Source organism: Streptomyces sp. NPDC050508 (genome assembly GCF_040655155.1).
Lineage (GTDB): Bacteria > Actinomycetota > Actinomycetes > Streptomycetales > Streptomycetaceae > Streptomyces.
The window spans coordinates 170,342-227,234 of the sequence record NZ_JBFAJJ010000004.1 but is presented as its reverse complement, the minus strand read 5'-3'; the positions used below and the strand labels follow the sequence as shown (position 1 = coordinate 227,234).

Genomic DNA, 56,893 nt, shown 5'->3' with positions numbered 1-56,893 from the left:
CGCGGACATGGGCGAGTGCCTGGGTGCCCGAGCCGAGGACGGCGAGGTGCGCGGCGTCGGGAGTGGCCAGGGCGTCGACGGCGACGGCGCTGCCCGCGGCCGTGCGCAGGGTCGTCACCGCCGTGCCGTCCATGACCGCTACCAGCTGTCCAGTGGACCGGTCCAGGGCGCTGATCACCGCGTGGACGGTGGGCAGTCCGGCGCGCGCGTTGGCGGGGTTGACGCTGCCGAACTTCGCCACCGCCCCGGTGTCCGCCGACAGCCGGGAGACATAGGCGAAGACGACACTGTCGTCGAAGCGGCTCGGGTGCATGATCTTGCCGGGCAGGTCGGCCTCGCCGGCACCGAGCGCGGTGAAGGCCGCGCGCTGCGAGGCGATGGCCGTATCGGCGTCGAGCAGGTGCCTGATCCGGTCGCCGGAGAGGAAGAGGACGTCGTCGGTCATTCCCTCTTCCTATCCGGACTCCGCTCACCGGAATCAGGACCAGTGCGCCACCGCGTCCAAATGGGGCAGGTGGTGGTCGAGGCGCTCCCGCTTCGTACGGAGATAGGTGATGTTGTTCTCGCACGGCGGGATCAACAGCGGTACCTCTTCGGAGACTTTGATGCCGTGTTCCAGCAACGCCTCGCGTTTGCGCGGGTTGTTGGAGAGCAGGCGGACCGAGCGGACGCCCAGGTCGTGCAGGATCTCGGCGGCGACGCCGTAGTCGCGGGCGTCGACCGGCAGGCCGAGGGCGAGGTTCGCCTCGACCGTGTCCAGGCCCTCGGCCTGCAGGGCCATCGCGCGCAGCTTGGCGAGCAGGCCTATGCCGCGGCCCTCGTGCCCTCTCAAGTAGACGACGATGCCCCGGCCTTCGGCGACCACGGCCCGCATCGCGGCGTCCAACTGGTCGCCGCACTCGCAGTGCTGGGAGCCGAAGGCGTCACCCGTCAGGCACTCCGAGTGCAGTCGGGTGAGTACGTCGTCCGTGCCGATGTCGCCGTAGACCAGGGCCACTTGCTCGTCACCGCGGTCGTGGTCCAGGTAGCCGACCGCCTGGAATTTGCCGTACACGGTGGGCAAGGGAGCATTCACGACGCGTTCCGCGCCCCTGGGCTGCGCGGACTTCTGCTTGCCGAGTACGCCAATGTTTTCTGTCATGATCTGGTTCCTAAGCAGAGACGAAAGGCCGTGAAACAATGAATGGTTCGGGCTCACGGACGGCGGCATACGGACTGGTGCCGGCGGACACCACGGAGGACGTACGGTCTAGGGGGGCAGGTGTCTCAGCACAGGTCGCCGTCCTTCCGGTCGGCAGTTTCGAGCAGCACGGCCCGTATCTTCCGCTGGCGACCGACACGTTGGTCGCCTGTGCCGTGGCCCGGGAGATCGCCGAGGCGTATCCGGTGCATCTCCTCCCGCCGGTGACGATGGCCTGCTCGCACGAGCACGCGGCCTGGCCGGGGACCGTCAGCATCTCTTCCGTGACCCTTCATGCGGTGGTGCGGGACATCGCGGACTCGCTCCGCCGCTCGGGGGTCGAGACCCTGGTGGTGGTCAACGGTCACGGCGGAAACTACGTACTGGGCAACGTCGTTCAGGAGTCCTCCGCCCGCGGTGAGCGGATGGCGCTGTTCCCTGCCGCGGAGGACTGGGAGACGGCGCTGGAGCGGGCCGGGGTGCTGACCTCGCTGCTCACCGATATGCATGCGGGGGAAATCGAGACCTCCATTCTTCTGCACGCTCATCCCGAATTGATCCGTCCCGGTTATGAGACCTCCGATTTCGTCGCCGACGACCGTCGCCATCTCCTGACGCTCGGTATGTCCGGCTATACCGAGTCGGGCGTCATCGGGCGCCCGTCCCTCGGCTCGGCGGAAAAGGGGAAGGCACTGCTGGCGAGCCTGGCGGATTCCTTCGGCGCGTATTTCTCGATGCTGACCGCGGAGACCGAGGCCTGAGCGGGTGCCGGGTCCGATGCGGCGGTGCCGGGCCCGGCGGTACGCAGACCCGTGTACCAGCGGGCGACCAGGACCAGCAGGCCGGGCGCGGCGGCGGCGAAGCTGAGGACGCCGTAGATCACGGAGACGGACAGTCCGCTGGTCGCGCCGAGGCCCGCGGCGCCGAACGCCCAGGCGGTGACGCCCTCACGGGGGCCCCAGCCGCCGACGTTCAGCGGCAGACCCATGGCGACGAGCGCGAGGATCGCGATCGGGAGCAGCTGGGCGACGGTGGCCGCGGAGCCGGCGGCGCGGGCGGCGACCACGAACATCGCGAGGTGGCCGGCGAGGATGACGAGCGAGGAGAAGGCGACGCCGGGCCAGTTGGCGCGGGAGAACAGTCCGGCGCGCACCTCGTCGAGGGTGGTGCGCAGCGCGCGACCGCGGCGGGTGACGGCGGGCGGACGGTTCATCCGTACGGCGGCCACGACCGCCAGCGCTCCGACGGCGGCGAGCAGGACGAGCGGGGCGACACTGCGGGCGTCGGCCATCACCGGGGAGTCCAGGCCCAGCAGGACCGTCACCCCTACGACGGCCAGCGCGATCTGGCCCGCGACGCGTTCCAGGACGACGGCCCGTACGGCGCGGCCCATGTCACCGGCGCTCTGTCCGTGCCGTACCGCGCGGTGCACGTCGCCGAGGATGCCGCCGGGCAGGGCCGCGTTCAGGAACAGGGCGCGGTAGTAGTCGGCGACGGCCGGGCCGAGCGGCAGCTTGATGCGCAGGCCGCGCGCCACCAGGGCCCAGCGCCAGGCGCTGAACACCGTCGTGACCACGCCGATGGCGAGCCCGATCAGCAGCGTCGGTACGTCGATGCGGCGCAGGCCGTCCAGGAAGACGCCGGTGCCCAGGCGCCAGAGCAGGACGCCGAGGATGGTGACGCCGGCGACCGTGCCGAAGTGGGTGCGTACCGCGCGGGAGTTCACCCGGTTCAGGATCGCGCTCAGGGCGCGGCGGGCGCCGGAGGCGCGGTCGGTGCCGGGGCGCGGTGCGGAGACGATCACCCCGATGCGGTCGCCGGAGACGGCCGAACTGTGCAGCGGCGGGGTGTGCTTGGGACGGCGTACCTCTTCCACCGCGGTCTCGGTACGGACTGCGAGGGCGACCGGTGTGGACCGGTCCACGCGCACCCTGCGTGTCCTGGTGCTCGGCCTCGGTGCGACCGTGCGCATCGTCTCGACGCTCATGACGTGCCCCCTGTCGGGCGGGCCAGCGCCAGCAGGTCGCTGTGGTGGACCAGCACACTCAACTCGCCTGCCGCGCAAGCCACGAGGCGCCGTTCCAGATACTGGCCGGCGCGTTCCTTCAGCTCGGGACGTTCCTCGACGGCCGCGCCGACCCAGCCCCGCAGCCACTCGGCCGTCAGCGCGGACTCGTCGGCGCCGAGGCGCCAGGCGCTCGGGTGGACGCGGACCGTCGCGCCGCGCGCGGCGAAGGCCTCGCAGGTGACGGTGACCGCGTCCGGGCCGAGGAGGCCGTCGCGCCGCTGGTGGGCGTTGAACGCGTCGGCGATCTCCTCGTCCATCGGGTCGGCCGGGGTGAGTTCGACCCGGCCCGCCACCGACAGGGTGAGCAGCGCCGGGCAGCCGGCGCCGACACAGGCGGCGACGAGGGCGTCGACCTCCTCGCGGGTGAGGACGTCCAGGAGTGCCGAGGCCGTCACCAGCGAGGCGCCGACCAGCGCGTCCGGGGTCAGCCGGGCCACGTCGCCACGCCGGGTCTCGACCGTGACGCGGCTGCCGTCGGCGGCTGCGCGCGGTGAGGCGACGGCGGCGAAGTGGAGGAGGTAGGGGTCGCGGTCGTGCAGGATCCAGTGCTGGGCGCCGTCGAGGCGGGGGGCGAGCCAGCGTCCCATCGAGCCGGTGCCGCAGCCCAGGTCGTGGATGACGACTCCGGACCGGCCGGGCAGGTTGGCGAGCCGGATGCGCAGCGGGTCGAGCAGTTCGGGGGATCGCGCGCCGGCGTCGGCGCCCTCCCGCAGCTCCAGCCACTCGGGCGCGTAGCGCGGCGGATCGTCGGGGCCGACGTCCCGCAGTCGTACGGTCGCCCGCTCCCCGGGGCGGGTCGCGGGCCCGGCGCCGGGGATCACGGAACCGGGCCCCGTCTGCTCGCCCGCGTCCGCTTGGACCGTTCCCGCCATGATGTCCTCCGGCCCCGGCTGTCCAGCCGTCAGGTCCTTCGCGTCGGGCTGTACCGGGGCGACCAGCATGCCCAGCGGTACGCCCCTGGGCCCCGGCTGCGCCGGGATCCGTCCGGCCTGGCCGCTCTGTCCCGCGGCCCGTGTGGACTGCGTGTCCCTCATGCCGCCCTCCGGGGTTCGCTGGGGAGCCGGGTGAGTACGCCGGCCAGGCTGCGGGCCGTGGTGGCCCAGCCGTCGAGGGCCGCGCGCCGGCCGCGCGCCGCTGCCTTCAGCCGACGGCGTACGTCGGCCTCGCCGAACCAGCCGCGCAGTTCGACGGCGAGCGCGGCGGGGTCCTCCGGCGGGACGAGGATGCCGGGCACCCCTCCGTCGGGGGCACGACCGACCGCCTCGGGCAGCCCGCCGACGTCCGTGGCCAGCACGGGGATGCCGCGCGCGAGGGCCTCGGTGACGGCCATGCCGTACGTCTCGGCGTACGACATGAGGACCATGAGGTCGGCGGAGGCGTAGCTGGCGTCGAGTTCGGCGCCGGCCTGCGGGCCCGCGAGGTGCAGCCGGTCCTGGAGGCCGTACTGCTTGATGAGGCCGCGCAGGTGGTCGACGTACTCCGGGTCGTGGCCGAGGCCGCCGACGCAGACGCAGGTCCAGGGCAGGTCGGCCGCGGCGGCCAGGGACTCGACCAGCCGGTGCTGTCCCTTGCGCGGGGTGACCGCGGCGACGCACAGCAGGCGGGAGACGCCGTCGGTGCCGGAGGCGAGGGGGGCGATGTCGGCGCCGGGGGTGGCGACATGGACACGCTCGGGGGCCAGGCCGTGGTGGGAGACGAGGCGGCGGACCGCCCACTCGCTGGTGCCGATGACGGCCGACACCGCGCGCAGGACCGTACGCTCCTTGGCGTCCAGCTCCGCGGCGACGGCGGCTTCGAGGCCGGTCTCGTCGCCGAGCGGGAGGTGGACGAGGACGGCCAGGCTCAGCCGGTCGGCCTCCGGGACGATGATCTCGGGGACCCCGCAGGCCACGATCCCGTCGAGGAGTACGGCGGCGCCGTCCGGCAACTCGCTCAGCGTACGGGCGAGTTCGGCACGGGCGGCCGCCTGGGGCCGGGGCCACTCGCCGTCCACGGCGTGCTTGAGCACCTGCCAGCCGAAGCCCGGCAGGTCCAGGCTGACGCGCCGGTCGTAGGCGTTGCCGCCGCTCGGTGCGGCCGGGTCGTCGACGCCGCCCGGCATCACGAAGTGCACGGTGCGCAGGGACATGGGGATGATCTCGGCATTCCGGGAGGCCGCGCGCTGTGCGGGCAGGAATCCCAGCGAGGGGGCGCGGTCGATGGTCACGTCGTTCACAGGGCACGCTCGTAGCTCGCCCAGGCGACGTGCGACTCGTGCAGGGTGACCTGGAGGCCGGTGAGGCCGCGGGCGCCCTCGCCGAGCGCGCCCTTCTCGATGCGCTCGGCGAGCCGGTCGGCGATGACCTTCGCGAGGAACTCCGTCGAGGTGTTGACCCCGGCGAAGTCGGGCTCGTTGTCGAGGTTTCTGTAGTTCAACTCGCTCACGACGGCGCCCAGTTCCTGGGTGGCCAGTCCGATGTCGACGACGATGTTGTCGTCGTCCAGCTGCTCGCGCCGGAAGGTGGCGTCCACCAGGAACGTGGCTCCGTGCAGCCGCTGTGCGGGCCCGAACACTTCGCCGTGGAAGCTGTGGGCGATCATGATGTGATCGCGAACGGTGATGCTGAACAACGGACGACCCTCCAGGTGCGGCGCGTCTGGTCCCGCGGCTGATCCCTGCCGGGGGATGCCGTGTAGTACGGCTCCACGCCTCCCCCTGTTCAGCCCTCTCTCACTCTTTTCTCAGGTCAGACGGTCTTGCTCGTTCCGGATTGAACAGTTCTCAACCGATGTCGGCGTAACGGACCCGGTGACACAGCGCCGGGATCTCCCCCGAGGCGAGTCTGGGCAGCAGCTCCGGCAGCTCCTCGAAGTCGCTCTCCCCGGTGACGAGCGCGTCCAGTGCCGGGTCGGCCAGCAGATCGAGGGCCAGGGCGAGCCGGTCGGCGTAGCTCCGATTCGCGCGGGCCGGGGAGACGGTGCCGACCTGGCTGCTGCGGATGACCAGGCGGCGGGAGTGGAAGGCCTCGCCGAGCGGGAGGCTGACCTTCCGGTCGCCGTACCAGCTCAGTTCGAGGACCGTGCCCTCGGCGCTGAGGAGTTCCAGGGCGCGGGTGAGGCCCTGTTCGGTGGCGCTGGCGTGGACGACGAGGTCGCAGTCGCCGAGCGCGTCCGCCGGCAGCGCGAAGCCGACGCCGAGCGCCTCGGCGGTCTTGGCGCGTGCGGGATCGGCGTCCACCAACTGGACCCGCACGCCCGGGAAACGGGCCAGCAGCGCGGCCACCGAGCAGCCGACCATCCCTCCCCCGACCACGGCGATCCGGTCGCCGACCAGCGGCGCCGCGTCCCACAGCGCGTTGACGGCGGTCTCCACGGTCCCGGCGAGAACGGCCCGCCCGGCGGGCACGGAGTCCGGCACGGGTGTGACGGCGCTGGCGGGGACGACGTAGCGCGTCTGATGCGGATAGAGGCAGAAGACGGTACGGCCGAGCAGCGCGTCCGGGCCCTCCTCCACGACCCCGACGTTGAGGTAGCCGTACTTGACCGGACCTGGGAAGTCGCCCTCCTGGAAGGGGGCCCGCATGGTCGCGTGCTGGTTCTCGGGGACGCCCCCGCGGAAGACCAGGGTCTCGGTGCCGCGGCTGACGCCGGACCACAGGGAGCGGACCACCACCTCGTCCTCGGCGGGGTCGGGCAGGACGACGTCTCGTATCTCGCCGTGACCGGGTGGACCGATCCAAAACGCCCTCGCGGTGCGCTTCATCGGAATCCTCCTGAACGATCGGGAAGCTGTTCACGTACGGGTAACCACAGGCCGCGCACAGTACGCGGCGTTGATCGACTCTGTCATACGGCCGGAGGGTGTGCGGTGGCCCTGAACAACACATACGAAGCAAGGCTGGTCCAGCAGGAGACCGCTGTGGGAGCGGGCGTTCAGATCCTGTTGCTGGCGTTGCTCGGCACGGCGATCGGGATGGGGCCGGCCGGCTGGCTGACCGGCCTGGCATTCGCGATCGCCACCTGGGCCGTGCTCTCGAAGGCCCTGCACCGGACCCGGACCCGTTCCTTCGGCCCGGCCAACCGGGTCACTCTCGGCCGGGCCATCCTGGTCGGCGGGGTGACCGCGCTGGTCGCGGACTCCTTCGAGAGCTCGCCGCCGGTCACGCTGCTGGTCGGACTGACGGCGGTGGCCCTGATCCTGGACGGCGTCGACGGCAAGGTCGCCCGGCGCACGGGTACGTCCACCGCGCTGGGCGCGCGCTTCGACATGGAGGTCGACGCGTTCCTGATCCTGGTGCTCAGCGTGTACGTCTCGACGCAGATGGGCCCGTGGGTCCTGCTGATCGGCGGCATGCGCTACGCGTTCGTCGCCGCGGCCCGCGTCTGGCTGTGGCTCAACGCCCCGCTGCCGCCGAGCACCGCCCGCAAGACGGTCGCCGCCACCCAGGGCATCCTCCTGCTGCTGGCCGGCGCGAACCTGCTGCCGCACACCGCCAACATCGGCGTGGTGGCCCTCGCGCTGGGCACGCTGGTGTGGTCGTTCGGCCGGGACGTCGTGTGGCTGTGGCGCACCTCTCGCACCTCCCGCGTCGAGGAGGTTCCGGTGGAGGAGAAGCTGCTGGAACTGGTCTCGCAGTAGGGACGGTTGCGCCGAAGGGCCCGGATCACTGGTGATCCGGGCCCTTCGGCGTACCTCTTGGGTGCTACGACCGCGGGGTCCGGCTCCGTACGACCGCGAAGGCGCCCGCCGCGAGGCCGAGCACGCCAACGATCAGCCCGGCGATGCCGAGCCCGCGGGCGGTCGAGTCGCTGCTGGACGAGGAGGCGGAGGTGGAGCTGGACTTCGTGGAGGTGGCCGCCGCCGTGGTCGAGGCGGCCGGGGTCCCGTCGCCCTCCTCGCTCCCCTTCGCGGCGAGCTTGAGGACGGGCGCCGGGTTCTCCGGCTCGTCGCCGCCGGCTGCGGCCTCCTCGATCCAGCGCACGACATCGCCGTCCGAGTAGGTCTGGAGCGTCTTGAACGCCAACTGGTCGGTGTCGTCGGGCAGTTGACCGAAGGCGACGTTGAAGTCCTCGTACTGTCCGGCCGCGATCTTCCCGCCGGTCCAGGTGATCTCCGAGACGGCGTCGGTGATGGTGCCGTCGTCGGTCTTGACCGGCTTCGTGAGCTTGCTGGTGGTGACCTTCGCGGTCCAGCCGTTCTGCGGGGTGACCAGCACGCCGAGGACGGGGTGGTCGGTGGGCAGATAGACCTGGACCTTGGTGGTGCTGGCCTTGTTCTCCTCGTTGGGGACGCGGAAGGTCAGCACGCCGTCCGTGGCTCCCTTGGCGTAGCTCTCGGGGTGGACGGTGACGTGCGCGGAGGCGACCCCGGCGGCGGCCAGGACTCCGGCGGTGGCGAGCGCGGCGACGGTGCCTGCGCGGCGCAGGGTGGTGCGGTATGCGGACATGGTGAGGCGATCTCCGTACGGGAAAAGGAAGTTGGGGTGTCAGACCGGGTACGGGATCGGAGTCGGTGGTCCCCTACGGCTCACCGCGTGCCGCAGGAGGAGTTGGCGCAGGGGTGCCGCGTCGGCGGCAGCACGTCCGGGCCGGCCGATGGCTCGGCCGGCCGACGGCACGGGGGCGTCCCGCCACCAGGCCACGAGCCCCGGCACGAAGGCGACGGCCCAGCGCAGCAGCGACCACAGCGCGGCCTCGCCGCGCCGCAGCCACCAGGCCGCGACGAGCGCGGCGACGACGTGAGCGGCCACCGCGTGCGGGGTCATCGCCTGCGTCTGGCGCATGGGCGCCATGGCGTGCCCCGACATGTGCGCCATACCGGCCATCGCCATGCCGGTACGGGGCCGTGCTACGTCGAAGCCGAGGTGGAGCCCGGCCTGGGTGGCGAGCATGGCGGCACCGATACCGGGCATGGACCGTTCCCGCCCGCCGAGCAGCCACCCCATGCCGAACACGACGAGGAATCCGGCACCGTCCGCCCACCACGGCGGCGTCGCGCCGGTGGCGAGCCCGTGCCCGGCGGCAGCCAGCAGCACACACACCGCGGCGAACACCGCGGCGCGCAGGCTCCGTACCGCCGGGGATGCGCTCATGGTGACGGATCCTCCCACGGGCCGCTGCCGCCGTAGCCGTCGATGGCGGTTTAGGGGGCAGCTCATATCTGGTTCATGGCTTGGTACGGCGGGGGCGGGTGGGGTGTTCAGTTCGGGTGGGGGGACTCGTGCGGGCATGCATTGATTTACCGGGATACGGCGCTGCGGGACCGGTCCAAGCGCGGGGGCCGTGGGACGCGGGGGCCTTGCGGCTCATCTCCGGCGCAGTTGGCGTGGCCGGCGCGGCAACAATCCGATCGCCGCGACCGGTACGGCGGCCAGCACCAGCCACGGCACGGCCGCGGGCAACCCCGTGTCGAGGAGGGTGCCGGTGCCCGCGCTGCCGAGGAGGACGATCAGCCCCGAGACGGAGGACAGCACGCCGGTGTAGAGGCCGAGGCGTCCGGATTCGGCGAGGTCGGGGACCCAAGCGCGGGCGACGGGGGCGATGAGCATCTGGCCGAGGGTGAGCAGGACGACGAAGCCGGTCGCGGGCAACAGCCCGGCGGTACCGGCCAGTTCGGCGGGCTGGGCCATGGCGACGACCACGAAACCTACGGCGATCAGCGAGAGCCCCGCAGCCATGGACCGGCGCGGCTCGAACCGCTTCCCCGCCCACCGAGTGACGGGCAACTGCGCCGTCACCACCAGCAGCGAGGACAGCGCGAACAGCCAGGCAAGCGGCGCCTGCGAGCCCGCCGCACGCTCCACCTCCTCGGGGAGGGCCAGATAGAGCTGGTTGTACGCGAGGAGATAGGCGCCGTAAGCACAACACAGCGCCAGGAAGGGCTTGTTGCGCACGACGGTCCGCATGCCGCCCTTCTGGGTGATCTGCGCCCGCTCGGGGATGTGCTGCGGCAGCAGCCACGCATGGCCCGCGAGGACGAGTACGAAGATCCCGGCCCCGGCGAGACACGTCACCCGAAAATCTACGGCGAGCAGCAACGAACCGAGCAACGGCCCTGCAAACGCCCCGACTTGACCCGCGACGGTGAACAGCGCGAGCACCCGGGTGCGGGACCCACCGCCCGTCTCCTCCCACTCGACCGCCTGCCGCGCCACCTCCGACTCCACGGCCGGTGAGAACAGCGCGGCGGCGAACCCGATGAGCAGTACGGCCCCCACCACCGCCCAGGTCTCTTCGGCGTAGCCGAGCCAGCCGAACCCGGCGATCCGCAGCACGCACCCCGCGAGCACCACGGGCCGTACGCCGTACCGGTCGGCGAGGGCCCCGCCGACCACGAACAGCCCCTGCTGACTGAAGGTCCGCAGTCCCAGCACAAGGCCAACCAGCCAGCCCGCCATGCCCATCGCATCCGCCAGGTGCTCGGCGAGGAACGGCAGCACGGCGAAGAAGCCGATGTTGAAGGCGAGTTGGGTGAGGATCAGCAGCTTGAGGAGAGGCGAGAGGGAGACACGCACAAGGGCCACGGAGGTCATCGGGCGGCCAACTCCCTTTGTCCGGTGGCTCGCACGCCTCCGGCCGCTGTCACCGCCAGTGCGCCGAGCAGGACGAGTACGGCGGCGGGGGCGAGGACGGCCCAGGGGGCGCGTTCGGCGTAGGGCTGGTTCTCGGCGAGGAGGAGGCCCCACTCAGGGGAGGGCGGCTGCGCGCCGAGGCCGAGGAAGCCGAGCGAGGCGAGGGCGAGGGCGATGCCGGGTAGGCGGAGCAGGGCGTGGCGGGTGACGGGTGGCAGGACGGCGGGCAGCAGTTCGTGGCGCAGGATGTGCCAACGGCTCGCGCCCAGGCCCCGGGTGGCGGTCACGTGCAGGGTGGCGCGCTCGTGGCGCAGCAGCGCGGAGGTGTGCGCGGCGAGCGGCGTCCAGGCGAGGGCGGTCACCGCGAGGGCGGGGGTGGCGGTTCCGTTGCCCGCGACGGCGGTGATCAGGAGGGCGGCGAGAACGGGCGGTACGGCGTTCACCGTGTCGACCAGCGGCCCGGACAGCCGAGGCAGCAGCCCGAGCAGAACGCCGGCGGCGAGCGCGACCGCGCTGATCGCGAGGGCGAGCAACAGGGTGTCGACGGCGCCGTGGGCGACCCGCGCGAGGAGGTCCCGGCCGAGCGCGTCGGTGCCGAACGGGTGGGTCCAGGAAGGGTGTTGGAGACGCAGGCCGGTGTTCAGGGCGAGGGGGTCGCGGGGCAGGCCGAGCGCGACGACGCCGAGGAGGACGGCGCCGTAGACAAGAGGCAGTGTCCGTCGGGCAGTTGAGGTGGTGGGTCCGTGGAGGGAGGGGAGGGCGTCGGCGTGCAGTGCGGGGCCGACGAGGAGGCGTGCCGCGAGGCGGGTGAGTCCGGCGGCGACGGCGGCGAGCAGGAGGAGGGCGAGGGTGCCGGCCTGGAGGACGGGCAGGTCCTGGGCCAGGGCGGCCTGGAGGGTGGTGCGGCCGAGGCCGGGGATGTCGTAGATCTGCTCGACGGCGACGGCCCCGCCGGTCAACCCGACCACGAACAAGCCCATGTTGGGCAACAGCCCCGGCAGACAACGGCGTACGGCCTGGCGGGCGATGCGCCGGCCGGACAGTCCGCGCGCGGCGGCGGCCCGCGCCCACGGCTCGGCGAACGCACCGGGCAACAGGTCGTCGAGCAGCCGCCCCATCACGGCCCCTGCGGGCAGCCCGAGCGCGAGCGCGGGCAACACCGTCCACCGTGGCCCGTACCACCCGAGCGCCGGCAACCAGCCGAGCTGCACACCGACGACGGAGGCGAGCACGGACGCGGTGAGGAACTCGGGCAGCGCGGCGAGAACGGCGGAGCCGGTGCCGCCGGATCGCCGTGCGAGCAACTCCCCCACCACGCCAAGGAGTCCGGACTCGTCGCCGCCCGACCGCTCCATCGCGCGCCCGCCCTGCCACAGCGTGCGGGCACACACCAGGCCAGTGGTCACGACGGCCACCGCGAGCGCCGCGCCCATCAACAGCAGGGACGCGCCCAGGGCTTGGAGCACTCCGGGCATGACCTCGGCGCCGGAGATCCACGACCGCCCGGCGTCGCCGCGTGGCAGACCGCCGAGCCACTGGCCGAGCAGTCTCAACGGTCCGTTGTCCAGAGCGAGTTGGGAACGGACGGCAGCGAGCACCTCGGGGTCCGGGTCGCGTTCCGCCGACCGTGCCTTCAGTACGGTGAGCGCCGGGTCTGTGTGCGAGAGCCAGGGCAGCAGGCCCACGGCGCAGACGAGGGCGGTCGCGAGGAACGCGCGCCACAGGAGTGTGGCCGTGCGGTGCGGCATGGTTCAGCGCCGGGTTCCGGTGCCGACGAGGGTGCGCTCGAACGGGTCGAGGAGCACGCCCTCGACGGCGGTGTCGACGCCGGTGACGACCCGCTGGTGGACCAGCGGCACGACCGCGTCGGTGCCGAGGATCTCGGCCTCGGCCGCCATCGCCGCACTCTGGCGTGCGGAGGTGTCGGCGGTGTCCTCGGCCTTCGCCACGGCCCGGTCGACAGCCTTGTCGCAGAGCAGTGCGAGGTTGTAGCCGCCGTCGCAGGTGTAGTCGCTCGCGAGCACGGCCACCGGATCGCCGGTGTCCACCAGGGTGTTGCGGGCGGCGACGAAGGCGTCGAACTTCCCGGCCAGGGCGTCGCTCTCGATCCGCGAGTACTCGCGTACCTCCAACTCGACCTTGAATCCGGCCTTTTCCAGTTGCTGCTTCAACACCTGGGCCACTTCGGGGAGTTCGGGCCGGTTGTCGTATGTCGCGAGGGTGATGGTCCGCCCGCCGGGCGCCGCGGCCTTCACCCGCCCGACCGGCTGCTGGTGCTTGCCCGCGGCCCAGGTGACAGCGGGGCCGTAGATGCCTGTACCCGCATCGGCGTGGCCTTCGTAGACGCCCTTGGCGAGTGCGGAGGTGACGACGGCCTCGCGGGCGGCGGCCCGGAGCTTCGGATCCTTGAACGGGCCGGTCCTGGTGTTGAGTTGGAGGCCCGTGGTGCGGGTGGTGGCGGTCTCGCGGCGGGTGGCCGGAGTGAGGGTGGCGGCCTGGGCGACGGGTATCGCCTCGGCGATGTCTACCTGCCCGGTGCGCAGGGCGTTGGTGCGGGCGGTGCCGTCGGCGATGAACCGTGCGTCGATTCCCGAGGCCTGGGCGCGGCCGCCCCAGTAGTCGTCGAAGCGGTCGAGCGTGGCCGCCGTGGAGCCGGTGACCTTCGTCAGTTCGAAGGGACCGGTGGCGGTGCCGACCGGGTCGACGCGACCCTTCTCGTCGTAGGCCTTCGGGGAGAGGACGGCGAGGGCGGGTCCGGCCAGCCTCAACGGCAGTACGGGATCAGGGGAGTTGGTGGTGATGCGGACACGGCCTGCGCCCGCGGCTTCGGCGGTGAGGGTGACACCGGAGAGCGCGGCGGGGGCGGGCTTCGCCCCGGTGGAACGGTCCAGGGCGGCGGCCACGCGGGCCGGGGTGACGTCGGTGCCGTCCTGGAAGGTGGCCTCGCGCAGGGTGAACAGCCAACTGCGGTCGCTCTCCCGCTGCCAGGAACGGGCCAACGCGGGGGCAGCGGCTCCGTTGGCGTCCAGCGAGGTCAGGCCTTCGGTGACGCCGAGACGACTGAGGATCGTGGCGTCGGCGCCGTAGGGAGAGAGGTTCTCGGCGGGCGGGAACGCGAGGGCGACCCGCAGCCGGGAGCCGGACTTCACACCCCCGGTGGCCTCCCCCGCCCCCTCGCCGGTGGAGGCGAAACAGCCGGTGAGCAGTGGCGTGAGCGTGAGGGCGAGGAGAAGCGGGGACCGTCGGACCGGTCCAATCCGCGTGCGCGTACGGCCACGTGTCCTTGTTCGTCGGAATCGCATCGCGTCTATCGCTCCATCGCCAGTTCGAAGTGCACGATCCTCTGCCCGCCGCCCGGGTCGTCGCGCTCGTCGTGCACGACCTTCCCGAGCGACCGCCAGAAGGCCTCGGCGCCGGGCACGGCGGGATCGGTGTGCAGATATACGGCGCGGTAGCCGCCGTCGGTCGCGGCGAACGTGAGGAGTTCGGCGACGAGGTGCCGGGCGAGGCCGCGGCGGCGGTGCGCGGGGCGGACGTAGACGCGGCGCAGTTGCGCGGTCTCGCCGGAGGGGTAGCGCTCGGCGAGGTCACGCGGGTTCGGCGGGTGGACCGGGCCGCGGGAGTCGAGGGCGGCGGTGGCCACGACGGTGTCGTCGGCGGGGTCGAGCGCCACGAGGAGGGTGTGGCGGGCCGGGGCGAGGTAGGCGGCGGCCGGGGCGATGATGTCGCCGTGCCAGCGGGGTACGTAGCCAGTGGCGAAGTCGCGGTAGACGGTGTCGAGCATCACGGCACGCGCACCGTCGATATCGTCCGGGCCTGCCGCCCTGATGCAGTAGTCAAGCACTTGCACATCATATGCATTAAGACTCCGGTCCTTGATCGCTCCCGGCGACCACCCCAACGGCCGCTCTCGATTTGACAGCCCTGCGGCCGACCCCTAAAACCTAGCGACATGACATTCATTTTCAAAACTGCGAAAGCGGCGGACCGGTAGTGCGGGTCGCGTTCGTCGGCAAAGGAGGCAGTGGCAAGACCACGCTGTCGGCCCTTTTCGCCCGCCATTTGGACCGTTCCGGCGCCCCGGTGCTCGCCATCGACGGCGACATCAACCAGCACCTGGCCGAGGCGCTGTCCCCCGACACGTCCCCCGCCACCGAACCGGTCACCGCCCCTCCCCTGGCCGCCCACCTGACCGAGCTCAAGGACTTCCTGCGGGGCACCAACCCCCGCATCGCCTCCGCCGAGTCCATGATCAAGACCACACCGCCGGGGCGCGGCTCACGCCTGCTGCACCTGCTCGGCGACGACGAGGTGCACGCCCGGCACGTGGTCCGGGCGGGTGACGTACCGCTGATGGCGACGGGCGAGTTCGCGGAGAGCGACCTCGGGGTGGCCTGCTACCACTCCAAACTCGGCGCGGTGGAGCTGTACTTGAACCATCTGCTCGACGGCCCCGACGAATACGTCGTCGTCGACATGACGGCCGGCGCCGACGCCTTCGCCTCCGGCCTTTTCACCCGCTTCGACCTGACGTTCCTGGTGGCCGAACCCACCCGCAAGGGCGTCTCCGTCTACCGCCAGTACCGGGACCACGCACGGGAGTTCGGGATCCGCCTCGCCGTGATCGGCAACAAGGTCACCGGAGAGGACGACCTGCTCTTCCTCAAGGAGGAGGTGGGGGACGACCTCCTCACCCACCTGGTCCACTCACCCTGGGTACGCGCGGCCGAACAGGGCCACGCACAGGGCGACTTGAACGCCTTGGAGTCGCACAACCGCCACGCCCTGAACATCCTCCGCGAGGCGATCGACGCCCGCCCCAGAGACTGGCCGACCCTGCACCGCCACGCCGTCGAGTTCCACCTGCGCAACGCGCGGGCGTGGGCGGACCGAGCGATGGGCCTGGACCTGGCCACCCAGGTGGACCCGGACTACGTACCGGGCCCACCGGCACTTGCCTGACGCCAGCCCGCTCCCCCATCCCCAACTACCAGACAGGACACCCTTCTTCATGTCTCTCGACGTCTCCCCGAAGCTCCTCGCCGAAGCCGAGCACGGCACCATCCGCGAGGCGGACTTCGTGGACACGGTCCGCACGTCCCTGCCGTACGCCTACGACCTCATCGCCGGCCTCGCGACCGAACTGCGCGACGGCACAGCCGAGTTCACCGACAACCAGACCCCGCCCCCGTCCGAGCAGGAACGCGGCCAGTTGCTGCGGGCGTTGGCCAGCGACGCGATCCGGGGCAGCCTGGAGCGCCACTTCGGGGTGGCACTGGCTTTCCAGAACTGCCATCGGGTGGCGGCGTTCCGGCCGGGGGCGCTGGGCGGGGAGACGTATGCGCGGTTCACGTCGGTGCGGGCCCAAGTACTCAACCAGTCACCGGAGTTCAGGGACTGCTGACCGGCAGGACCAGCGCGGCGAACCGCTCGGCGTCGTCCAGCCACGGCGTGTGTCCGGCGCCCGGCTGGGTCACGAACTCGGCGTTCGGGAACAGTTCCGCGTACCGGGCGATCACGTGCGGCGGAGCGGAGATGTCGAACTCCCCGGCGAGAACGCGCACCGGGGAGGCGAAACCGGCCAGCGCCGTGCGGGTGTCTGCGGGGCTGAAGGCACCTTCGGCGGCGTAGACGGCCGCGGCCTCCGCGTTCTTCTCCTTCGCGTCGGCCTCCTCGAAGGCACGGGCCGTCTCGTCCCAACGGGCGTGCCCGAAGGGCGAGATGGCCTCCCACGAGTCGGGCGTGGCCCGGCCCGCGGTGATCTCCTCCAAAGCGGCGAACGCGGGTCCGAACCACGGTTCGGACCCGCGCAGCCGCGCCACCTGGAGCCGGTCCTCGGCCGAGATCCGGATGCCGACCGCGTAGACGCTGGGGGTGACCAGGATCAGCCGGGCCACACGGTCCGGGTGGCGGGCCGCGTACAGCGCGGCCAAATTCGCACCGGCCGAGTGCGCGAGCAGGTCGAACCGGTCGAGGCCCAGGTGCTCGCGCAATGCCTCGACGTCGGCCACGAGACGGTCGCAGCGGTACGACGCCGGGTCCCGTGGCACCTCCGACGCGCCCGTGCCTCGTAGGTCCAACCGGATCAGACGGCGGTGAGCGGTCAGGCCGCCGAGGGTGCCGAGGTAGGCCGAGTCGCGCATCGGTCCGCCGGGGAGGCAGACCAGGGGCGGGCCGTCGCCCGAGGCGTGATACGCGAGGCGGGTTCCGTCGGGTGCGGTGAAGGTCGGCATGGGCGTGAGCGTGTCAGGGGGCAGTGCGTGCGGCAACCGGATTGTCGGCCGGTGGAACGGGCCGGTCCGGTTCCGCGCTCCGGACCGGCCCAGCTGTCACTTCTTCTGTTCGACCCGCACCCAGTCCACCTCCGCCTGCACTCCCCCGGCCGCGACCTTGTCCACGCTCGACTGCGGCAGGCCCCAGTACGGTGTGGTGACCTGGTTCCAGCCGGCCGGATACGCGCCGCCCAGCGCGAGGTTGAGGATGACGTACTGGTTGTGGTCGAAGACCCATTGGCCGAGGGTCGATTCGAGTTTGTTGCGGGTGGTCTCCTGGACGAGGTTGTCGTCGACGTAGAAGCGCGTCGCGGTCGGGGTCCATTCGACCGCGTACGTGTGCCACTGGTCGGCTGTGCCGCCGTTCGGGTACGTCTGGCGGGCGCCGATGTTGCCGTCCGCCGAGTAGCCGGGGCCGTGGAGTGACGTGCTCGTCCAGTTCGGGTAGCCGATGTTCTCCATGATGTCGGTCTCGCCGGAGGCCGGCCAGGAGACCGACGGGTCGTCGACGTTGCTGCCGAGCAGCCAGAAGGCGGGCCAGAATCCGTCGCCGACCGGCAGCTTCATACGGGCGCTGACCTTGCCGTAGCTGAAGTCGAACCTGGTGTGGGTGTCGATGCGGCCGGACGTGAAGTCGTAGGTGCCGCCGCCCGCTTGGGTGCAGCCCTTGCAGTACTTCGCCGCGAGGATCAACTCGCCGTTCTGGGTACGGACGTTGTCCGTCGAGTCGACGTACGCCTGGGACTCGCCGTTGACCGAGCCCATTTCCGTGCCCGTCCGCACGACCCGCCACTTGGAACGGTCCAAGGCCGCCGACGTGAAGTCGTCGAAGAACGTCGTCTGGTACGTGCCCGACTGGTCGCCGGGAAGTGCGGGGTAGGCCGCCGCCGCGCTGCCGCCGGTGCCCCAGACCTGGAACTCGTAGAGGGAGTAGCCGAATTGTGCCGTGTAGGGGGCCGGGTTGTAGAAGGAGCGGCGTTCCTTGCCGAGCATGCGGACATAGCGGCCGGTGACCGGTTGGGGCAGGGTGACCGTGTCGTGGCGACCCGTCGCGTCGGCCGGTGCCTGGATGTTCGCTCGGCGGGCGGCGATGTCGGCGGCCGACGGTTCGTAGACCGTGCGCCAGGTGGAGTTGTCGTCGGAGACCTGGAGCAAGTAGTCGACGGCGTACGCCGATTCCCAGTAGAAGTCGACCGTGTCGATCGTCGAGGTCGCGCCCAGGTCGACCGAGACCCAGCGGTCGGCGTTCCAGTCGCTGGACCAACGGGTCGCGTCGTCCTTGAGGTTGGCGGGCCAGCCGCCGTCGGTGACGTAGGCCGGTGAATTGCCGTTGTGCTGGTAGTAGTTGGAGTACGCCGGGTGGTTCAGGGCGAGGTTGGTGCGGGTCGTGGACGCGGCGGCCGGTTCACCGCCGTAGACCTTGAAGGAGTAGAGCGAGTAGCCGTAGGGCGTGGCACGTTCCAAGCCGCGCAGGCGGACGTAGCGGCCCGTCACCTCCTGGGGGTACGTGCTCGTGGTGACCGAACCGCCGGTGCCCGCCGTCTCCGTGTAGAACGGCGTCCAGTCGGTGCCGTTCTTCGAGACCTCCAGGACGTATCTCTTGCCGTAGGCCGCCTCCCAGTCGAGGGTGACGCGGTCGATGCGGAGGGTCGTGCCGAGGTCGAGGCGGATCCAGGCGTCGTCGGCGAAGTTGCTGGACCAGCGGGTCGCGCCGTCGCCGTCGAAGGCGAGGCCGGGGGTGGTGCCGCCGTTCTCGCTGCCGGAGGCGGTGACGGCGGCCGGGTTCGCGGCGTAGGCCGCCGCCGCGCGGTCGGTGTCCCAGGTCGCGACGGCCGCCGCCTGCGGGGCGGGGGCCGCGAGGGCGGGGCCCGTGGACAGCAGGGCCGCGGTGGTGAGCGTGGCGAGGGCGGTGAGGAGTGTGCGGGATGGCATGCGGGTCTCCTTGAAGGAGGTGGTGAAGGGGGCGATGGAGCAACCGATCTTGTTGTCGTGCGCATGACATAAATGGGGATGGTGGTGCCCCGGTGGGCGCAGGCTCCCCCGCCCGCACCCACCGGAGCGGTCTCGGTCAGGCCGCGCGCCTGGCCCGGCTGCGGTGGTCGCGGATGATGTCCGCGTACCGACGACCGGAGCCCTTGATCGTGCGGACCTGGGTCTCGTAGTCCACGTGGACCAGTCCAAAACGCTTGTCGTAGCCGTACGCCCACTCGAAGTTGTCGAGCAGCGACCAGGCGAAGTAGCCGGCCAGCGGGGCGCCCTTGCGGGCGGCCGAGGCGCAGGCGGCGAGGTGCTGGTCCAGGTAGTCCTGGCGTTCCGGGTCGTCGACGGTGCCGTCGGGGCGTACGACGTCGGGGAACGAGGAGCCGTTCTCGGTGACGTAGATCCTTCGAGGGTCGTACTCCTCAGTGAGGCGGAGCAGCAGGGTCTCGATGCCGGACGCGTCGATCTCCCAGTCCATGCCGGTGCGCGGGACGCCGAGGCGGCGGACGGCGCGGGTGTAGGGGGCGGGGCCGCTGGGGGCGTCGGCGACGGTCGCCGGGAAGTAGTAGTTCAGGCCGAGCCAGTCGAGCGGGGCGCCGATGGTCGCCAAGTCGCCCGGCTGTTCGGGGAGTTCGACGCCGTAGGTCTCGACCATGTCGGCCGGGAAACCGCGGCCGTGGACCGGGTCGAGCCACCAGCGGTTGACGTGGCCGTCCTGTCGGCGGGCCGCCTGGACGTCCTCGTCGCGGTCGGTGGCGGGGTACACCGTGGAGAGGTTGTTGACGATGCCGACCTGGGCGCCGGGGGCGGCGGCGCGGATCGCCTGGGCGGCGAGGCCGTGGCCCAGCAGCAGGTGGTACGAGGCGCGGACGGCGGCGGTTAGATCGGTCCAACCGGGTGCCATCTTGCCTTCGAGGTGGCCGATCCAGGCCGAGCAGGAGGGCTCGTTGAGGGTCGTCCAGTGGGTGACGCGGTCGCCGAGGCGTTCGGCCATGACCGAGGCGTACGCGGCGAAGTGCTCGGCGGTCGCGCGTTCGGGCCAGCCGCCGCGGTCCTGGAGCGCCTGGGGCAGGTCCCAGTGGTAGAGGGTGACGGAAGGGGTGATGCCCGCCTCCAGGAGTCCGTCCACCAACTCGTCGTAGAAGGCCAGGCCCTTGGGGTTGGTCGGGCCGTCGCCGCCGGGGATCACGCGGGGCCAGGCGATCGACAACCTGTAGGCGTTGGCGCCGAGTTGGCGCATCAGGCCGATGTCCTCGCGCCAGCGGTGGTAGTGGTCGCAGGCGACGTCGCCGTTGTCGTTGTTCGCGATCTTTCCGGGAGTGTGCGAGAAGGTGTCCCAGATCGACGGCGCGCGTCCGTCCTCGGCGACGGCTCCCTCGATCTGGTACGCCGCGGTGGCCGTGCCCCACAGGAAGTCGTGCGGGAGTGCGGCGAAGTCGATGGTCACTGAAGTCCCTTTACGGTCAGCGGAGTTGGTCGGGTCGGTCACTTGACGGCGCCCGCCGTCAGCCCGGCGACGAGATAGCGCTGCAGCAGCAGGAAGCCGGCGACCACGGGCACGCTGACGACCAGCGAGGCGGCCATGATCTGGTTCCAGTACACGTCGTTGAGCGTGGAGTAGCCCTGGAGTCCGACGGCGAGCGTGCGGGTCGAGTCGTTGGTCATGACGGAGGCGAAGAGGACTTCTCCCCACGCGGTCATGAAGGCGTAGACGGCGACCGCGACGATGCCGGGGATCGCGGCCGGTACGACGACGCGCAGCAGTGCGCCGAGCGGTCCGCAGCCGTCGACCAGTGCCGCTTCGTCCAAGTCCCTTGGCACGGAGTCGAAGTAGCCGATCAGCATCCAGATGGAGAACGGGAGCGAGAAGGTGAGGTACGTCAGGATCAGGCCGCCCCGTGAGCCGAACAGGGCGATGCCCGTGGCGTTGCCGATGTTGACGTAGAGGAGGAACAGCGGGAGGAGGAACAGGATGCCGGGGAACATCTGCGTCGACAGGACGGTGACCGTGAAGACGCGCTTGCCGCGGAACTCGTAGCGGCTGACGGAGTACGCGGCGAAGACCGCGATCACCACCGAGCAGAGGGTCGCGGCGACGGACACGATCAGCGAGTTCATGAAGTACTTCGCGAGCGGGACCGTCGACCAGATGTCGATGTACGGGCGGATCGTGAGACCGCTCGGCAGCCAGCGGAACTTGCCCGTGACGTCCGAGAGCGGTTTCAGGGAGCTGGAGAGCATGACGTACACCGGCACCAGGACGAAGCCGGTGAGCAGGGTGAGGAAGATCCGCCGCGACCAGATGAAGGAGCGGGGCGGGGCCATCGGCGACCTGGAGAGAGAGGAACTAGACATCGGCCGACCTCCGTCCACGTGAGGTGAGTACCAGGTACACGGCGGTGACGACGAGCAGGAACAGGAGCAGCAGGACCGACATCGCGGAGCCGGTGCCGAAGTTCCAGGTGACGAACGAGGCTTGGTAGATGTGCACCGAGATGAGGTCGGCGGCCTCGGGGGCGGACCGGCCGAACAGGACGTACGGCGTGTTGAAGTCGTTGAACGTCCACAGGAACAGGACGAGGACCAGTACTTGGTTGACCGGGCGCAGTGACGGCAGGGTGATGCGGCGGATCTGCTGCAACATGCCCGCGCCGTCGATCGACGCCGCCTCGTACAGCTCCTTGGGGATGTTCTGCAGGCCGGCCATGACGATGAGGAAGGCGAACGGCCAGCCCTTCCACACGTGCACGATGAGCAGCGCGTAGAAGCTGTTGTCGCCGATCAGCCAGAACGACGGCTTGCTGGTGATGTGCAGCTGGTCGTGCAGGACGTGGTTCACCAGGCCGTTGTCGTGCTGGAACATGAACACCCAGGTGATGACGGCCGCGTAGACCGGCAGCGCGTACGGGATCAGAAAGAGCGCTCTCAAGACGCCGCGGCCGCGGAAGTTCTCCTGCATGTAGATCGCGGTGACCGTGCCGATCAGCCAGCAGAAGGCGACCGACAGCAGGGTGAAGCCGACGGTGACGAAGAAGGAGTGAAGCAGCGCCTTGCCGACGGGGGCGCTGAAGTCCACCGACACCTTGTAGTTGCCGAAACCGGTCCAAGGCGCGGTGCCCCAGTCGCGGATGTAGAACTGGGTGAGCTCCTTGAAGCTCATGACGATGCCGATGACCATCGGCACCAGGTGGACCAGGAGTTCGAGGATCAGGGCGGGCAGGAGCAGCAGATACGGCAGTCCGATGCGGCGGATCCGGTCGGTACGGCGGCGGCGCGGGCCGGGGGCCGCCGTGTCGGAAGAGTCCTTCCGCTCGGCGGCCTCCGGGGTGACAGTGCTCGTCACAGTCGCACTCACTTCGCCGGCATCTGCTGCTGAGCCTTTTCGAGCTCCGCCTTGACCGACGCGGTCGTCACCGCGCGCCCGGCGGCGGCGTCGGCGAACAGGTCCTTGACGGCCGTGCCGACCGCCGTCTCGAACTGGGACTCGTCGGCGACCTGCGGCAGCGCGGCGGCGCTGGTCGCGAGGGTGTTCTTCAGGACGGCGTTCGCGGGGGTGTTGAACGCGGTGTCCTCCTGCGCGGTCTTCACCGGCGGGATGGAGCTGTAGGCGGTGTTGAGGATCTTCTGCTCGGCATCGCTCGTCATGAACTTCACGAACTTGGTGGAACCGTCCAAGTTGTTCGTGTTCTTGAAGACGGCCAGGTTGATGCCTGCCACCATCGAGTTGGTCTGCGCGCCGGTGCCCGGGGTGCCCGACTGCACGGGTATCGGGGCGATGCCGTACGAACTGTCGCTCATGCCCTGCGACTTGAGGTTGGCGGACGCGGACTGCCACATCAGCATCGCCGTCTTGCCCTTGGCGAAGTCGCTGACGGACTGGTTCTGCGCGTACTCGGCGTTGCCGACCGGGATGACCTTGTCCTTGGCCATCAGGTCGACGTACTGCTTGACGGCGGCCACGACACCGTCGTTGGTGAAGTCGGCCTTGCCGTCGGCGGTGAAGAAGTCGGCGCCGTGCTGCTTGGCGAAGACGAAGGTGTGGTGGATGTTCTCGGAGACGTTGGCGCCCTCGGCGCCGAGCGCCTGCTTGCCCTTCGCCTCTATCTTCTTTCCGTCGGCGACCAACTCGGCCCAGGTGGCGGGCGGCCCGGAGATTCCGGCGTCGGCGAAGATCTGCTTGTTGTAGTAGAGCGCGTACGCCATGGAGTACAGCGGGACGGCGGCCGGGTCCTTGCCCGTGGCGCCGGTGGAGCCGAGCGCGGAGTCGACGAAGCGGTCCTTGCCGCCGATCTTCGCGAAGTTGGCCGCGCTCCACGGGAGGAAGGCGCCGGTGGCCTGCAGGGAGGCGCTCCAGGTGTTGCCGATGTTCAGGACGTCGGGACCCTGACCCGAAGTCGTCGCCGTGAGGATGCGGTTGAGGAGGTCGGACCAGGGCACGACCTCCAGCTTCACCGTGATGCCGGTCTGCTGCTTGAACTTGTCGAGCTCGGGCTGCAGGACCTTCTTGTCGATCGCGATGCTGGCGCCCTGGTTGGAGGCCCAGTAGGTGAGCGTCTTGGGCGAGTCGTTGGATCCCCCACCCGTGGACGAACCGCCTCCGCAGGCCGTGGCCGCTAGGGCGAGTGACATGGTGACGGCGCCTACGGCCGCGGCTCGGATGCTGCGCATACTCCGGGTGTCCCTTCAGGGAATGCACTCACGACTTAATTTAGGACGTGAGTTAAACCTCGGAAGCCAAAAGCGTCAAGAGTTTGGACGCCACTCGTCGAACTCGGTCGTACCTCTTGACGACTGTGTTCACGGACCTGAAGCATTCCCCCGCGAGAGAGCGCTCCCAACCCCACCGGCGTTCATTTCATGAACAAGGAGAGCCGCGAGATGTCTTCAGTTCGACGCAGAACAGTTCTCGGTGCAGCCGCCGCCGCTTCCGCGCTGGTCGGCCTGCCCACCGCCGCTTCAGCCGCCCCCTCCACCCCCACCGCGGTGACACCGCGCGCACTGCCCGGCGGCGGCGATCTCGGCCCCAACGTGATCGTCTTCGACCCGTCCACCGCAGGCATCCAGGCGAAGCTGGACCAGGTCTTCGCCCAGCAGGAGACGGCCCAGTTCGGCACGGGCCGCTACGCCTTCTTCTTCAAGCCCGGCACCTACTCCGGGCTCAACGCCCAACTCGGCTTCTACACCTCGATCGCGGGCCTCGGCCTCTCCCCCGACGACACCACGATCAACGGTGACGTCACGGTCGACGCCGGCTGGTTCAACGGCAACGCCACGCAGAACTTCTGGCGTTCGGCGGAGAACCTCGCGCTCGTGCCCGTCAGCGGAACCAACAGGTGGGCCGTGGCTCAGGCGGCCCCCTTCCGTCGTATGCATGTGCGCGGCAGCCTCAACCTCGCGCCCAACGGCTACGGTTGGGCCAGCGGCGGCTACATCGCCGACAGCCGGATCGACGGCCAGGTCCAGCCGTACTCGCAGCAGCAGTGGTACACCCGGGACAGCGTGATCGGCAGCTGGCTCAACGGCGTCTGGAACATGGTCTTTTCAGGCGTCCAGGGCGCACCGGCACAGGGCTTCCCGAACCCGGTGTACACCACCCTCGCGACGACACCGGTCTCCCGCGAGAAGCCCTTCCTCTATCTGAACGGCACCGAGTACCGCGTCTTCCTCCCCGAGAAGCGCACCAACGCGAGCGGCGTGACGTGGGGCAACGGCACACCGCGCGGCACCTCGCTGTCCCTCTCCCAGTTCTACGTCGCGAAGCCGGGCGTCACGGCGGCCACCCTCAACCAGGCGCTCACGCAGGGACTTCACCTCCTGCTGACCCCGGGCATCTACCACCTGGACCAGCCGATCCAGGTGAACCGCGCCAACACCGTTGTCCTGGGCCTGGGTTACGCAACTCTCGTCCCCGACAACGGAGTTACCGCCCTCAAGACCGCCGACGTCGACGGCGTACGGCTGGCCGGGTTCCTGATCGACGCGGGCACGGTCAACTCCAGCACCCTGCTGGAAGTCGGCCCCGCGGGCACGACGACGGACCACTCCGCCAACCCGACCACCGTGCAGGACGTGTTCGTCCGTATCGGCGGCGCGGGCGCCGGCAAGGCCACCACCAGCATGGTCATCAACAACCGCCACACCATCGTCGACCACACCTGGCTCTGGCGTGCCGACCACGGCACGGGCATCGGCTGGGACACCAACCGGGCCGACTACGGCCTCGTGGTCAACGGCGCCGACGTACTGACCACCGGCCTGTTCGTCGAGCACTTCAACAAGTACGACGTGCAGTGGAACGGCGAGCGGGGCCGGACGATCTTCTTCCAGAACGAGAAGGCGTACGACGCCCCGAACCAGGCGGCGATCCAGAACGGCTCGATCAAGGGCTACGCGGCCTACAAGGTCGCCGACGGCGTGACCGTGCACGAGGGCTGGGGCCTGGGCAGTTACTGCTACTACAACGTCGACCCGACGATCGTGCAGCACAACGGCTTCGCGGCGCCGAACCGTTCGGGCGTGAAGTTCCACGACCTGCTGGTCGTCTCGCTCGGCGGCCAGGGGCAGTACGAACACGTCATCAACGAGACGGGAGCGGCGACTTCGGGCACGTCGACGGTCCCGTCCACGGTGGTGTCCTACCCCTGAGGCCCTTGGGCCTGACACCCCTGAAGTCGTGGCGGGTTGCGGGCCGGAGCTCCCCCTCCGGTCCGCACCCGCCGCCGTCACGCCCGTGGCGTGATCTCCGCCATCTGCGACCAACCTCCGCCCTCGACCTCGACGTTGATGATGTCGGGCGTCTCCGCCACGACGTCCGGCATCCACGCGATGGCCGCCTTGAAGTGCTCGGAGCCGACATGGGCGGCACCCGCCTCCGGAGAGGCGAACGCCTCCAGCAGGACGAAGCGGTTGGGGTCTGCCGCGTCGACCGACCACTCGAAGAACAGGTTGCCGGGCTCGGCGCGGGTCGCGGCGGTGAAGTCGGCGACCCGGTCGAGCCATTCGTCGCGGTACTCCGGGCGGACGGGGAACCGTACGGCGATGAAGATCATGCGGTGCTCCTCGGTAGCTGACGTGTCGTCCCGAGGGTGCCTCTCCGGGCCGGGCGGCGGGAGGCGCCTCGCCGTGAGACGCCTCCCGCCCGGACACCGCTGTCGGACACCGCTACCGGACGGCCGGCACCGCCGCACCCGGCACCCGCGCATACCCCGTCGGCCGGGCGGTGAACGTGCCCCGGCCCTGCGTCCGGCTGCGCAACCGCGTCGCGTAGCCGAAGAGTTCGGCCAGGGGCACGGTCGCCGTGACGATCGCCGAACCTGTGCGGGTCGTCGAGCCGGTGACTCGGCCGCGCCGGGCCGCCAGGTCGCCGAGCACTCCGCCGACCGCGTCCTCGGGCACGGTGACCGTGACCTCGACGACCGGTTCGAGGAGGACCGTCGTGCAGGTGCGCAGGGCTTCACGGAGGCCGAGGCGGCCGGCCGTGCGGAACGCCTGCTCCGTGGAGTCCTTCACATGGGTCGCCCCGTCGGTCAGCGTGACGCGCAGCCCGGTCACCGGGAACCCGCCGGTCGGCCCCTCGGTGAGGGCGTCACGGCAGCCCGCCTCCACCGAGCGGACGTACTCCTGCGGCACCCGCCCGCCGACGACCGTCGAGCGGAACGCGAAGCCGAGGCCCTCCATCGGTTCGACGTCGAGCACGATGTGCGCGAACTGGCCCGATCCACCGTCCTGTTTGACATGCCGGAAGACCAGACCGAACACTCCGCGCACGACCGTCTCACGGTAAGCCACCCTCGGGCGGCCTACGTTGACCTCCACGCCGGTGGCCCGGAGGATCTTCTCCACCGCGACCTCCAGGTGCAGTTCACCCATGCCGGACAGGACCGTCTGGCCGGTCTCGGTATCGGTCCGGACGACCAACGAGGGGTCCTCCTCGGCCAGTCGGGCCAATGCCGACGCCAGACGGTCGGTGTCGGTGCTCCTGCGGGACTCGACCGCCACGGACACCACCGGGTCGGCGACCGTGGGCGGTTCGAGGACGAGCGGGGCGTCCGGCGCGCACAGGGTCGAGCCGGCGCGGGCGGACTTCAGTCCGACCACCGCGACGATGTCCCCGGCGACCGCCCGGTCCAGCCGTTCGTGGCGGTCGGCCTGCACCCGCAGGATGCGCCCGATCCGCTCGGTGCGCCGCGCGCCCGGATCCCACACGGTGTCTCCCTTCTCGATGGTGCCCGAATAGATCCGCAGGTAGGTCAGTCGGCCGGTCGCCGTCGCGCTCACCTTGAACGCCAGGGCGGAGAGGGGTACTTGAGGGTCGGCCGCGCGTTCCTGCTCGCCTCCGTCGTCGTCCGTTCCCCGTACCGGCGGCACGTCCGACGGCGAAGGCAGATACGCCACCACGGCGTCCAGCAACGGTTCGATGCCGCGGTTTCGGTAGGCCGAGCCGCACAGTACGACCACGCCGTCCCCGGTGCGGGTGAGGTCGCGCAGCGCCGCACCCAACGACTCGGCGGACAGCGTCGAGTTGTCGTAGAACTCTTCCAGCGCACCCGGATGCAGTTCCGCCACCGTCTCCTCCAGCAGCCGTCGTCGCCGTCGTGCCTCCTCCAACAGGGCTTCTGGCACCGGGACTTCCTCGGCCGTGTCGCCTTCGTCGGTCCACACCAGGGCCCGTAGCCGCAGCAGATCGACGACGCCGGTGAACCCGTCCTCCGTGCCGATCGGCAACTGCACCACCAGCGGCGCCGGATGGAGCCGTTCCCGGATCGACGCGACGGCCGTGTCGAGGTCGGCGCCCGCGCGGTCCAGCTTGTTGACGAAGGCGATCCGCGGCACGCCGTACCGGTCGGCCTGGCGCCATACCGACTCGCTCTGCGGCTCTACGCCCGCGACGGCGTCGAACACCGCGATGGCGCCGTCGAGGACGCGCATGGACCGTTCCACCTCATCGGCGAAGTCGACATGGCCCGGGGTGTCGATCAGGTTGATGCGGTGGCCGTCCCAGGCGCAGGTGACGGCCGCGGCGAAGATGGTGATCCCACGGTCGCGCTCCTGAGGGTCGAAGTCGGTGACGGTGGTGCCGTCGTGGACCTCACCGCACTTGTGCGTGGTACCGGTGAGGTAGAGGAACCGCTCGGTGACGGTGGTCTTGCCGGCGTCGACGTGGGCGAGGATGCCCAGGTTTCGGACGGCGGAGAGCGGGGTGGTGAGGGGGCGTTCGGTGCGCACGGCCCATGGCCTTTCGAGAGTGATTCCGTGCAGGGCGGCGCAATTCCCGTGCGGGAGAGATGAATTGACGGAGCGTCAAAAGGTCGTCACGTCACGGGCGTCCGGTACCGGCCGCGCAGCGGGCACCGGAGGGACGAGGACACGAGGATCACGGCGGTGCGGTCATGCACGGCGGGCTCCCCTCACTCGTCAACGGATGTGGCGAGTGTAGGGAAGCCCGGGGTGGTGGAGCATGGGATTTACCAGGCGCAGGTGGGTACGCCGTCCAGCCGGGCCGGTCCCTTGATGTAGATGTTGGTCATCCAGGCCTTGTAGTCGGGCAGATAGGCCCAGGCGTCGTTGGTGCAGCCGTCGGAGGTGACGACCTCGGCGTGCTTCTGGCACTCGACGCGGATGGTGGTCGGGCCGGGGAAGGCGTAGACGCGGCCTGCACTGACGGAGGGTGCCGTCTTCGTCCGGACGCCGGTGCCCCAGGTCTGGAGGACATGCCCGGTGACCGCACCGGTGTTGACGCGGACGGCGCCGAAGTAGTCGCCGCCCAGGCGGACATGACTGACCATCAGATGCGTGCCGGACTGCTTCGCCTCGACCGTCTTGCCCGCGCCGAGGTAGATGGCGATGTGGTGCAGGCTCTGCGAGGTGCCGTAGGCCAGCAGGTCGCCGGGGAGCAGCGGGGCTGTGCCCTGGGCGGCGGTGAAGCGGGCCGCGGCGCGGACCGTGTAGTACTGCTGGCTCGCGACGCCGTTGAGGATGTCGGAGCCGGTGGCCTGGGCGTAGGCGTGGCGCACCAGGCCCGAGCAGTCGAAGCCGAGTCGCTCGGGGTCGTGTTCGCCGGCCGGGTCGGTGGCGTCTACCTGGCCGTAGGTGGCGCCGGGTTGGGCTCCGTGCCCGCCGCCCCACGTGTATCAGGTGCCCGCGTCGACCTGGGCGCAGGCGGCCGCGATCGCGCGTTCGGCGGCGGCCGAGCCGCCTGGTGCGAGGACACCGCAGCCGCTCGCCGCCGATGCGGCCGGGGCGGCGACCGCCGTGGGTGCCCAGAGGAGGAGGGCGAGCAGCCCGCTGAGTGTGCCGATGATTCCGGTCCGCCGGAGCATGCCGGGACCCCCTGGTGGGTCTCCTGCGTCGTCGCAGGCCGTGCTTCATGCTGACGGGATCAGCCTGTCCCGGGAGGACTGCCGGGGTCGACGGGTTTCCTGTTGCCCGTCCCGGGGACGACCGGGAAACCCGGTGTGAGCAGGGGTTTTGTGGGGCGGCGGTCAACCGGCGCGTCGCTCGGTCGGCCTCCTTGGACCGAGCCCCAACCGCTTCAGCGCGTACTTGTCCAGCCAACTCAGCACGCCGTTCAGGATGAGGGTCATCACCACCAGGACGATCAGGCCGGCGAACTCGGTCGCGGCGTCGAGGTTCATGGCCGAGGTGAACAGTTCGTGGCCGACGCCTTCGGAGGAGGCGATGAACTCGCCACCGATGACGCCGAGGATGGCGAGAGGACCGCCGGTCTTGAGGGCGGCGAAGAAGGGGGCGGCGAGGGTGGGGATCGTGACGTAGCCGAGGACGTGGTGGCGGCGGCCGCCCATCACCTGGACGATCTCGACGAGTTCGCGTTCTCGCAGGCGCAGACCGAGATAGACGTTGTAGAAGACGACGAAGGACACGCCCGTCACAGCGATGTTGATCTTCGACCAGGGGCCGATGCCGAAGAACAGCAGGAAGAGCGGCGCGAGGGCGATCTTGGGGATGCCGTTGACGGCCGCCACCAGGGGTTCCAGGACCCGGCCGGCGAGCGGGAAGGAGCCCAGGAGCAGGCCCATCACCGTGCCGAGGACCACGCCGATGGCGAATCCGGCCGCCACCTCGATCGAGGTCACCTTGATGTCGTTCCACCCGGAGGCGGAGCCGAGCAGCTTCCCCAGGGCGTGCGACACGTCGGTCGGCTTGCTGACCGCGTACTCCGGGAGGACCGGTCCACTCATCACCTGCCAGAGGACCAGGCAGAGCGCGATCACCGCGAAACGCAGAGCCACCACGGTGGCGGTGTCGCGCCAGCGGTCGTTCTTCCTGCGGCGCCGTTCGGTCGCGACCGCGACCTCGGTCGTGCTCTCGGGAATGTCGGTGGCAGTCGCCATCGTCTGCTCCTTCCCCTCTCTCGCCGGCCGTGTCATGGCAGGTACTTGTTGGTCCAGTCGCTCGTGGTGACCTTCGCTCCGTCGGGGAGCGCGCCTATCGCGTCGATGAAGGCCGTGGTGGTGTTCCAGGTGGCGGCGTCCATGGAGGCCTTCGCCGGCCAGTCGACCTGTTCGAGGCTGCTTTCGAGGACCTTGGCCGGTACGCCGGGCAACGCCTTCTGCGCGACGGCCGGCACGGTCTTGTCCTGCTTGTCCGCGAGGTGGGTCCGCATGTAGGCGGTGCCCTGCTGGACGGCCGTGACGAACTTCTTCGCGATGTCGGCGTGCCCGTTGGCGTAGCTCTTCTGGGCCACCACGAACTGGCTGTATCCGGAGTGCGTGGCGTCCCATTCGGGCACGGTCAGCGGAGTCGCTACGACGATGCCGTCGCCGGAGTCCGCGATCTGCAGGGGCAGTGGCTCCGAGGTGACGAACCAGTCGATCTCGTGGTTGTTGAGCGCGGCCTTGTCGGCGACCGGGCTCGGCAACGACACCCACTTCAGCTTGGTGGGGTCGACGCCGTGGGACTTGAGGAAGATCCCGGCCTCGGCCTTGGTGTTGGCCGAACTGGCTCCGGCGGTCGAGTCGGCCAGGGCCTTCGCGACATCGGCGGCCGGGGTGGAGGCGGTCAGGTCGTGGTCCTGGGCGAACTTCTTGCTGACGACGAGCCCGAGCGGGTTGCCCAGGCCGTCCGCGGCGAGCGCGGTCTCCGGAAGTCCCTTGGAGAGCGCGGTCACGAACCCGGTCGGACTGTCGTGGAGGAACTGCACAGAGCCCGCCTGGAGGGCCGAGGGTCCGGTCGCGGCGGTCAGCGTCACGTACTTGATCTTGAGTCCCTGCTTGCGGAAGTAGCCGTTGGCGTCGGCCACTTTGAGGGGCAGGTCGAAGATGTTGCCGCCGGTGCCGACCGTCACGGTGGTGAGTCCGTCGGCGCTCGCCGAGGAGTCTCCGCCGCACGCGGTCAGCAGGGCTGTGCCGAGCGCCATGGTCGCCGCCAGGGCGACGGCGGTACGGGTGTCCGCGGTGCGTAGTCTCATGAGGTCTCCTGTCACCATGCCTGCTGCGTACGGAAGAAGCGCTGCCAGAAGTCGAGCCGGGCGGGCTCCGCGACCGGGACCGGTCCAAAGTCCTCGCCGACCTGCATGACCGTGGCCGAATCCGGCGTGTACGGCGGCCAGTTGGGCAGTTCGGGTCCGTTGGGGTCGCCGGTGGCGACGAAGTTGGCCCAGTAGCCGGACATGGTCGCCGCGACGGCGCGGTCCTCGACGGTCCACTCGGCGTCGTCCTGGTCGAGGTTGTCGAGGACGAAGTCGATCTCGGAGCTGTGCGAGGCGCGCCGCGGGTGCTGCCCGCGTGCCGGGGAGCGGTGGGTCCAGAAGTACGTGTAGACCGGGCGGTCCGCGTGCCTCGCCCAGTCCGTCCCCCAAAGGAACGTGGAGACACGGGCGTTGTCGCGTACGGCCGCACTGTGGGCCCGGCCCGCCGCGTCGTCGTCGGCCGCCGGGTACAGCCGTAGGAACTCGTCGGCCAACTCGCCGAACTTCCGTCGCGCTGCGTCCGTGTAGTCGTCGAGGGTCACGTGGACGGGCGGCATGCCCGGTCGCCAGGCCTTCTTGCCGGCCGTGCGGTAGGCGGCGAAGGTGCTCTCGGGGACGGCTCCGCTCTCGTCGCGGTTGTTGCCGGCGAGGTAACCGACGTCGTTCTGCAGGCCTTTGGCGTACGTCTCGTCGTAGCCGGCGGGGAGCACCCAGCCGTCGACGACGGGCCGGAACAGCGGCGGCTTCGCCGAACTCCCGGTCTCGACAAGGGAGTCGACGGCCGCGTCCCCGTCGATGAGCTTCTGCCAGGGCAGTGACCGCAGCCGTGCGAGCGAGGGCCCGCCGCGTTCCTCGGCGTACCGTGCGCCCGCGCGCTCGGCGTCGGGCAGGGTGCGGTACGACGTTGCCAGGTACCGGAGTTCGGGGTCGCGTGAGTGGCGGGCGTGGCTCTGGGCAACGGCGCGGTGGAAGAGGCCCTGCGCGAGGGGGGACATGGCCAGGAAGTTGACGGCTCCGGCGCCGGCGGACTGTCCGGCGATGGTCACGCGGTCGGGGTCGCCGCCGAAGTTGGTGATGTTGTCGCGTACCCAGCGCAGGGCGGCTGTGCAGTCGAGGAGGCCGTAGTTGCCGGAGGCGTGGTGGCCGGACTCGGCGCTGAGTTCGGGGGTGGCGAGGAAACCGAAGGCGCCCAGGCGGTAGTTGAAGGTGACGACGACGATACCTTTGCGGGCGAGGGCCTCGCCGTCGTAGCGGGGGCTCGCGCCGGTGCCGACGCGGAAGCCGCCGCCGTAGATCCAGACCAGGACCGGGCGGCGCTCCTCGGTGGAGGTTGCACCGGTCCAAATGTTGAGGTGGAGGCAGTCCTCGCTCATCGGGAGGTCGATGCCGGCGACCTCGCTGTTGGGGGCCTGCGGGCACATCGGCCCGAAGGTGCCGGCCGTGCGCACACCCGGCCAGGTCGGCGGAGGCTGGGGCGGACGCCAGCGCAACTCGCCCACCGGGGGCGCCGCGTAGGGGATTCCCCGGAACACGGTGAGCGTGTGGTCGCGGCCCGGTATGCCCTCCACCAGCCCTGCTTCGGTTTCCACTGGGTGGCGCATGAAGACCCTTTCTCGTGTGCGGCGAGTGGTCGGTCAGTCGGTGGTGCGGGCGGGGCTGTCGCGGGCGGAGCGCAGCAGGAGTGCCTGGCGGGCGGAGGCCACGTGGTGCCGCATCGCGGCGACGGCCGCCTCGGGGTTGCGGGTGACGATGGCGAGAAGGATCGCCTGGTGCTCCTCCAGCGATCCGGCGCGCGGGTGCGGGGCGGAGAGGTTGCGGTACTGGCGCATGACGAGCGGGTAGAGCAGCGTGTCGTAGGCCTTGGCGAGGGTCTGCTGGTGGGCGGCCTGTTTGACCTGCTGGTGGAAGAGGCGGTTGCCGCGCGAGTAGGCGGCCTGGTCGCCGCGTGCCTTGCAGTCCTCCATCTCCCGGAGGGTGGTGCGGAGTTGGGCGATCTCCTCGTCGGTGGCGCGTTCGGCGGCCTTCCCGGCGAGGGCGGACTCCAGCGTCTCGCGGGCCTCCAGGATGTCCGCGGCCTCCTCGACGGAGAAACTGCGGGTGCGGACGCCCCGGTTGACCTCGCTGGTGACGTACCCCTCCTGGGTGAGCCGGACCAGCACCGCCCGCATGGTGCTGCGGGAGACGTTGAACATCCTGGTCAGGTCGGCCTCGGTGAGCCGGGTGCCCGGCTCGACGCTGCCCGACAGGAGCAGTGAGCGCAGTCCGTCGTAGGCCTGGCTGTGCCGGGTGGGCGACGTCCGGCCCGGATCCACGACGTCGTCGTAACCGCTGATGTCCACCTTGATCACCTGTGTGTTCTCGGAAGGTTTGCCGGCCGCTGATGTCGGCCGTTCCGGGAGTATGTCCCGTTCAGGCGCCGTCTTCGGTCAGCCCGGGGTACAGCCGTCGTGCCGTGCCGGCGAAGATCGCCTGCCGGGCGTCGTCCGGGAGTACGGCGAGAACGTCCTCGGCCAGGCGCAGCAGTTCGGGCAACGACTGCTCCGCCGCAGGGCAGTTGGAGCCCCAGGCGATCCGCTCGGCACCGAAGGCGGTTACGACGGGTTCGAGGAAGTCGGCCGCCGCGTCCCCGGCGTCGTACAGCCGCTCCAGATTGCGGTGGGTGAGTTTCAGGAACAGGCCCGGGTGCTGGGCGAGTTCGGTGACATCGGCACCGGCGCGGGCGGGCGAGGCGGCGATGTCCGGGTAGCCGATGTGGTCGAGGAGGACCCGGACGTCCGGGAACCGCTCCAGCACCTGCCGGAGTTGTTTGGTCGCCGGTCCGAGCCGCATCTGCAGGCAGACGGTGATGCCCAACTCCCCGGCCCTGCGCCAGAATTCGTACGTCTCGGGAGCCGCGAACCACTCCCCCTGCGTCGGTACCGTGCTGCCGCTCGTGAACAGCCGCACCCCGGCGAGGCCTTCGTCGCCGACCGCGTGCGAGAGGATGTCGGCGGCGTCCGGGCGCAGTGGGTCGAAGGTGCCGACGGCGACGAAGCGTCCGGGGCGGCTGCGGCTGCTGTCGAGGACGTAGGAGTTGTCGTAGCCGTAGGCCGTGGTGGCCTGGACGAGGACGGCCTGGCCGATGCCCGCCTCGTCCATGCGGGTCACCATGCCGGCGGCGGTCACCGGCCGTGACTCGGCCCACGCCGACTGCTTGCCGCCGATCGGCGCCCGCGGGTACCGGGCCTGGTCCTCCGAGATGATGTGGCAGTGTGCGTCGACCACGTCCATGGTCCAACTCCCTTGTGCGGTACGTCGTTTCGGTCAGGCGTCGGGGTAGCCGCCGGCGGCGAGGAGGGCGTTCGGTTCGGTGGGGATGCCGGGGTCGATGAGCCCCTGGTCCCGGGAGAACCGCACGAGCGCGGCCAGGCTCGGCTCGTTGGCGTGGACGCCGTACGGGACGGGGTCGCCGCCGATCTGCTGCGCCTGGCGGGCGAACCGGGGTTGCGCCAACCAGTCGGGATCGGCGGCGAGTTGCCTGCGCTTGCTGTCGACGAAGGCCGTGTAGAGCTTGGCGGGGAGGGCGGGGTCGCGTGCGACGAGGTCGGAGCGGAGCGCGATGAGTGAGTGCAGCGGGTAGATGCCGGTGCGCAAGTACCAGTCCACGGCGAGGACTTCGGCGTCATGGAAGAGCGGGTACGGGCCGTCGCCGACGCCGTCGTCCGCCGCGGTCCAGCCCGCACGGGGTGCGCCCGCCCGGCCCGTGCCCGCGTTGCCGGTGAACGCGGCGTCGATGTCTCCGGTGCGCAGCAGCTCGCCCAACGAGCGTCCGTCGGCGACCCGTTCGACGTTCGGCGGGGTTCGCCCCTCGATGTGGTCGTCGTCGTCCACCACCCAGGTGATCTTCTCGACGTCCACGCCGTACTGCTCACCGAGGATGCCGCGCACCCACACCCCGGTGGTCACCGTGTACGCGCGGACCCCGACCCGGCGCCCCTCCAGATCGCGGGGCACCCGGATGCCCGAGTCCTCGGCGCACTGCACGTCTCCGTGATGGAAACGACGGTTGAGGAACACCGGGATCGCGGTGAGCGGGACGCCTTCCTGTCTGGCCATCAGGTAGGAGACGGGGGCGAGTTCGCACACGTCGAACTCCAGGTCGCGGATCATGCGCCGGTAGGCGCCGATGACCGGCCTGACCTCGACCGGCTCGATCCGGTACCCGTCCACCTCGACCTCGCCGTCGAGGAGCGCCCGCCCGTGCGGGTACTCCCCGAGGGCCACCGAGAGCTTCTGCATTCCCTGCCTTCCGATCGATGGGTCTGTTCGGTACGGCCGTCCGCGCGGGCCTATCCATCGAGCCGTGCGGGCTCCACCCCGAGGGCAGCGCAGGTACCCGTCACCAGCTCGTCGAAGATGACGGGCCGGGGCAACACGCCCTGCTCCAGCGCGTATTGGGCGGCCAGTGCGACCGGTCCGCGCAACGCCTCGAAGCCGACCGGGGAGAAGTCCACGGGGCTGGTCGGCGGGATCGCGGCGCGCATCGCGTCGTACGCGGCACAGAGGGCGGCGGAGTGCTCGCGGGCGGCTGCCTCGGTGACGCCGACGACGTGGTTGACGGGGGCGAACCCCTTGGTGAGCGCCCACTGTTGGGCGTTGTCGGACGCGTTCGGGATCGCGGTACGGATGCGGTCATCCGCCGGGAGTTCGTTGCCCATGATCCCGAAGTCGAGGCGTCCTTCGAGGAAGTCCGCCTGGAGCCGGGCGCCTTCGGGGGCCCGCTTCACCCAGGCGGGGTCCTCGTGCTCGTCGACGTGACCGTCCTCGTACATGACCCAGTCGACGTTCCGCAGGTCGACCCCGTACTGCTCGCTCAGGAAACCGCGCACCCACACGCCGGTCGTCTGGCTCCAGGAGCGGACGCCGACGGTCCTGCCCTCGATGTCGCCGACGGTCAACTCGCCGCAGGTCACCAGGGTTTGATGCTGGTGGCGGCCGAGTGTCGTGACGGGGAGCAGCACGACCGGTTTCCCGTGGGCGACGGCCTGGAGCAGGGTGACGACCGCGAGTTCACAGACGTCCACGTCCGCGTCGTTGACGAAGCCGCGCGATGCCTTGTGCACGGGCCGGACGTCGAGCCGTTCGAGGTCCGTCCCGGTGGCGCGGACAGCGGTCTCCGCGGCGGCCACGAGGTCGTCGCTGCCCAGAACCATCTTCATCCCGTGCTCCTCTTCCGGTGGAACCGCTCGTGGTGCCGGCGCAGCAGGTCGGCCCCGTAGTCGTTGCCGTTCGGGGTGCGGACCACGGTGTGGATGTGCCTGCGCGACGGCACGTCGTTGTCGAACATGACCCCGGCCTGGTGCTCGAACTCGACGAGGATCACCGGGCTGTGGAGGCGGTAGTAGAAGGCGCTGTCCGGTCCGCCCTCGCCGATCCAGGCGAAGCGGGTGTCCGAGAGGTGGGCGGTGACCTCGTCCATGCGGACCCGTGCGTGACCGTCGGCGGCGCTGTTGACGTAGAGGCCCATGAGCTCCGCCGCGATGGCGCGCTGACCCGACGTCAGCTCGCTCAACGGCAGGCCCTGGTGGGCGAGTTCGAAGTTGTCGCGGAAGGCTCCGACGAACAGGTCGGGGGGCAGCTCGTCCGCGATCACCGCACGCTCTCGCTGACGGCTCGTCAGAGTGTTGAACAGCTCCTGTCCTACGGCCTCTTCACGCCGGAAGACAGTCGTCCCCGCGTACTTCCCGGACTCGGCGGTCACCGGCTCGGCGCCCAGGAAGGTCGGCGTGAGCACCATCTGGTCACCGACGAAGACGCAGTTGACGTTGACGTGGTGGCCGTCGAGCTGCCAGCCCCAGGGGCGGCCGTTCTCGGGCTCGCCGTAGACGCTGAACCAGTACAGCCACTCGTTCAACAGGTCCTCCTCACCACGGAGTTCGCCGATGGTGAGGTTGAGGTGCATCAGGTCGACGACCTGGGTGTAGCCGTGGGCGCTGAGACTGGCGCGGACGACGCCCAGGGCGCGGTGTCGTCTCTCGTCGTCGAGGTCCTCCAGGCAGAGGCCGTGGCGGAGGAAGTACCGTGCTCCGTTGGCCCAGTGACGCCATGTCACGTTGTCGATGGGAAACCTGCCGACGGCCAGTTGCGTCGGCGAGAGCGCGGCGAGGTAGTCCTCCGCCGCCTGTCGTACCGGGCCGACGTCCACGCCGGTGTCACGGAGAAGGAAGAGATCCGGGCGTAGGCCGTCCGGTGCGGCCACTCCGCGGAAGGGTTCGGCTGCCGCGCGGCGGCGCCAGTCGACCTTCGCGAGGAGGTCCGGTGTCCACCGGTCGGGCCGCCTCGTGGGGGCGCTCGGCCGGTGTCGTAGTCCTGTCATCACTGCCTCCTTTCAGCTTCCCCGGACGAACGCGGTTTCCTTCTCGATCGCGCCCACGTCCACGGGGGTGCGCACGAGCTCCTGTTCCAGGGCGTAACGCCCGGCGATCTCAAGGCAGTTGGCGAATGGAACGGTCCAGCCGGTGGCCACCGCGCGGCCGGCCGGTGAGTCGTCGCGCTCCCCCGCGGTGGCGGCGATCGCGTCCTGGAGGGCGCGGTACAGGGCGAGCACCGCCTCCGGCCGGGACCGCAGGACGTCGTCGCGGACGACGACCACGTGGTTGGCGGGGACGGTCCCGTGCCGGTCGATCCAGGCGAGGCCCGCCGTCTCCGCGTCGGGGATCAGCGGGACCAGGCCCTCGCCCTGCCCGCCGATCGCGCGCGGGCCGAGCACTGCCGCCTCGACCTCCCCTCCGCGCAACAGGTCGGCGACCCGCCCGGCCTGGGACCGTTCCACGTAGGGCGGTTCGCGGTACTGGGCGACGTGGGGTTCCTCGGTGGTGACCCAGGTGACGTCGGTGGCTTCGACGCCGTACTCCTCGCGGAGGATGCCGCGCACCCACAGGCCGGTGGTCTGGCTGTAGGAGCGCACGCCCACCCGGCGGCCGGCGAGCCCGCCGGGGGTGAGGTCGGGCCCGTCCGGGAGGCGGGTCAACGAGCGGTGATGGGTGCCGCCGATCATCACTACCGGCAGCAGCGTAATCGGCACGCCGGCCTCGCGAGCCTGGAGGTAGGTGGCGAGGGCCAACTCGCAGACGTCGTACTCCAGTTGGCGCACCATGCGGGCGAAGGCCGGGTACAGCGGGGAGGCCTCGGCGAAGCGGCAGTCGCCGCCGAGGACGGGGGTCTCCTTCAGGTGCCGGGTGTGTGGGTAGTCGCCCAGCAGGACGGTCAGCGGTGTCATCGGTGGCCGCCTCATACGTCCTCGCCGTACATGAGCCTGCGGTAGGGGACGCTCAGCACCTCGCGGGTGATACGGACGTCGATCACGGTGGGGCGGGGTGTGCGCACGAACTCCGCGACGGCGGCGGTCAGTTCGGCCGGCGTGCGGACCGTGGCGCCTTCTCCTCCGAGGGCCACCGCGACCGGGCCCAGTTCCGGGGTCGGGATGAGGGCGAGGTTCGGATCGAGGCCCTTGGAACGGGACTTGTGGTACTCGGCGCCGAGTCCCTCGTCGTTCATGACGACGACCAGGAGCGGGATGCCATAACGGCAGGCCGTCTCGAACTCGGAGAGGTGCATCAGGAAGCTGGCGTCGCCCTCCACCACGAACCCCGGCCGCCTGCCCTCGGCGACCAGTCGGCCGATCGCGAGGAGCGGCGCTTGGCCGATGGCACCGAACATGCCGTAGTTGGAAAGGACTTCGCGGGAGCGCTGGAACAGCATGGTGCCGAAGTCGACTTGGTGCCCGCTGCCGAGCACCAGGCCCATCTCGCCCGGGAGTTCGTCGTCCAGGATGCGGATCGCCCGGCGTGGGTCTATGCGGCCCGGTTCGCTGACGTACGACGCCGGGGGCCGGAGCGGTTCGGCGAGGCGGCGCAGTACGTCGTCGGTGTGGAAGCCGTCCAGGTGGACCGAGCGTTCTTCCAGGGCGCGGCTCAACTCACCGACGGCGGTGACCGCGTCGGCCTGGACGTAGCAGTCGGCGGCCCTGCCGTTGCCCATCACGATGTGCGGGGAGACGTCGATCTGGATGTACTTGGCGTCGGGGAAGAGGTAGCCGTGTTCGATGGTGTAGCTGTTGAGGCTGGCGCCCACCGCGATCACGCAGTCGGCCTCCTGAAGGAGTTCCGTGGCCGCTTTGCTGCCGAACAGCCCGGCGAGGCCGACGTGGTAACGGGTGCTGTCGCACAGCCAGTTCTTCGCCTGGAGGGTGGTGGCGAGGAGAGCACCGGTCCGCTGCTGGAGGGCGAGCACCTCACCGCCGGCGCCCGCGCGGCGCGCCCCGCGTCCGGCGACGATGACCACGCGCTTGCTCGCCCGGACGATGTCGCAGGCCGCGGCGATCCGGGCCGGGTCGGGCAGCAGGCGGGGGCTGTCGAGGAGGGCGAGGGAGGGCACGTACTCGTCGTCGTCCTCCAACTCCCCCTGCTGGATGTCGATCGGCGCGCTGAGCATCACCGGCCGTGACTCGGTGCGGGCCTGGTAGAAGGCGCGTTGTACGGCGCTCTGGGCCTGGTCGGGGCGGGAGAGGTGGACGAAGCCGCACTCGATGGCGGCGGCGAAGCGGCGCTGGTCCAGGTACTGCACGGCGCCCTGGTCGCCCCAACTCGTCTCGCCGCAGAAGGCGACCAGCGGGGTGCGGGCGCGGCTCGCGACGATCATCGAGGTGGCCAGTTGTGAGGTGCCGGGGCCACTGGTCGTCGTAACGACCCCTGGGCGGCCGGTGGTTCGCGCCCAGCCGTCGGCCATGCCGAGGCCGGACCCTTCGTGCCGTACCTCGTAGAGCCGGACTCCGCGCCGGTCGAGCGCGTTCATCCAGTGCATGTTGGCGTCGCCCATCATGCCGAAGACATCGCTCGTGCCCTCCTTGACGAACGCCTCGGCAAGGGCTTCGTAGGCCTTCAATTCCCGGCCTCCTTCGGGGTGTTGGACTGGGCGGAGTCGTCGAAGGACACGGACTTGAGCACACCTTCCAGGCGTCCGAACACGCGCAGCGCGTTGCCGCCGTAGATCGCCCGGCGGTCGGTGTCGGTCAGCGTGTCGAGGGAGCCGAGGAGGTGTTTGGTGTCGTCGAAGCGGTGCCCGGTCTCGGGGTCCACGCTGCGGACGGCGCCGATCATCTCCGAGGCGAAGAGGATGTTCTCGGCGGGGACGACGTCGACGAGGAGTTGCATGCCGCGCCGGTGGTACACGCAGGTGTCGAAGTAGACGTTGCGCAGGACCGCTTCCTCCAGCGGTGGCCGGCCCTGGTCCTGCATGACGCCCCGGTAGCGGCCCCAGTGGTAGGGGACGGCGCCGCCGCCGTGCGGCAGGATCAGCTTCAGGGTCGGGAAGTCGGTGAACAGGTCGGACATGCACAGCTGCATGAACACCGCGGTGTCGCCGTTGAGGTAGTGCGCACAAGTCCCTTGCAGGGCGGGGTTCCTGGACATAGCGACATGCACCATCGCGGGGACGTCGAGTTCGACGAGCTTCTCGTAGAGCGGGTAGTACACGCGGTCCGTGAGGGGCGGTGCCTGCCAGTAGCCGTCCGAGGGATCGGGGTTGAGCAGGCAGCCGACGAAGCCCAACTCCTCGACGCAGCGCTCCAGTTCGGTGACGGAGTTGCGGACCGAGGCGGGAAGGGCATCCCCCGGAGACTGGGGCAGTTGGCACACGCCGACGAAGCGGCCCGGGAACAGTCCGCACACCCGGCCGATCAGGTCGTTGCTGACCCGGGACCAGTCGAGACTGGTGCGTTCGTCGCCGTAGTGGTGGGCCATCTTCCCGGCGCCCGGGGAGAACAGCCCCAGGTCCGTGCCGCGCTCCAGTTGGAGCTTCAACTGGCCTTGTTCCACGGCGTTCTTGATCTCGTCGTCGGTGATGTGCAGTTCGTCGGGTGACACGCGGGCGTCGGATTCCTCGAAGGCGCGGATCTGCCGTTCGCGCCAACTGCCCAGCGCCGGTGGGGCGGTGGTGAAGTGGCCGTGGCTGTCGATGATCACTGGAGAGCCGCCCTTCCGTGGGTGCGGCCGGTCAGGGTGCGGCCCAGGTCGAGGCCCGGGTACGAGCGCACGGGCGCCGACATCAGGAAGCGGTATCCGTCGTCGAGCACCTGCTTGACGTTGTCGGCGGTGACATGCGGATGGCCCACGGCGACACCGCGCTCCCCGCAGACGTCGAGGACGCGGCGCTTGCACTCCACGACCCGCGGATGCTCGTACTGGCGTGGTACGCCCAGCTCCTGGCTCAGGTCGCCCTCGCCGATCAGGATCAGGCCGATGCCTGGCACCTGGTCGAGGATGTCGGGGAGGTTCTCGATGCCGCGCTGGTCCTCGATCATGAGGGCGACGAGGATCTCGCCGTCCGGGTCGAGCGGCCAGACGTCGCTTCTCGTGTAGTACTCGGCGTTGGTGATGCCCCAGTAGCGTGCCGCCGCGCCCGGGCTGTCGCCGCGCAGGCCGGGGGGCTCGTGGCGGGGGCTGCCGGGCAGGCTCGGGTAGCGGCAGGCCGCGACCGCGTTGCGGGCCTCGTCCACGGTGGTGATGTGCGGCCAGACGACACCGTAGGCGCCCAGGTCGAGGACCTGTTTGGCGTGCCACTGCGCCTTCTCGCCGCCGTTGGCCGGGATGCGTACGAGCGGGGTGACGGCGGGCGCGAGGCTGTCGGCGGCGTGGATCTGACGGCGGTTCAGGAGGTACTGGAGGCTGTCCCGCAGGGCGGTGACGTCCCAGGGTTTGTGTTCGGTCTCGAAGACCAGGCCGTCGTAGTCGGTGGTGCTGAACTCGACGGCTGACGCGGGGTCGGGCGCCGCGAAGGAGGCGAAGGCGTGGCGTCCCGACTCCAGTGCGCCGATCACGTTATTGAGCCTGGGCGGTGTCATTTCCTGCCTCCTCGGTCGCGAAGTCACCTGACGGGGAAGGTTTCTGACGTCTCTTCAGGAGCCGCGTCCACCAGGCGCGCAGGCGGCCGAGCAGCCCGGCGGGGCGTGCCGGTGGCTGTACCTCGACTCCGGCGCACCGCTGGATCAGCTGGGCCGAGAACTCCTGGGTCATCCGGGAGACCATCGCCCCGGCGCCGGACTCGACCAACGGGGCGAGCCTGCCGTTGAGTTGGACCTCGCCCAGCACGCTCACGCGTGAGTCGCCGGGCCCTTGGCCCTCGGTCACCCGGAACTTGGCGCGGGCGCTGAAGCGGGTGCCGCCCTGGCCGTCCTTGCCGCGGGCCGAGAGGCGGCCCTCGTGGTCGGACTCGGTGAGATCCAGAGCCACTCTGGCGGCGAAACCCACCTTCATCGCCCCGAACTTGACGACGAGGGTTCCGTCGAAGGAGCCGTCGTCGTGGGCCTCGCCGAGTTCGGCGCCGTTGATGCAGGCGACGACCTCGGAGGGGTTCGACACGACCTCCCAGACTCGTTTCGGTGGACTCGGTACGGCGATCTCTTCAGCGATCGATATCAACGCTGGGCACCTCGCAGGGCAGCATGGCGACTGGGCGGGTCGATGGATCAGCAGGTGGGGGCGCGCCTACGCGCCGGCGTCCGACGTCTGCAGCTGGGACTTGAACAGGCTCCACAGGTCGTTGTAGAGCTCGGAGAACTCGTGCGACTCGACGAGGGAACCGATGCTGCGAGGCCGTTCGAAGGGGACGGGCAGCACCCGGCGGATCGTGCCGGGGCCGTCGGACATCACGATGACCTCGTCGGCGAGGTAGATCGCCTCGTTCAGGTCGTGCGTCACGAAGACGAGCGTGCCGCCCCGCTCCCCCTCCCAGAGGTTGAGCAGATCCTGCTGGAGCTTGAGCCGGGTGATGGCGTCCAGCGGTCCGAAGGGTTCGTCCATCAGCACGATGGACGGGTTGTAGATGAGGGCGCGGGCGATCGCGCAGCGTTTCTGCATGCCGCCGGACAGCTCGCGCGGGTAGTGGTCCTCGAATCCGGTGAGGCCTACGACCTTCACCCAGTGGGCGATGCGTTCCTCCCGCTCGTCCTTGGGGATCTTGCGGAACTTCAGGGCCAGTCCGATGTTGGCCTTGACGCTCAGCCAGGGCAGCAGGTTGGCCTGCTGAGTGACGTACGCGGCCTCGGAGTTGACGGCGGTCACCGGTTCGCCGTCGAAGTGGACCTGGCCCAGGGTCGGGGAGAGCAGTCCGGCGGCCAGGTTGAGGATCGTGCTCTTGCCGCAGCCGCTGGGTCCGATCACGGCGACGAACTTGCCTCGCTCGACCTGGAACGACACGTCCTCGATGGCCGGCCGGCGGCTCCCGGGGAACTCCAGGGTCACGTGGTCGAAGCGGAGGGCTTCGGAGTGGGGTGGGCGCTGATTGTTCGACAACTTGGTCTCCTTGCCCGGCCTACACGTAGGGGTTGGGGGGAGGGATGAACCTGCGCTCGCATCAGATTGTCCGACAAGCGATGCAGCGAACGTAACAGCGGCGACCTACGGCGGCAAGAAGTGTGCAGCAAGAACGTCATGTCTCTTCGCGCTCAAGATCCTTTCCGCACAGGATTGATGGACAATCCTGTGCGGCCGGACCTCAGCGTGCGCAGACGGTGATGCAGTCGGGGTTCGGTATCGCCAGGGAGTTTCCGGTACCGGTCAGCAGCCCGGAGCGGAGGTCGACGGCGAACACGTCGACCGTGCTGCTCGCCTCGTTGGCGACGAACAGCCAGCGCCCGCTCGGGTGGACGGTGAAGCTCCAGGGCTTCAGTCCCCCACTGGGGATGCGCTGTTGGAGGGTGAGCAGCCCTGTTCTCCGCTCGACCGCGTACACAACGAGGGTGTTCTCGCCTCGACTTGAGGCGTAGACGAAGCGGCCGTCGCGGCTGATGGCCAGTTCGGCGCCGCTCTTGGTGCCGGTGAAGCCGGGTGAGTCGATCGCCAGGCTCTGACGCCGCGTCAACTCCCCCGATCTCCCGTCCCAGTCGAGGAGTTGGAGCTCCGCCGTGAGCTCGGTCAGCAGATACGCCTTCCGTCCGTCGGGGTGGAAGACGAGCCGTCTCGGGCCCGCGCCGGCGTCGGTGGCGTAGGCGCCGGGTCCGCCCTCGCCGGACGACAGCGCACCCGTCGTACCGTCGAAGCCGTGGACGAAGACGCGGTCGGCGCCGAAGTCGGGGACCAGGGCGTGGCGGCGGCCCGGTGCCACGACGACCTCGTGCGGGTGCGGGCCCGACTGCCGTGGGCTGGGCCCCGATCCGGTGTCGGCCACGACCGACACGGGTGTACCGAGCGTGCCGTTCCCGCGGATCGGGAGTGAAACGGCAAGGCCCGCCTCGAAGTTGGCCACGAGCAGCGTGTCCGAGGACCGGTCCACGCCGAGGTACGACAGACCGCCACCGGCCGTTCCTCCGCCGTCCGTGCTCGTCTCACCGGTCTGCGTCAGCGCGCCGGTCGTGCGGTCGATGTCGAGGACGGTGACGATTCCGCCGTCCAGTTGGCTGCCGACGTAGAGCACCGGACGGTCCGGATGCGCCGTCACCCAGCCTGAACTGACCTGCGCCACCGACCCGATGGACGTCAGGGTTCCTTGGACGGGGTCGAACCGGACCCCGTAGACCTGCCCGCCGTTCCAGGTACCGACGTAGAGAAGATCGGGTCTCACCTGCGGCGCGGCTTCGGCGGTCGGCGGCACGGCTGTCGCTGTCGCGGACAGCGCCATGGCGCCCAACATCGTTCTGCGGGACACAGCCCCTTTGATCTCGACCATGGGAAGCAACGGTCGTCCCGATGCACCGCAGCGTCCACAGCGCGTACGAACCTGTGCGTGCGCGTGGCGCAACCTAAGCTTTCACGGTCGGGAGCCTCAACTGGGCTACTGGTCGGGTGCGTTGGGGCGGGCCAGGCCGAGGTCGTAGGCGAGGATGACGGCCTGGATGCGGTCGCGGGCGGCGACCTTCGCCAGGACGCGGCCGACGTGAGTCTTCACCGTGGACTCGGACAGGAAGAGGCGCTCGGCGATCTCGCCGTTGGTCCAGCCCTGGCCGATGGCGACGAGGATCTCGCGCTCGCGTTCGGTGAGGGTGCGGATGCGGGGGTCGTCCGTCGCGGGCACGGCAGCGGGTCCTTCCGGTGAGCGCTTGGGCAGGTGTTGGGCGTAGGCGTCCAGGAGGCGGCGGGTGAGTGCGGGGGCGATGACGGCGTCGCCGGAGGCCACCGCGCGGATGCCGGCGAGGAGTTCCTCGGGGTGGGCGTCCTTGAGGAGGAAGCCGCTGGCTCCCGCGCGCAGTGCCTCGTGGGCGTACTCGTCGAGGTCGAAGGTGGTCAGGATGAGGACGCGGGAGCGGTCGCCGGCCGCGACGATCCGGCGGGTGGCCTCGATGCCGTCCATGCCGGGCATCCGTACGTCCATGAGGATCACGTCGGGACGCAGTTCGGCGGCCATGCGTACCGCCTCGCCGCCGTGCCCGGCCTCGCCGACCACCTCGGTGTCGGGGTTGGCCTCCAACAGCATGCGGAATCCGAGGCGTTGGAGGGGCTGGTCGTCCACGATGAGCACGGTCGTCATGCCGCGCCCCCGGTTCCGCCCGTGCTCCCGCTCGCGTCGAGCGGGGTGAGGTCGAGGGTGACCCGTACCGTCCAGCCGCCGCCGGGGGCGGGGCCCGCGGTGACGGTGCCGTGGTAGAGGGCGGCGCGTTCTCTCATGCCGGCGAGTCCGTGTCCTTCGTCGTGGCTCGGTACGGGCCCGGCGGCGATCTCGCCGGGTCCGGTGTCGTGGCAGTCGATGTGCACCCGTGAGTCCTCGACGTTCACCGCCAACTCGACCCGGGTGTCGTGGCCCGCGTGCTTGAGGGCGTTGGTGAGCGCCTCCTGCACGATGCGGTAGACGGTCAGTTGGACCCCTCGGTCCAGGGCGGCCGGTTCGCCGCCGGTGCGGTACACGACCTGTGGTCCGGCCGCGCGGATGCGGGCGCACAGGGCGTCGAGGTCGGCGACGCCCGGCTGGGGGCTGAGTTCGGGGGCGTCCGGTGTGGCGGTCTGGACGCGCAACACGCCCAGCATGCGGCGGAGTTCACCGAGTGCCTGGCGGCCGGTGTCACCGATGAGGAGCAGGGCCTGCTTGCCGCGTTCGGGGGCGAGGTCGGTGGCGTAGGCGCCGCCGTCGGCGAGGGTGATGATGACGGAGAGGTTGTGGCCGATGATGTCGTGCATCTCCCGTGCCACGCGGGTGCGTTCAGCGGCGGCGGCGAGCTTGCTGCGCTGGTCGCGCTCGATCTCCAGACGGGCCGCGCGGTCGCGTAGTACGGCGAGTTGGGCGCGTCTGATGCGGACGACGAAGCCGAGCGCGACGGCTGCGGTGATCGTGCTGGACAGGACGAACAGCGCGTCCAGGACAGGGACTTGGGACGGCAGCCGGAGGGCGAACAGCCCCAGAGCGGCGAGGGTCACGGCGCAGGCGACGGGCAGCCGGCGCAACTGCCCGTGCAGGACAAGGCTGTAGAGGGAGATGAGCAGGGCGACGTCGGCGCGCAGCCAGACACCCAGCCCCGCCTGGACGAAGAACACCGCGGTGATCACGGCGAAGGCGAGGGTCGGCCTCCTGCGCCGCCACAGCAGCGGCAGCACCAGCCCGGCCTGCAGGGCGACGGTCCCGGGCCAGGGCAGATGGATGAAGCTGTTGTCGAAGCCCCGCCGCCGGCCGTCGTCGTCGTTCACCAGGTCCGGCAGGCAGAACATGACCGCGACGACGAGGATCAGGGCCGTGTCCAGCACCCACGGGTGTCTCCGGTCGCCCTGCTTCATCCGCCGGCCGAGCCGGGACAGCCGGCCGGCCAGGGGGTGACTCCACGGGAGGTCCGCCTCCGCGAACGGCGCGGGGGCGGGGGCGGGGTCGTCGAGGCTCATCGGTGTCACTTGTCCGGGTTCATGGAGGTCACCTGTCCATTGTGGGGCCGGGTATGGACCGTTCCCGCGTCGGACACCCGGCCCCACAGGTCTCAGGCGTCGGTCCGCACCAGCCGGTACGCGGCTCCGGCAAGCGCGAGCGCCGTCCAGCCGAGGAAGACCAGGAGTCCGGCGCCGGGCGAGAGGGTCGTCGAGTCGTGGGTCAGCGAGAACATCGCCTCCCCCGCGTTGCTCGGCAGATACGGGCTGATGTTGTCCTGCCAGGAGCTGGGCAGCAGCGAGATCAGTCCGGGTACGAGCATCAGAGCGGCGACCAGCACCGAGATACCGCCGGCGACCGAGCGCAGCAGCGCGCCCAGCGCGGTGCCGATCACGCCGACCAGGCCGAGGTAGAGACCGGCGCCGAGCAGGCTGCGGACGACTCCGGAGTGGGAGAACGTGAGGGCCGCGGGAGTGCCGGAGACGATGCCACTCGCGATCGGGAACGCGACGAACACCCCGACGAGGGAGACACCGAGCGCGACCACGCCGAACACGAGGGCCTTGGACCACAGCACCGGCAGGCGGCGCGGTACGGCGGCCAGCGTGGAGCGGATCATGCCGGTGGAGTACTCGCCGGCGGTGACCAGGACGCCCAGCACACCGAGGGCGAGCTGCGCGAAGTTCGTGCCGAACAGAGAAATGCCGAGCGCGGTGGCGTTGGCGTCGTCCGGCCGCAGATGACCGGAGCCGTACTCGGACTTGTAGTGCGCGGCGGAGATCAGGCCGAACGCGATCAGGAACAGCAGGCCGAGGCCCAGGGTGATCCAGGTGGAGCGCAGGGACCACAGTTTGGCCCACTCGGAGCGCAGCACGCGGCGCCCGGTGACCTTGTACGGCGGGCGGGCCGGTTTCACCGGTGCGGGTGCGGCGCTGTCGGTCGCGGTGATGGTGCTCACGCGGCCCTCCCGGGGGTCTCGACGGTGGTGGAGCCGTGGTACTCGACGGCGTCCCGGGTCAGGTCCATGAACGCCTGTTCCAGGGAGACGGTCCGTGCGCTGAGTTCGAACAGCGGGATGCCGTGCTCGGCGGCCTTGAGGCCGATGGCCCGCGCGGTCAGCCCGGTGACGTGCAGTTCCTCGGAGCCGACCGCACCGGTGATCTCGACGCCGGGACCGGCGAGGACCTCGCGCAAGCGGGCGGGCTGCTCGGACGCGACGGTCACGGTGTCGCCGCCCGCGTGCCGGACCAGGTCCTGCACGGTGGTGTCGGCCAGCAGCCGCCCTCGTCCGACGACGATCAAGTGGTCGGCGACCAGGGCCATTTCACTCATCAGGTGCGAGGAGACGAAGACGGTACGACCGTCCGCGGCGAGCCCGGTCAGCAGGTTGCGGATCCACAACACACCTTCGGGGTCAAGGCCGTTGACCGGTTCGTCGAGCATGACGGTCGCCGGGTCGCCGAGCAACGCGGCGGCGATGCCGAGCCGTTGGCCCATGCCGAGGGAGAAGGCCCCGGCCCGCTTCTTGGCGACGCTCTGCAGCCCGGTCATCTCGATGACCTCGTCGACCCGACGGCGCGGGATGCCGTGTGTGTGGGCCTGCGCCATCAGGTGGTCGAACGCGGAGCGGCCGGGGTGGATCGACTTGGCCTCCAGGAGCGCGCCGACCTCCTGGAGCGGGGCGCTGTGCTCGGCGTAGGGCCTGCCGTTGACGGTGACGGTGCCGCTGGTGGGCGCGTCCAGGCCGACGATCATGCGCATCGTGGTGGACTTCCCGGCGCCGTTCGGGCCCAGGAAGCCGGTGACCGTACCGGGTTTGACCACGAAGTCCAGCCGGTCGACCGCCGTCTTCTCCCCGTACCGCTTCGTCAGCTGTTGTGCCTCGATCATCGACTTCCCTCACGCTCACGTGCCACTGCCCCCACTGGGCACCGGCCACGCTAGGAGTGCGGGGGGCTCGGAACCGTCGTACCGAGGGGCCGTTGCCGGGGTGGGCGTAGTACCGCGGTACCACTCCACGCATCAGGTTGTGTACGTTCCCAATCCGATCGCACGAGAGTCGCGCCCACGAACTGCGGGAAATACAACCGACACACATATTTACAGCGTCTGTTACCTCTCCTACTGTGAACGTTCTCAGAACCAACCGCATGCGCATGTCAGTCGACCCAAGGAGGTCGGGTACCCCGTGAAATTCCCGGGCCGCATAGTGAAGGCCGCCTTGCTGCTGGCCGCAGTCGCCCTGCCGGCGGCGATGCTCACCCCCACGAACGCCGCCGCCGCGAACTCGCTCACCATGCTCGGAGCCGATGTCTCCTCCGCGCAGCGCGCGATCGACCTCGGCGCCAAGTACTACGACTCCAGCGGGACCGCCAAGGACCCGCTCGACATCCTCAAGGCCGCCGGCGTCAACTACGTACGCCTGCGGATCTGGAACAACCCCGCCAGCGGCTACAACAACAAGGCGAAGGTGCTGGCCTACGCGAAGCAGGTCAAGGCCAAGGGCCTCAAGCTGCTGGTCGACTTCCACTACTCGGACACCTGGGCCGACCCGGGCAAGCAGTACAAGCCCGCGGCCTGGTCGAGCCACGGCATCAGCGCGTTGCAGACCGACGTCTACAACTACACCTACGACGTCTGCAACAGCCTCAAGTCCCAGGGCACCACCCCGGACAGCGTGCAGATCGGCAACGAGATCAACGTCGGCATGCTGTGGGACGACGGCAAGGTCGTCAACAACAGCTTCACCAACCTCGCGCTGCTGCTGAAGTCGGGCTACAACGCGACCAAGGCGTGCAACAGCTCCACCCAGGTGATCATCCACACCGCCGACGCGGACAGCGACTCCAACGCCCGCTGGTTCTACGACGGCATCAAGGCGCAGGGCGTCAACTGGGACATCACCGGGCTGAGTTACTACTGCATGTGGCACGGCACGCTGGCCAACATGGGCAGCGTCGTCTCGGACATGAAGTCCCGCTACGGCAAGGACGTCATCATCGCGGAGACGGCCTACCCGTTCACCACGTCCGACGCGGACAGTACGGCGAACTCGGTCACGTCGGGCTGCTCGGGCTACCCGCTCACCTGGGCGGGCCAGGGCGCGGAGTTCACGGCGGTACAGAACACGGCCCGCAGCGCGGGTGCGATCGGTGTCTTCTACTGGGAGCCGACCTGGTACGCGGTCACCGGCAACGGTTGGGACCCGGCCGATATCGCGAACAGCGGGGACGGTTGGGACAACATGGCCATCTTCAACTGGACCGGCCAGGTGAACCCGAACGTCAAGTGGACGCCGTAGCAGGGTAGTTCGACACTCTGCTTGCTACGACGGAGAACGGCACCGCCACACTCGGGCGGTGCCGTTCTCCGCTGCCCTCACGGCTGATGATCCGTCAGGGCCCTGTATACGGCCGAGGACTTGGGGTTGTCGCGGCAGCGCCACACGCCGTGCGGGCAGTAGTCGCTGATGGTCTGGTAGAGCGGGTGTTGGCTCGCCATCCAGGTGAGCATGCCGCGCATGTAGGTGGGGTTGTCGCCGTTGTCGAACAGGCCCCACTCGGGGTAGGAGATGGGCTTGTGGTGAGCGCGGGCGAAGTCGGCCTGGGCCAACAGGCCGTACGGCTCTGTCAGTTGCTCGCTGAAGGGCAAGCCCTGGGGGGCGTCGTAGGCGTCCATGCCGATGACGTCGACGTAACGGTCGCCGGGGTAGCAGTCGGTCCAGGGGATGGCGTCGTGGCCGCGGTTCGGGGTGAAGTCGAAGCGGAACTGCTGCCCGGGCACGGAGCGCATCGCGGTGACGATACGCGTCCAGTAGCGCTTCCAGGACCAGGGGGCGGGCGCGCAGCGGTGGGTGTAAGTGATGCCGTTCATCTCCCAGCCCAGGACGATCTCGGTGTCCGCGGCGCCGAGTTGGACCAATCTCTGGGCGAGCGTGCGGAAGTGGTCGTCGTAGCGTCCGCTCGCCCCCTCCCCCAACTCGACGCGGACCACGCTGTCGGGCAGGTGTGCCTCGTTGCGGTCCAGCATCGGCACGTTGAGGACCAGCAGGCGGTCCTGCCGCGCCCGGCGCCACTGTGCCCACAGGGCCAGGTCGCCGGAGGCGCCCTCGATGTCGCTCCAGTGGTCACCGGGCAGATACGCGTGCCCGACCCGGGGCTCCGGCCGGCCCAGCCAGGCGCCGAAGCCGGCGACCCGCCGCACGGCGTCGGCGCCGTAGCCGACATAGGCGCCGTAGGCGGGCGGCGGGCCCGAGGGGTGTGCCGGGGCCACTTTCGCCGGCCGGAGTGAGGACTCTCCGCCGGGTACGCAGGCCGGTCCCGTCAGCAGGACGAGTGCGACGGCGACGGTGAACAGGGCCTGCAAGGTGCGGCGCGTCCCGTGCGAGGCCACTGGACGCCTCTCCTTCTTCCCGGGTGCGTGGGGCGGCGGATCGCTCCGACGCCCGAGCAACGTACCAGCGCGGGCCAGAAGATGACGTAGCACTCCATTCACGACATGACCGTCGCGTCCGGCGCACGCCCATGCGAAAGTCCCCTGTGATCAGGTTCACGCCGTCCGGATCGAACTCCGGGATGGGTCCGGCATCTTGTCCGCGTTGGCACCACCGACCGGAAGGAAGCCCAGTGCACCGTGCGTGCACCGTCAACGGACGTTTGGACCGTTCTTCCTGTTCCTGCCCGACCCCAACGGGAGGCGTCATGGCACCGGCATCCCTCACCCCGCCGAACCTCATCGGACGATCGACGGAACTGGCCGTCCTCGACAGGCACTTGGACACCGCCCGCACGCGGGGAGCCGCGCTGATACTCACCGGAGCGGCCGGGGTGGGCAAGAGCGCGCTGCTGGACGCCGCCGCGCCGCGCGCGGCCGAGGCGGGCTTCCGGGTGCTGCGGGTCACCGGCTGCCCGTTCCAGAAGGGCGTCAGCTTCTCGGCGCTGAACCAACTGCTGCAACCGCTGGCCGAGGGCATTCCCGCACTGCCCGCACGGCAGGCGGAGACCCTCCAGGCGGTCCGCGGACTGTCCGAGGAGCAGCCGACCCAGCTTCTCGCCATCGCGAACGCCGTGCACGCACTGCTGGCCCGGGCCGCCACCGGGACCGGTCCAATCGCGCTGATCGTCGACGACGTGGCATGGGTGGACCGGCCCAGCGCCACGGTCCTGGGGACCCTCGCCCGCTCCCTGCACCCCGAGCCGATCGTCCTGCTGGGCGCGTCCCGGACCGGGGACGAGTCCTTCCTCAGCAACATCGGGATACCCGAGCACGAGGTCCGGCCGCTGGACGACGTGTCGGCGAACGAGCTGGTGGCGGAGCGGTTCCCCGCCATGTCGGCCCGGGTCCGCCGGCGTCTTGTCGCGGAGGCCCGGGGCAACCCGCTGGCCCTGCTGGAACTGCCCGTTCCCCTCAACGATTTGCAGCAGACGGAGCGGAGCACCCTGCCCGCCGTACTGCCGCTGACCGAACGCCTCAAGGGCATCTTCTCCACCCGGGTCGCCGCGCTCCCGGCCGCGACCCGGAAGCTGCTCCTGCTCGCCGTGCTGGACGGCTCGGGTGAACTGCACATCCTCCAGCGGGCGATGGGCGGACAGGACGGCCTCGACGCGCTGTCCGCCGCCGAGCGCGCCGGACTCGTGCAGGTCGACGGCGTCACGGGCCGACTGGAGTTCCGGCACCCGCTCACGCGTTCCGCGGTCATGGATCTGGCGACCAGCGAGGAACGCCGGTCGGGACATCTGGCGCTCGCCGCCGAACTCCCCGAAGGGTCCGAGCACCGGGCCCGGCACCTCGCCGACGCGGCCGTCGGCCCCGACGACCGAGTGGCCGCCCTGCTGCACGAGGTGGCCTACAGCACCCTGCGCCGCGGTGACGCCGTCGGCGCCATCACCACCCTGCTGCGCGCCTCGGAGTTGAGCGGCACGGGCACGGCCAAGGCCCGACGGCTGGCGGAGGCGGCCTGCCTGGGCGCGAACATCACCGGCGATCTCCGCAACGTGCGCGCGCTGCTGGACAACGCGGGCCATGCCGACCCGTCCGGCGTCGGCTCCCTCGCCGCCGCGACGGCCGCGGCCAGTCAACTCCTCAACGGCGAGGGCGACGTGGACACCGCCCACCGGCTGCTCATCGGCGCCATCGAGACACATGTCTGGCCCGAGGGCGGTGAGTCGGTCGAGGACATCTTCCGCGAAGCGCTCAACACCCTTCTCATGGTGTGCTTCTACGGCGGCCGGCCGGAACTGTGGCACTCCTTCGAGAGCGTCGTGAAGCGCCGACGTCCACCCGCTTCGGGCCGACTGCTGCCGGTGATCCTGGGCACCTTCGGCGATCCGGCGTACGGCGCGCTGCCGTTCCTCGACCGGCTCGACCACCTCATCTCCGGTCTGCACCAACAGGCCGATCCCGTACGGGTCTTCGGCATCGCGCTCTCCGCCTCCTACGTCGACCGCCTCCCGGGCTGCCGGAGCCCGCTGCGCCGGATCATCGACGACGGCCGCGACGGCGGGGCCGTCGCCCTGGCGATCCAGGCACAGTTCCTGCTGGCCAACGACGCCTACATCGGCGGCCAGTGGGACGATCTGCTGGCGATCACCGAAGAGGGCCTCGGCTGGTGCGAGACTTACGACTACCGTCTGACGGCATCAACAGGGCATTTCCAGCGGGGACTTGTGGCCGCGGCGCGCGGCGACGGCACCACCGCGCGCGAGATCGCGGACCGGCTCGTCTCCTGGGGCAACCCGCGCGGGCTGGGCGCGCTGCGGATCTACGCCTCGCACATCCGGGCCCTGTCGGCGCTCGGCAGCGCGGACTTCGACACCGCCCACCGCCTCCTGCGGGCCTTTGTCACGCCCGGTGAGGTGCCGCGGTTCATGCCGCACGCCCTGTGGCTCCTGCTGGACTTCACCGAGGCCGCGGCCCGCACCGACCATCACGAGGAAGCGGCGGCGCACGTGGCGGCGGTCCGCAAGACCGACATCCCGTCGATCTCGCCCCGGCTGGCCATGCTGACGGACGCCGCCGAGGCGATGGCCGTCCCGGACCTCGTCGACCACGACCTGTTCGAGGCGGCCATCGCCACGCCCGGCGCCGAACGCTGGCCGTTCGACTGGGCCCGGATCTGCCTGGCCTACGGCGAGAGACTGCGCCGTGCCAAGGCGGGCGGCGCGGCCCGTGTGCATCTGGAGGCGGCGCTCAGCACGTTCGAGCGGCTGGGTGCCACCCCGTGGAGTGCGCGCGCCGCCAACGAGCTGCGCGCGAGCGGGATCCCCGTCAGGCCTGTCGAGTCCGTCGAGTCCATCGGCCAGGACCCGTACTCGCTGCTGACCCCGCAGGAGCGGCAGGCGGCCCGACTGGCCGCCACGGGACTGACGAACAAGCAGATCGCCGCGCAGCTCTTCCTGTCGCCGCGCACGGTGGCCGCCCATCTCCGCAGCGTCTTCCGGAAGTTGAACGTCACCGCACGGGGCGGCCTGCGCGACGCGCTGACCGGTCCCGTGCCGTGATGCCGTCGGCTCAGTGCTCGTCCGGCCCCTCGTCCGGTCCCTCGTCGGGCGTGAGGCGCCAGATCCAGTTGGGGCGTTCGTAGGCCACCTCGAAACCGAGGCGGAGCATGTTGTGCAGGGAGCTGTTGTGGGTGCCGGGGGCCTCGGCACCCGTCTCGGCGACGAGCACCCGGCACCCCAACTCCCGTGCCCTGCGGGCCCGGGCGGCGAGCAGCGCGGTCTGGCCGCCGCGACCGCGCGCGTGGGGCAGTACGGCGCCGGCGAACATCTGCGCCGTGTCGCCGCGGACGAACATGGTGCCGGTGCCGACCAACTCCCCGTGCAGCCAGGCCCCGTAGGGATGCCAGCCCGGCCGGGTGACGGTCGCGGCGCCCATCTCGGCGTAGTGCTCGACCGGCGTTCCGAAGGCCCGCATCATCACCGTGCCCCATTCCAGGGCGTGTTGGGCCTCCAACGGGGTGACGCTGATGCCGTCGGGCGGTACGTCCAAGGCGTCGGCGCGGGCGACGGCCTCCTCGGTCGTGCCGACGAGTTTCGCCCAGGACGACTCCTCGACGATGCCTTCCCGTGCGCAGATCTCCGGCCAGTCCGCGGGCAGGAAGGCGGGCGCGATCTGGAAGGCGGCCTGCGGGGTCCGCGCCGCCCGATAGAAGTCACAGACCTCTTCGACGAGTCGGGCGGTGACGGGCTCGGTGACACCGAAGCCGAGGGCCTTGCTCCAGAAGCGGGTGATGTCGTCGCGCATCGACAGCACCACGCCGCCGCCGATCCGGGTGGCGCTCATCCCCAGCGCGGTACGGACGGGCTCGGGGGTCTCCGTCTGGAATCGGTAGAGCGCTTCCGCCTCGGACTGCTCGGCGACGGACGGCTGGACGGCGGTCGTCATGGATCTGGCTACCTCTCGGATTCGCTCGGCTTCCCTCGGGAAGCCACGCGGACAGCCCGCCTGTGAACAGGCGGGCTGAAGCGGGGAGTTGACATGTGGTCAGGGATGGGACATCAGGCCTGGTGGGCCGCCGCCTGCTTGATCAGGTCCGCCACCGCCGCGGGCTGGGAGACGTAGATGGCGTGGCTGCCGTCGGCCTCGGCCACGGTGGCGCCGGCGCGCTCGGCCATCTGGTGCTGGACCGGCGGCGGAATCATGCGGTCCTCGGTCGTGACGAGGTACCAGCTCGGCTTGGTCCGCCAGGCCGGCTCGGTGATCGCTCCGCCCACCGCGTCCAGGCCCCACGGAACCTGCGCGTCGGCCAGGAACGCGGCGTCCTCGGCCGGCAGGTCACCCGCGAACGACGCGGCGAACTTGTCACGGTCCAAGAACAGGAAGCCGTCGACCGGCGGCAGGATCGGCGGCACGGGTGCGCCGGGCGCCGGGTCGGCGACGAGCGAGCCGACCGACTCGCCCTTGTCCGGCGCGAAGGCCGCGATGTAGACGAGCGCGGCGACACCATTGTGGCGTCCGGCCTCGGTGATCACGGCGCCGCCGTAGGAGTGGCCGACGAGGACCGCCGGACCGTCGAGGGCGTCGAGGGCGCGCTGGGTGACGGCCACGTCGTCGACGAGGGACACGGTCGGGTTCTGCACGACGCTGACCTTGTAGCCGTCCTGGGTGAGCAGGCGGTGCACCGACTGCCAGCCGGAACCGTCGACGAATCCGCCATGCACGAGAACGATGTTCTTCACGGCGCTCATGCCGTTGCTCCTTGTTCGACTTGTCGGAAACCCTCCGGACCGGTCCAAGAACCCTCCGGACAGGTCCAAGCTAGGCCGGACCTGTCCGCCGGGGCTTCGACCAAATGACCTAGTTGCCGGCAGGGGTGCCGACGAACGCCACCACCGCCTTCGCGAACGCCTCCGGTTCCTCCAGGTGCCCGAAGTGCCCGCTGTTCTCCAGGATCACCAGCTCCGACCCCGGGATGAGCTCGTGGAGTTCCTCGGCCCAACGCACGCCGCAGATGACGTCGTGGCGGCCGACGAGGACGAGGGTCGGCACGGTGAGCGAGCCGAGGTCGGCACGGTCGTCGATGACGTCCGGGGTGAGATCGTCGTCAAGACCGGAGATGTACGTGGCCGTCACCGCGGCCCGCGCGGGACCGAACTCGTC

General features: G+C 70.3%; 51 protein-coding genes and 2 pseudogenes (2 of these 53 cut by a window edge). 7 read left to right on the top strand and 46 right to left on the bottom strand.

Annotated features, from left to right (window positions below):
- On the bottom strand, positions 1-445 hold the 5' portion of the coding sequence (locus tag AB0I69_RS13450; protein ID WP_363095760.1) for an ornithine cyclodeaminase family protein. It extends 527 nt beyond the left edge of the window; 445 of the gene's 972 nt are visible here — the first part of the coding sequence; its start codon is at positions 443-445; its stop codon lies off the left edge, out of view.
- Between the two features lie 33 nt (positions 446-478).
- Positions 479-1,141 carry a GTP cyclohydrolase II gene (ribA, locus tag AB0I69_RS13445; RefSeq protein WP_363095759.1) on the bottom strand — a complete coding sequence of 221 codons (663 nt, stop codon included), beginning with the start codon at positions 1,139-1,141 and terminating at the stop codon, positions 479-481.
- A gap of 38 nt (positions 1,142-1,179) precedes the next feature.
- On the opposite strand from ribA, the gene AB0I69_RS13440 reads away from it, so the two are divergent.
- On the top strand, positions 1,180-1,941 hold the full coding sequence (locus AB0I69_RS13440) for a creatininase family protein (protein WP_363095758.1): 762 nt from the start codon (positions 1,180-1,182) through the stop codon (positions 1,939-1,941).
- A gap of 152 nt (positions 1,942-2,093) precedes the next feature.
- On the opposite strand, the pseudogene AB0I69_RS13435 reads toward AB0I69_RS13440, so the two are convergent.
- The 5 genes and pseudogenes from AB0I69_RS13435 to AB0I69_RS13415 all read right to left on the bottom strand — a co-directional run.
- A pseudogene (locus AB0I69_RS13435) lies at positions 2,094-3,152 on the bottom strand (lysylphosphatidylglycerol synthase transmembrane domain-containing protein); the annotation flags it as partial.
- 11 nt (positions 3,153-3,163) lie between these two features.
- Positions 3,164-4,120, bottom strand: a complete 957-nt coding sequence (locus AB0I69_RS13430; protein WP_363096134.1) for a trans-aconitate methyltransferase — start codon at positions 4,118-4,120, stop codon at positions 3,164-3,166.
- A gap of 158 nt (positions 4,121-4,278) precedes the next feature.
- Positions 4,279-5,463 carry a glycosyltransferase family 4 protein gene (locus AB0I69_RS13425; RefSeq protein WP_363095757.1) on the bottom strand — a complete coding sequence of 395 codons (1,185 nt, stop codon included), beginning with the start codon at positions 5,461-5,463 and terminating at the stop codon, positions 4,279-4,281.
- Positions 5,460-5,858 (bottom strand): 6-carboxytetrahydropterin synthase, encoded by a 399-nt coding sequence (locus AB0I69_RS13420; RefSeq protein WP_019059043.1) that lies wholly within the window; start codon positions 5,856-5,858, stop codon positions 5,460-5,462. The genes AB0I69_RS13425 and AB0I69_RS13420 overlap by 4 nt, the downstream gene beginning before the upstream one ends.
- Before the next feature lie 151 nt (positions 5,859-6,009).
- Entirely contained in the window at positions 6,010-6,990 is a 981-nt protein-coding gene (locus AB0I69_RS13415) for a zinc-binding alcohol dehydrogenase (RefSeq protein ID WP_363095756.1), read from the bottom strand.
- Between the two features lie 105 nt (positions 6,991-7,095).
- On the opposite strand from AB0I69_RS13415, the gene AB0I69_RS13410 reads away from it, so the two are divergent.
- A complete protein-coding gene (locus tag AB0I69_RS13410) occupies positions 7,096-7,866 on the top strand; it encodes a CDP-alcohol phosphatidyltransferase family protein (protein ID WP_363095755.1) in 771 nt (256 codons plus the stop codon).
- 64 nt (positions 7,867-7,930) lie between these two features.
- Here the strand turns inward: AB0I69_RS13410 and AB0I69_RS13405 are convergent, their stop codons facing one another.
- The 6 genes from AB0I69_RS13405 to AB0I69_RS13380 form a co-directional block, all read right to left on the bottom strand.
- Positions 7,931-8,674 carry a YcnI family protein gene (locus AB0I69_RS13405; RefSeq protein WP_363095754.1) on the bottom strand — a complete coding sequence of 248 codons (744 nt, stop codon included), beginning with the start codon at positions 8,672-8,674 and terminating at the stop codon, positions 7,931-7,933.
- A gap of 39 nt (positions 8,675-8,713) precedes the next feature.
- Entirely contained in the window at positions 8,714-9,319 is a 606-nt protein-coding gene (locus tag AB0I69_RS13400) for a hypothetical protein (protein ID WP_363095753.1), read from the bottom strand.
- Positions 9,320-9,532: 213 nt separating this feature from the next.
- Positions 9,533-10,759, bottom strand: a complete 1,227-nt coding sequence (locus AB0I69_RS13395) for an MFS transporter (RefSeq protein WP_363095752.1) — start codon at positions 10,757-10,759, stop codon at positions 9,533-9,535.
- Positions 10,756-12,546 carry an ABC transporter permease subunit gene (locus AB0I69_RS13390; protein ID WP_363095751.1) on the bottom strand — a complete coding sequence of 597 codons (1,791 nt, stop codon included), beginning with the start codon at positions 12,544-12,546 and terminating at the stop codon, positions 10,756-10,758. The genes AB0I69_RS13395 and AB0I69_RS13390 overlap by 4 nt, the downstream gene beginning before the upstream one ends.
- Positions 12,547-12,549: 3 nt before the next feature.
- Positions 12,550-14,100: an ABC transporter substrate-binding protein gene (locus AB0I69_RS13385; protein WP_363095750.1), complete on the bottom strand. Its 1,551-nt coding sequence runs from the start codon at positions 14,098-14,100 to the stop codon at positions 12,550-12,552.
- A 5-nt stretch (positions 14,101-14,105) separates the two neighbouring features.
- Complete coding sequence (locus tag AB0I69_RS13380; RefSeq protein WP_363095749.1) at positions 14,106-14,642, bottom strand: GNAT family N-acetyltransferase; 537 nt, start codon at positions 14,640-14,642, stop codon at positions 14,106-14,108.
- A gap of 149 nt (positions 14,643-14,791) precedes the next feature.
- Here AB0I69_RS13380 and AB0I69_RS13375 point away from each other — a divergent pair, with 149 nt between their 5' ends.
- Entirely contained in the window at positions 14,792-15,760 is a 969-nt protein-coding gene (locus AB0I69_RS13375) for an ATP-binding protein (protein ID WP_363095748.1), read from the top strand.
- Between the two features lie 49 nt (positions 15,761-15,809).
- On the top strand, positions 15,810-16,202 hold the full coding sequence (locus tag AB0I69_RS13370; protein ID WP_363095747.1) for an SCO5389 family protein: 393 nt from the start codon (positions 15,810-15,812) through the stop codon (positions 16,200-16,202).
- Here the strand turns inward: AB0I69_RS13370 and AB0I69_RS13365 are convergent.
- From AB0I69_RS13365 to AB0I69_RS13340, 6 genes are all read right to left on the bottom strand, one after another.
- Positions 16,189-17,031, bottom strand: a complete 843-nt coding sequence (locus tag AB0I69_RS13365) for an alpha/beta hydrolase (protein ID WP_363095746.1) — start codon at positions 17,029-17,031, stop codon at positions 16,189-16,191. The genes AB0I69_RS13370 and AB0I69_RS13365 overlap by 14 nt on opposite strands.
- 96 nt (positions 17,032-17,127) lie before the next feature.
- Positions 17,128-19,002, bottom strand: a complete 1,875-nt coding sequence (locus AB0I69_RS13360; protein ID WP_363095745.1) for a discoidin domain-containing protein — start codon at positions 19,000-19,002, stop codon at positions 17,128-17,130.
- A gap of 136 nt (positions 19,003-19,138) precedes the next feature.
- On the bottom strand, positions 19,139-20,497 hold the full coding sequence (locus AB0I69_RS13355; RefSeq protein WP_363095744.1) for a GH1 family beta-glucosidase: 1,359 nt from the start codon (positions 20,495-20,497) through the stop codon (positions 19,139-19,141).
- 38 nt (positions 20,498-20,535) lie between these two features.
- Positions 20,536-21,405, bottom strand: a complete 870-nt coding sequence (locus tag AB0I69_RS13350; RefSeq protein ID WP_363095743.1) for a carbohydrate ABC transporter permease — start codon at positions 21,403-21,405, stop codon at positions 20,536-20,538.
- Positions 21,398-22,393, bottom strand: coding sequence for a sugar ABC transporter permease (locus AB0I69_RS13345; protein ID WP_363095742.1), 996 nt, complete (start codon positions 22,391-22,393; stop codon positions 21,398-21,400). The genes AB0I69_RS13350 and AB0I69_RS13345 overlap by 8 nt, the downstream gene beginning before the upstream one ends.
- An 8-nt stretch (positions 22,394-22,401) precedes the next feature.
- Positions 22,402-23,718 (bottom strand): sugar ABC transporter substrate-binding protein, encoded by a 1,317-nt coding sequence (locus AB0I69_RS13340; RefSeq protein WP_363095741.1) that lies wholly within the window; start codon positions 23,716-23,718, stop codon positions 22,402-22,404.
- Between the two features lie 210 nt (positions 23,719-23,928).
- Between AB0I69_RS13340 and AB0I69_RS13335 the strand changes: the two genes are divergently transcribed.
- Positions 23,929-25,695 (top strand): coagulation factor 5/8 type domain-containing protein, encoded by a 1,767-nt coding sequence (locus AB0I69_RS13335; protein ID WP_363095740.1) that lies wholly within the window; start codon positions 23,929-23,931, stop codon positions 25,693-25,695.
- Positions 25,696-25,772: 77 nt separating this feature from the next.
- Here AB0I69_RS13335 and AB0I69_RS13330 read toward each other — a convergent pair whose 3' ends face one another.
- The 23 genes and pseudogenes from AB0I69_RS13330 to AB0I69_RS13220 all read right to left on the bottom strand — a co-directional run bounded on the left by AB0I69_RS13330 (position 25,773) and on the right by AB0I69_RS13220 (position 49,183).
- Positions 25,773-26,099, bottom strand: coding sequence for a putative quinol monooxygenase (locus AB0I69_RS13330; RefSeq protein ID WP_363095739.1), 327 nt, complete (start codon positions 26,097-26,099; stop codon positions 25,773-25,775).
- A 112-nt stretch (positions 26,100-26,211) separates the two neighbouring features.
- Entirely contained in the window at positions 26,212-28,275 is a 2,064-nt protein-coding gene (gene fusA / locus AB0I69_RS13325) for an elongation factor G (RefSeq protein WP_363095738.1), read from the bottom strand.
- A gap of 239 nt (positions 28,276-28,514) precedes the next feature.
- Positions 28,515-29,168: pseudogene (locus tag AB0I69_RS13320) on the bottom strand (NlpC/P60 family protein); the annotation flags it as partial.
- Between the two features lie 12 nt (positions 29,169-29,180).
- Positions 29,181-29,369, bottom strand: a complete 189-nt coding sequence (locus tag AB0I69_RS13315) for a hypothetical protein (protein ID WP_363095737.1) — start codon at positions 29,367-29,369, stop codon at positions 29,181-29,183.
- Between the two features lie 162 nt (positions 29,370-29,531).
- Positions 29,532-30,401 carry an ABC transporter permease gene (locus AB0I69_RS13310; RefSeq protein ID WP_363095736.1) on the bottom strand — a complete coding sequence of 290 codons (870 nt, stop codon included), beginning with the start codon at positions 30,399-30,401 and terminating at the stop codon, positions 29,532-29,534.
- Positions 30,402-30,433: 32 nt separating this feature from the next.
- A complete protein-coding gene (locus AB0I69_RS13305; protein WP_363095735.1) occupies positions 30,434-31,477 on the bottom strand; it encodes an ABC transporter substrate-binding protein in 1,044 nt (347 codons plus the stop codon).
- A gap of 11 nt (positions 31,478-31,488) precedes the next feature.
- Positions 31,489-33,066 carry a carboxylesterase family protein gene (locus tag AB0I69_RS13300; RefSeq protein WP_363095734.1) on the bottom strand — a complete coding sequence of 526 codons (1,578 nt, stop codon included), beginning with the start codon at positions 33,064-33,066 and terminating at the stop codon, positions 31,489-31,491.
- A 45-nt stretch (positions 33,067-33,111) separates the two neighbouring features.
- Positions 33,112-33,816 (bottom strand): GntR family transcriptional regulator, encoded by a 705-nt coding sequence (locus tag AB0I69_RS13295; RefSeq protein WP_363095733.1) that lies wholly within the window; start codon positions 33,814-33,816, stop codon positions 33,112-33,114.
- Positions 33,817-33,886: 70 nt separating this feature from the next.
- Entirely contained in the window at positions 33,887-34,747 is an 861-nt protein-coding gene (locus AB0I69_RS13290) for an amidohydrolase family protein (RefSeq protein ID WP_363095732.1), read from the bottom strand.
- Positions 34,748-34,780: 33 nt separating this feature from the next.
- Positions 34,781-35,755, bottom strand: coding sequence for an ABC transporter substrate-binding protein (locus tag AB0I69_RS13285; protein ID WP_363095731.1), 975 nt, complete (start codon positions 35,753-35,755; stop codon positions 34,781-34,783).
- Between the two features lie 50 nt (positions 35,756-35,805).
- Positions 35,806-36,675: a hypothetical protein gene (locus AB0I69_RS13280; protein ID WP_363095730.1), complete on the bottom strand. Its 870-nt coding sequence runs from the start codon at positions 36,673-36,675 to the stop codon at positions 35,806-35,808.
- Positions 36,672-37,832 carry a DUF3500 domain-containing protein gene (locus AB0I69_RS13275; RefSeq protein WP_363095729.1) on the bottom strand — a complete coding sequence of 387 codons (1,161 nt, stop codon included), beginning with the start codon at positions 37,830-37,832 and terminating at the stop codon, positions 36,672-36,674. The genes AB0I69_RS13280 and AB0I69_RS13275 overlap by 4 nt, the downstream gene beginning before the upstream one ends.
- A 12-nt stretch (positions 37,833-37,844) precedes the next feature.
- Positions 37,845-38,735, bottom strand: a complete 891-nt coding sequence (locus AB0I69_RS13270) for a hypothetical protein (RefSeq protein WP_363095728.1) — start codon at positions 38,733-38,735, stop codon at positions 37,845-37,847.
- Positions 38,736-38,746: 11 nt separating this feature from the next.
- The gene (locus AB0I69_RS13265; RefSeq protein WP_363095727.1) at positions 38,747-40,399 is read right to left on the bottom strand and encodes a thiamine pyrophosphate-binding protein; all 1,653 of its coding nucleotides are present in this window, start codon (positions 40,397-40,399) and stop codon (positions 38,747-38,749) included.
- On the bottom strand, positions 40,396-41,478 hold the full coding sequence (locus AB0I69_RS13260) for an amidohydrolase family protein (protein ID WP_363095726.1): 1,083 nt from the start codon (positions 41,476-41,478) through the stop codon (positions 40,396-40,398). The genes AB0I69_RS13265 and AB0I69_RS13260 overlap by 4 nt, the downstream gene beginning before the upstream one ends.
- The gene (locus tag AB0I69_RS13255) at positions 41,475-42,356 is read right to left on the bottom strand and encodes an aldolase/citrate lyase family protein (protein ID WP_363095725.1); all 882 of its coding nucleotides are present in this window, start codon (positions 42,354-42,356) and stop codon (positions 41,475-41,477) included. Before AB0I69_RS13255 ends, AB0I69_RS13260 begins: the two co-directional genes overlap by 4 nt.
- Positions 42,334-42,933 (bottom strand): SRPBCC domain-containing protein, encoded by a 600-nt coding sequence (locus AB0I69_RS13250; protein WP_363095724.1) that lies wholly within the window; start codon positions 42,931-42,933, stop codon positions 42,334-42,336. The genes AB0I69_RS13255 and AB0I69_RS13250 overlap by 23 nt, the downstream gene beginning before the upstream one ends.
- A 66-nt stretch (positions 42,934-42,999) precedes the next feature.
- Positions 43,000-43,806 (bottom strand): ABC transporter ATP-binding protein, encoded by an 807-nt coding sequence (locus AB0I69_RS13245; RefSeq protein ID WP_363095723.1) that lies wholly within the window; start codon positions 43,804-43,806, stop codon positions 43,000-43,002.
- A gap of 202 nt (positions 43,807-44,008) precedes the next feature.
- Complete coding sequence (locus AB0I69_RS13240) at positions 44,009-45,178, bottom strand: lactonase family protein (protein ID WP_363095722.1); 1,170 nt, start codon at positions 45,176-45,178, stop codon at positions 44,009-44,011.
- A 105-nt stretch (positions 45,179-45,283) separates the two neighbouring features.
- The gene (locus AB0I69_RS13235) at positions 45,284-45,976 is read right to left on the bottom strand and encodes a response regulator transcription factor (RefSeq protein ID WP_363095721.1); all 693 of its coding nucleotides are present in this window, start codon (positions 45,974-45,976) and stop codon (positions 45,284-45,286) included.
- Positions 45,973-47,313 (bottom strand): sensor histidine kinase, encoded by a 1,341-nt coding sequence (locus tag AB0I69_RS13230; protein WP_363095720.1) that lies wholly within the window; start codon positions 47,311-47,313, stop codon positions 45,973-45,975. The genes AB0I69_RS13235 and AB0I69_RS13230 overlap by 4 nt, the downstream gene beginning before the upstream one ends.
- A gap of 92 nt (positions 47,314-47,405) precedes the next feature.
- Positions 47,406-48,251 (bottom strand): ABC transporter permease, encoded by an 846-nt coding sequence (locus tag AB0I69_RS13225; protein WP_363095719.1) that lies wholly within the window; start codon positions 48,249-48,251, stop codon positions 47,406-47,408.
- Positions 48,248-49,183: an ATP-binding cassette domain-containing protein gene (locus AB0I69_RS13220; protein ID WP_363095718.1), complete on the bottom strand. Its 936-nt coding sequence runs from the start codon at positions 49,181-49,183 to the stop codon at positions 48,248-48,250. Before AB0I69_RS13220 ends, AB0I69_RS13225 begins: the two co-directional genes overlap by 4 nt.
- Positions 49,184-49,481: 298 nt before the next feature.
- Here AB0I69_RS13220 and AB0I69_RS13215 point away from each other — a divergent pair, with 298 nt between their 5' ends.
- On the top strand, positions 49,482-50,594 hold the full coding sequence (locus AB0I69_RS13215; protein ID WP_363095717.1) for a glycosyl hydrolase 53 family protein: 1,113 nt from the start codon (positions 49,482-49,484) through the stop codon (positions 50,592-50,594).
- Positions 50,595-50,671: 77 nt separating this feature from the next.
- Here AB0I69_RS13215 and AB0I69_RS13210 read toward each other — a convergent pair whose 3' ends face one another.
- Complete coding sequence (locus AB0I69_RS13210) at positions 50,672-51,685, bottom strand: glycosyl hydrolase (protein ID WP_363095716.1); 1,014 nt, start codon at positions 51,683-51,685, stop codon at positions 50,672-50,674.
- A gap of 308 nt (positions 51,686-51,993) precedes the next feature.
- On the opposite strand from AB0I69_RS13210, the gene AB0I69_RS13205 reads away from it, so the two are divergent.
- Entirely contained in the window at positions 51,994-54,792 is a 2,799-nt protein-coding gene (locus AB0I69_RS13205; RefSeq protein ID WP_363095715.1) for an AAA family ATPase, read from the top strand.
- A 10-nt stretch (positions 54,793-54,802) separates the two neighbouring features.
- Here AB0I69_RS13205 and AB0I69_RS13200 read toward each other — a convergent pair whose 3' ends face one another.
- The 3 genes from AB0I69_RS13200 to AB0I69_RS13190 form a co-directional block, all read right to left on the bottom strand.
- On the bottom strand, positions 54,803-55,678 hold the full coding sequence (locus tag AB0I69_RS13200; RefSeq protein ID WP_363095714.1) for a GNAT family N-acetyltransferase: 876 nt from the start codon (positions 55,676-55,678) through the stop codon (positions 54,803-54,805).
- A gap of 113 nt (positions 55,679-55,791) precedes the next feature.
- On the bottom strand, positions 55,792-56,481 hold the full coding sequence (locus AB0I69_RS13195; RefSeq protein ID WP_363095713.1) for an alpha/beta hydrolase: 690 nt from the start codon (positions 56,479-56,481) through the stop codon (positions 55,792-55,794).
- Positions 56,482-56,590: 109 nt separating this feature from the next.
- Positions 56,591-56,893: the 3' end of an alpha/beta hydrolase gene (locus AB0I69_RS13190; protein ID WP_363095712.1), read on the bottom strand. It continues 600 nt past the right edge of the window; only the last 303 of its 903 coding nucleotides appear in the window; the start codon falls outside the window, past its right edge; the stop codon is at positions 56,591-56,593.

Coding starts and splice junctions, on each gene's coding strand:
- AB0I69_RS13205 (WP_363095715.1), top strand. CDS start 51,994: ATGGCACCGGCATCCCTCACCCCGCCGAACCTCATCGGACGATCGACG.
- ribA (WP_363095759.1), bottom strand. CDS start 1,141: ATGACAGAAAACATTGGCGTACTCGGCAAGCAGAAGTCCGCGCAGCCC.
- AB0I69_RS13220 (WP_363095718.1), bottom strand. CDS start 49,183: ATGATCGAGGCACAACAGCTGACGAAGCGGTACGGGGAGAAGACGGCG.
- AB0I69_RS13230 (WP_363095720.1), bottom strand. CDS start 47,313: ATGAGCCTCGACGACCCCGCCCCCGCCCCCGCGCCGTTCGCGGAGGCG.
- AB0I69_RS13290 (WP_363095732.1), bottom strand. CDS start 34,747: ATGGACGTGGTCGACGCACACTGCCACATCATCTCGGAGGACCAGGCC.
- AB0I69_RS13415 (WP_363095756.1), bottom strand. CDS start 6,990: ATGAAGCGCACCGCGAGGGCGTTTTGGATCGGTCCACCCGGTCACGGC.
- AB0I69_RS13400 (WP_363095753.1), bottom strand. CDS start 9,319: ATGAGCGCATCCCCGGCGGTACGGAGCCTGCGCGCCGCGGTGTTCGCC.
- AB0I69_RS13330 (WP_363095739.1), bottom strand. CDS start 26,099: ATGATCTTCATCGCCGTACGGTTCCCCGTCCGCCCGGAGTACCGCGAC.
- AB0I69_RS13240 (WP_363095722.1), bottom strand. CDS start 45,178: ATGGTCGAGATCAAAGGGGCTGTGTCCCGCAGAACGATGTTGGGCGCC.
- AB0I69_RS13340 (WP_363095741.1), bottom strand. CDS start 23,718: ATGCGCAGCATCCGAGCCGCGGCCGTAGGCGCCGTCACCATGTCACTC.
- AB0I69_RS13360 (WP_363095745.1), bottom strand. CDS start 19,002: ATGCCATCCCGCACACTCCTCACCGCCCTCGCCACGCTCACCACCGCG.
- AB0I69_RS13390 (WP_363095751.1), bottom strand. CDS start 12,546: ATGCCGCACCGCACGGCCACACTCCTGTGGCGCGCGTTCCTCGCGACC.
- AB0I69_RS13195 (WP_363095713.1), bottom strand. CDS start 56,481: ATGAGCGCCGTGAAGAACATCGTTCTCGTGCATGGCGGATTCGTCGAC.
- AB0I69_RS13335 (WP_363095740.1), top strand. CDS start 23,929: ATGTCTTCAGTTCGACGCAGAACAGTTCTCGGTGCAGCCGCCGCCGCT.
- AB0I69_RS13285 (WP_363095731.1), bottom strand. CDS start 35,755: ATGCAGAAGCTCTCGGTGGCCCTCGGGGAGTACCCGCACGGGCGGGCG.
- AB0I69_RS13200 (WP_363095714.1), bottom strand. CDS start 55,678: ATGACGACCGCCGTCCAGCCGTCCGTCGCCGAGCAGTCCGAGGCGGAA.
- AB0I69_RS13385 (WP_363095750.1), bottom strand. CDS start 14,100: ATGCGATTCCGACGAACAAGGACACGTGGCCGTACGCGCACGCGGATT.
- AB0I69_RS13405 (WP_363095754.1), bottom strand. CDS start 8,674: ATGTCCGCATACCGCACCACCCTGCGCCGCGCAGGCACCGTCGCCGCG.
- AB0I69_RS13255 (WP_363095725.1), bottom strand. CDS start 42,356: ATGACACCGCCCAGGCTCAATAACGTGATCGGCGCACTGGAGTCGGGA.
- AB0I69_RS13370 (WP_363095747.1), top strand. CDS start 15,810: ATGTCTCTCGACGTCTCCCCGAAGCTCCTCGCCGAAGCCGAGCACGGC.
- AB0I69_RS13310 (WP_363095736.1), bottom strand. CDS start 30,401: ATGGCGACTGCCACCGACATTCCCGAGAGCACGACCGAGGTCGCGGTC.
- AB0I69_RS13440 (WP_363095758.1), top strand. CDS start 1,180: ATGAATGGTTCGGGCTCACGGACGGCGGCATACGGACTGGTGCCGGCG.
- AB0I69_RS13270 (WP_363095728.1), bottom strand. CDS start 38,735: ATGACACCGCTGACCGTCCTGCTGGGCGACTACCCACACACCCGGCAC.
- AB0I69_RS13305 (WP_363095735.1), bottom strand. CDS start 31,477: ATGAGACTACGCACCGCGGACACCCGTACCGCCGTCGCCCTGGCGGCG.
- AB0I69_RS13275 (WP_363095729.1), bottom strand. CDS start 37,832: ATGACAGGACTACGACACCGGCCGAGCGCCCCCACGAGGCGGCCCGAC.
- AB0I69_RS13365 (WP_363095746.1), bottom strand. CDS start 17,031: ATGCCGACCTTCACCGCACCCGACGGAACCCGCCTCGCGTATCACGCC.
- AB0I69_RS13350 (WP_363095743.1), bottom strand. CDS start 21,405: ATGTCTAGTTCCTCTCTCTCCAGGTCGCCGATGGCCCCGCCCCGCTCC.
- AB0I69_RS13235 (WP_363095721.1), bottom strand. CDS start 45,976: ATGACGACCGTGCTCATCGTGGACGACCAGCCCCTCCAACGCCTCGGA.
- AB0I69_RS13430 (WP_363096134.1), bottom strand. CDS start 4,120: ATGGCGGGAACGGTCCAAGCGGACGCGGGCGAGCAGACGGGGCCCGGT.
- AB0I69_RS13395 (WP_363095752.1), bottom strand. CDS start 10,759: ATGACCTCCGTGGCCCTTGTGCGTGTCTCCCTCTCGCCTCTCCTCAAG.
- AB0I69_RS13280 (WP_363095730.1), bottom strand. CDS start 36,675: ATGAAGATGGTTCTGGGCAGCGACGACCTCGTGGCCGCCGCGGAGACC.
- AB0I69_RS13315 (WP_363095737.1), bottom strand. CDS start 29,369: ATGCTCCGGCGGACCGGAATCATCGGCACACTCAGCGGGCTGCTCGCC.